Source organism: Paenibacillus radicibacter, assembly GCF_024721995.1.
Taxonomy (GTDB): domain Bacteria; phylum Bacillota; class Bacilli; order Paenibacillales; family NBRC-103111; genus Paenibacillus_AM; species Paenibacillus_AM radicibacter.
This window is the reverse complement of the sequence record NZ_JANQBC010000012.1, coordinates 115,343-173,013: the sequence shown is the minus strand read 5'-3', so window position 1 is coordinate 173,013 and position 57,671 is coordinate 115,343. Positions and strand designations below refer to the sequence as shown.

The following is a 57,671-nucleotide window of genomic DNA, read 5'->3' as shown; positions in this document are numbered from 1 at the left end:
TGCCGATGTCGGGACCGGGAGCGGCGCGATCCCGGTCACAATCGCGCGCCACTGCCCGGCGTGGCGCGTATACGCTAGCGATCTCTCGCCGCAGGCGCTCGAGATCGCTAGGAAGAACGCCGCACGTTGCGGCGTTCACGAGCAGATCACCTTCTTCGAGGGTGATCTGTTGCGCCCCTTCATCGAGGGGCGCATAGCGGTGGATGTGCTAGTCAGCAATCCACCGTACATCCCAGCGAGGGAGATTCCCTCGCTGCAGCCCGAGGTGCGGCTGTTCGAGCCGCACTTAGCACTTGTCGGCGGCGAAGATGGGCTTGAGCCCTACCGCCGCCTGTGTGAGCAGCTGCCCGAGCTGCCGAAGATGCCGACGCTTGTCGGCTTCGAGGTTGGCATGGGGCAGGCAGAGGACGTTGCCGCGCTGCTTCGCGCCTGCGGCAACTACGAGGTCCACTTCGTGAAGGACCTCGCGGGCATCGACCGCCATGTGATTGGCGTTCAAATCTAGGCATCGCCTTAACTCAAATATTCCTATACGCAATGAATAGAGTACGAATGTAGCATAGAATTAGTCGCACGTTGTGTACGACGAATAAGAGGAGATCGCACGCTTTAGTGTAATCTCCTCTTTCTGTTAGACTGGACGGGCGTGATGTGTAACTAAATTGATGTGTAACTAAAACCAAATACGCGGTCTAATCACTTGCAGAAAATCTATAAAAAAAGCTGCCGATATTTATCGGCAGCTACAAATCTCTATTTATTAAAATTAACCTTCTCGCTCTCCGCACCAAGCGTAATCGTTGTCTCACTCGGCTTCGTCTCGGCAATCAGCTTGCCATTACGGTAGGAATAACGTACGGATGCTTGCTTACGAATCGCTTCGTACTCGTTCTCTGCATGAAGCACGATGAAGTTCGCAGGCTTGCCTGCTTCAATGCCGTACTTGTCCTCGATCTGCAACGTTCTTGCGCTGTTCTTCGTAATGAGGTCAATGGAGTTTACGATCTCATCATAACCCATCAACTGCGAAGCGTGGATACCCATGTGCAACACTTGCAGCATATTTCCTGTACCTAGCGGATACCAAGGATCGAAGATGTCATCATGACCGAAGCAGACGTTGAGTCCTGCTTGCTGCAACTCCTTCACGCGTGTTAATCCTCTACGCTTCGGATATGTGTCGAAGCGACCTTGCAGGTGGATGTTTACGAGTGGATTGGATACGAAGTTGAGGTCAGCCATTTTTAATAGACGGAACAGCTTGTACGTGTATGCATCATTGTAAGATCCCATTGCTGTTGTGTGACTTGCTGTTGTGCGGGCACCAAGACCACGCTCATAAGCTTCCTTCGCTACAACTTCAAGGAATCGAGACTGTTCGTCATCAATTTCATCACAGTGGATATCGACGAGACGGTCATATTTTTCAGCAAGATCAAATGCAATTCGCATGGAGTCAACGCCATACTCACGTGTGAATTCAAAGTGCGGGATACCGCCGACGACATCAGCCCCCATCTTCACAGCTTCTTCTAATAGTTCCGTTCCGTTCGGGAAAGATAAGATGCCTTCTTGTGGGAATGCCACGAGTTGAAGGTCCACATGGGATGCCATCTCTTCCTTCACTTCTAGAAGAGCTTTAAGTGCGATTAGTTCAGGGTCTGTTACGTCAACATGGGTACGCACGTGCTGAATCCCTTGAGCGATCTGCCATTTCAGCGCCGTCTTCGCTCTTGTCTTCACATCGTCTGCAGTTAACGTTTGTTTGCGCTGGGACCAACGCTGAATACCCTCGAATAACGTACCGCTCTTATTCCACTCCGGCTCACCTGCTGTAAGTGTTGTATCCAAATGAATATGCGGCTCGATAAATGGTGGCAATACAAGCGCGCCCGCTGCATCGATAACCTCATGATTGTGAGTATCTACAGGGGATTGTGTTACTTTCTCAAACTTGCCATCTTGTACGATAATATTCCAAAGGCCTTGTTGTCCTCGAAGTGTTGCGTTTGTAATGATCATATTTGAAAACTCCCTTCTAGTTGTCCTAATGCTCGAACAGCTCCCTACTCAATCTCCATAATAAAGACTGAGCTGGAAGCCATACATGTACGCTACGTACCTATCATACTATAAAACCTATTCTTCACGCTTTGGCATGCATTTCATCACGATTACATAGATAACAGCTGTTCCGATTAAGCCGTTAATTGGAGGAATACCTGGCAACAAGTTCGCTAGGATAACACCACCAGCCCATGCAAGAAGGGCAACCCAGTTCACTTGCTTGAATTTCATATCTTCAAATTTCTTGTAGTTACCGCGGTTTAGGATAAAGTAATCAGCAAGCAAGATTGCACCAATGGATGGTAGTGCAGTACCTAGAACCGTTAGGAATCCAACAAAGTTGTTGTAAAGCCACATTGCAGCAACCGTACCTACCAATCCGTTGAAGATAACAATTTTGTTCTTAGAGAACTTCGTAATATTTGCAAATCCAAGACTGGATGCATAAAGTGCATTTTCATTTGTCGTCCAAATGTTTAATCCGAGTACAACAATCGCAGGTAGAATCAGACCTTGCAAGAACATCACATCGGAGATGTCCGCTTTTCCGTATACAATCGCACCGACTGCGCCGAATAAGAACATTAAAGAGTTACCTAAGAAGAAGGCGATGACTGTGGATGTAACCGCTGATTTTGTCGTTTTTGCAAAACGTGCAAAGTCAGGAGTTAGTGTACCACCGCTAATGAACGACCCGATACAAATCGTAAGTGCTGCTGAAATTCCGATTGCTTGTGCCGGCTCATAAGCCATCAATCCTTGAATACCGCCAGCCGTTCCTGTTGCTTCAATTACAGAGTAGCTCCCTAAGATTGCGATGGAAGGCACGGCAACAATGCCTAGAATGGCTAGTGCTTTAATACCGTAGATTGCAGTGATCGTCATCAGAACACCAGAGATTGCAATGAGTGCATATACGTTCATGCCTGTTACTTTCTGAACCGGTACTGCGAACATTGCTACCCCAACACCGAACCAACCAACTTGTGTCGTACCAAGCAATAAGGAAGATAGATAAGAACCTTTAATCCCGAATGCGTATTTAGTAAGCAAGTGCGTGGACAATCCCGTCTTCGCAGCGATATATGCAAGTGCGCCTGTATATACCCCAAGAATGAGGTTACCCGTTAATACGATCCAGATAAATTGACTGAAGGTTAATCCATTGCCGAGTGCCCCACCAGACCACATGCTTGCGGAGAAGAATGTAAAGCCGAGCATCACCGCAAGTATTTTCCAAAAACCATTTCGATGTGACTGTGGTACCGGTTGTAACGAGAACTCTAAATCTACTTTTTCCATAACATATAATCCCCCATCATGTTAGTGTATGCGTGATGTAACTGATACCATGAACTCGAGAATGATATGCCTATGGCATAACAAAAAGAGGCTTACCGCCGTTTCTGACAGTAAGCCTCCTGTTTATGACAAACGAAAGGGTCTATGCGCATGCAAACACACACACGTCACCCACGTGTCGTCATAAAATTCCGCTGTCCTTGCCAGCCTCACGGGACTGAATTAAAGGTACCAAGTTTTATAAACGATTTTATTATGCAAAATATAGATCAACCTGTCAATGGTAATTACCTGCCAACAATGCTTAATTACTTATTCGCCACGTACACCTTCAGCAGTTTGCCCTTGATCGTCGTGTTCTTCATTACTTGGAGCACATGCTGGCCTTTGCCGTTTAGAATATCCACATAGGTCACGTTATCTTGGATCGCAATGATCCCGATATCCTCCGCGGTTACGCCTTCAATGCGAGCGATTGTACCTACGAAGTCAACAGCTCTTAGCTTCTTTTTCTTACCTCCGTTGAAATAGAGTTTCACGATCTCTTTGTTCAACTGCTCACTCTTGTCTACTTTAAGGTCAGGTTTCTTATTCATTTTCCTTGCAAAATCGTCCTGACTACCTGCCACCTCATCATTTGTCGGTGGGGTTAGACTCGTAATCTCAAATCCAATATAATCTTGAATTTCACGTAGGTATCGACCATCATTCGGGGTGACAAATGAGATCGCTTTGCCGGTTTTACCAGCACGACCTGTTCTTCCTGTACGGTGAACGTAGCTTTCTTTGTCCATCGGAAGATCATAGTTAATCACATGCGTAATATTATCGATATCAATACCGCGTGCCGCCACATCTGTCGCAACAAGATAACGGAACAGCCCTTTGCGATAATCGTTCATCACAGCGAATCGTTCTTCTTGCTCCATGCCGCCATGGATCTTATCGCAAGGATAGTCCAGCTCCCGCAATTGATCGAACACCTGATTCACATGCTCTTGCGTACGGCAGAAAATAATACAGCTGTCCGGATTCTCGACAATCGTCACATTTTCGAGCAAAGCGAATTTGCCGGAATCTCTCACTTCATACAGCGCATGTTCGATTCGATCGGTCGTGATGCCCGTTGCTTGAATCTCCACCTGTTTCGGATGATCCATAAACTTGCGGGACAGCATCTCGACTTCTTCTGGTAAAGTTGCCGAGAATAACAGGGTTACGCGATCCATTGGCAATTCGTTAATGATGGATTTAACCTGCTCGATAAAGCCCATATTTAGCATTTCGTCGGCTTCATCAATAACCAAGTACTCCACACGCTCCAGCGGAATCGTACCTCTGCCTAGATGATCGAGTACACGTCCAGGCGTTCCGACAACAACGTGACATTTTTGCTTGAGTTCCATTGTTTGTCTGGCAAAAGAATCGCGGCCATAGATCGCCGCCGCCTTAATCCGCTTGAATCGGCCGATATTCGTCATGTCCTCTTTGACTTGAACAGCCAATTCCCTCGTCGGAGTGAGGATTAACGCCTGTGGTTTATTCTCGTCCCAATCGACTAATTCACAGATCGGAATACCGAATGCCGCCGTCTTACCGCTTCCCGTCTGTGATTTTACAACCAGATCATGTCGCGCAAGCACGACGGGAATCACTTCTCGTTGTACTTCCGTCGGCTGCGCATAGCCCAAGCTGTCCAATGCCCGTACGATTTCATCACTTAATTTATAATCTGTAAAATGCTGATCGCTCATGAAATAACCTCGTCTTTGTTTGTATGATTTGATATGTGGTTAGGTTGCCACCGTACAACTATCATATACGATTTCGTGATGTAACGGATACCATGGACGCGAGAATGATCGGACTATGGCATAACAAAAAGAGGCTGACCGTCATTTCTGACAATAAGCCTCACTCACAACCATCCCTTATCCTCGGCGAGCTTGATCGCTTCGATCCGGCTTTTGACTTCAAGCTTACCCATAATTTCAGAGAGGTAGTTGCGCACCGTGCCGTGAGAGAGGAATAAGCTAGCTGCAATTTCATTCGAAGTTTTGCCAGATGAAGCAAGCCTTAGGATTTCACATTCTCGTTCAGACAAAGGATTCTTCTCTTTAAATGCGCCGAATATTAATTCTGGTGCCATCTCGCGCTTACCTGCCATAACATTACGGATGGATTGTGCGAGATCGTCACTGGAGCCGTCTTTTAACAAATAACCATGCACTTCAGCTTTAACAGCTCTTTCAAAATATCCAGGACGTGCGAAAGTGGTAAGTATGATCACTTTGCAAGAGGACTTGGCCATCTGAAGTTGCTCAGCAATATCGAGCCCTGTCAGAAGCGGCATTTCAATATCCATTAAGCAGACATCAGGCTTAAGCTCGTGGATCAGCTTAAGTGCTTCCTCACCATTATCTGCTTGCCCGATGACTTCAATATCATCTTCTAAGTCAAGAAGTGAACCTAATGCACCCCGCAGCATACGCTGATCTTCCGCAAGAATGATTCGAATCATCCTAGACAACCCCTTCCAGTGGTTCTTTGATGACAACAGGGATAATAATAGACACCACTGTACCAGTGTGGCTAGCATTTGGAGCTAGTTGCAGCTCTCCTTCAATAAAGGCTAAGCGCTCCCGCATACCTGCCAGTCCATTACCCTCAAGCACTTGAGTTGAAATCCCCTTGCCGTTATCTTGTACCACTATGCCGATAGTTCCTTCGGTGTGGATTAATTTTATCGTACAGATGGTCGCCTCACTATGTTTGACTACATTCGTGATCAGTTCACGGAGGCACATACTCATAATATTTTGCGTCAATGCAGGGACGTCCCTCAGCTCAGTCTCGCCCTTTACGATCAGCTTAATTTGTGCGCTGCTTAGAATGGCTTCTGCATCGATCAGTTCTTCTGCGACGGTCGTCGCACGCATCTCCGACACAAGCTCTCTTACTTGCTTTAACGTGGAGCGGGAAGTACGTTCAATTTCAGCTGCTTCGTTCTGTGCACGCTTCGGGTCTTTGTCGATTAACTTCGTAACCAATTGACTTTTTAACGTAATCAGAGAGAGGGTGTGACCCAGTGTATCGTGTAAATCTCGGGCAATTCGCATCCGTTCATCCCGCTTAACGAGCTGCTTAATTTGCTCGTTGGCCTGATCTAACTTTCGCTCTAAATCTTGATATTTCATAGCAGATCGAATTCCAAACGGTGAGACAAGCATCACAATGAACATGGGTGCCATCATAAGGGAACCTTTATTGTTTATAAGATTCTGGAAATTAACTACGATCGGAGCTATACAGACGATTGCAAATGTGATCATTGCGATTCGAAAAGGTCGCGTATTCCGATATTGCCCCACAAAGTTAGCTGCAAAGAATCCCATAAGCACATAAGTTTCTGCATAAAAGACAGACAAGATGAAGACGATGAACATCTGCAAGCCTAACCAAATTGCATATTTCATTCTGTGGCCAATCGCATAATAGAGTTGACGATAAGAAACGATAAATACAAGGAGCATCGCATATCCAAGCACCATCTTAACCCCATGTTGTTCGGTCATACTAGTTAGAGGAAATGCTAGATATAGTAGAAAGACCAATGGGAATACACCGAATCGCTTTGGAAATAACTCAAACTTTCTCCTTGCTGCCATGTTATGCTACACCGCTTCCTGTTTTTTTCTAATATAGTTTGATAATAGCATAAACACGATCAGGTAGCCTGCTAGAATAAGAACACTGCTTAAAGTAGGCGCTTGTCCGCGAATGATATCCCATACGCCACTGCCGAAGTTATAGGAAGGAAGCCAGTGCCCGATCTGCTGCATGAGATTTGGGAGCACTTCCATCGGCATCCACATCCCGCCTGTAATCGCAAGAGCCATATAGATCATATTGCTTACGCCACTAGCTGTCTCCACTTTACGCATCATGCCAATTAATGTTCCAATTGCAAGGAATGGTGCAGATGCAAGTAGAATCCATAGTCCGCTAGTGATCCACTGTACAGCTGATAAAGAGACACCGTTGATGAGGTAACCCGCAATGAAAATCACAATAATGGATAGTAGGTGAACTAGCGTCTGGCTGATCATTTTTGCGAAAAAATAAATCGAGTTCGGCAGCGGTGTAATCCGGATAAAACGCGACCAACCAGTTAGCCTTTCTTGAACCATGCGAATACCAAGTGTCATGATCGATGAACCCATCACACTGAACGTAGCCATCGACATCAAGTAATGCGCCTGCCATAACTGCTTATCTGCCATACCTGAGTTTACAACCTTCGTAAAGATGTAATAGAACAAGATCGGCATAACTAGCGACCAGAATATATAGTATTTGTTGCGCAGCACGCGCAGAATTTCAGCTTTACACTGCATTAATAACATATTCATTTTACACAACCTCCTTATGATCAAGCGTTAATTGAGCAAAAGCATCTTCCAAGCTGCCTGACTGAATTTGAACCCCGGATACCTGCATGTTTTGTTTGTAAACCGCTGCAATAGTCGCATCCGTGTCCGTTGTCACGACATATGTACGCCCTTCCTGCACATAGACGTCCGAGACCCCCGGCAGCGCCAGTAATTGTTCATGGTTGTTGCTATCCTCGATATAGAAGGAAACAGTCTGTTTGGTTAGTTTTGCTTTAATTTCCTCGGGCTTGCCATCTGCTACAATGCTCCCGTGATGGAACAATATGACGCGATCCGCCACATCGTCAGCCTCCTGCAAATAATGAGTTGTAAAAATAATCGTCTTTCCCTTCGCCGTAAACTGCTGCACTTGATCCCAGAAAGCTCGGCGAGCACGAATATCTAGACCGACAGTCGGTTCATCGAAAAAGAGTAAGTCTGGATTACCCGCAAGTGCTAGTGCAAATCCGAGACTGCGTTTCTGACCGCCAGACAGCTTATTGGCATATCGGTTTAAATCTTCCTTGCGCAGCCCTGTCAGGCGAGTTAACTCCTCTACCGTCATCGGATTCGGGTAATAGCTGCGAACGAGATGAATGATCTCACGCACTGTTAAATTATCAACGACATCAATCTCCTGCAGCATAGCGCCTACCCGTTCACGCACCTGCTTCTCTTTCGGATCTTGACCGAATAGCTTCACAGAACCTGATGTTGAGTCAATAAGTCCGAGGAGCATCGACAGCGTTGTCGTCTTTCCAGCTCCATTCGGCCCTAGAATCGCTACAACTGTTCCTTTATTTATAGTGAACGATACTTGATCTACCGCATGCTTATTTCCATACACCTTCGTCACTTGCTGAACTTCCACGATTTTATTCATTTCCACCTGTTTATTCATCCCCTTGCACCTCCAACGTTTCTGTTCTCATTGTAGAACGTGGACAGGGTCATTATAAGTTAACAGTGTCATGACTTGCAGGTGACAAGTGTCATGTTTTGAAGTGCCAGATAGTAGGAGTGTCACTTGATAGATTCCAATTCAAATTTTTACTAGATTCATAGTTTAGCTATCGTCTATTTTGCCCATACTAGCAATCATAGGAACTTGAGAGGGGTAAGACGTGATGAAACATATTTATTTATCGGTTGAGCCATCAGCGCCAACGAAATCATCGAACCAATCCTTTACTTTTCGCACTTATATGATTCTCGCTTTTGCACTTATATTCATGATCGTCGTTTGGGAAAATAACAAAGGAAACACAGCCATTGCGGCTTCAACGATTCCACAGGAATCCATTCGCTTGCGTATTCTAGCAAATTCGGATGATCCGATGGATCAACTCGTTAAGCGCGATATTCGTGATAGCGTCATTGCACAGATCGGAGAGTGGGCAGGTGGTCCGCAGACATTAGAGCAAGCTCGCGAGACGATTAATTCTCATTTGACAGAAATAGAGGATTTGGTAGGAAAAGAACTGCAAAAACGCGGTTACAGCTATGGATATAAAGTGGAACTTGGACAAGTTCCTTTTCCAGCAAAAATGTACGGAGGTCAAGTATACCCAGCAGGAGATTACGAGGCACTTCGAATCTCGCTAGGTAAAGCGGAAGGTCAGAACTGGTGGTGTGTGTTGTTCCCACCGTTATGTTTTGTGGATGTAGTGTCAGGCGATGCGGTGGCAAGCACGAATGAGGGTAAAAGTGCGAAGGGTGTTCAGACGAAGAACATGAGCTCAGCTTCTGATTCCAAAGAGAAATCAATTAAAGCGGGTAAGGATGTAGACAAATCGGTAAAAACAGCTTCGCTTGCTTCCGATGTGAAAGAAAAAAATGATTCGTCTACAACCGACACAAGTAATGAAAAGTCAGGCGAGCGTCAATATCGGTTCTTCTTATGGGATTGGATTAGCAGCTGGTTTAGTTAAGGGATTAACCGGTGGTTAAGACGGATACCTAGGATATCCGGGATACCAAAAGTGACTTAAAGGTTACTTACAGTCACCTCAAGTTAGCTCAAGACACTTAAAGGTCACTTAAAGTCACTTCATAGTGACTCAGTCCACCCAAGTCGCTGAAGTCACTCGAATCACCCGAGTTATTCAAGGATTTCCACCCCCAACCAATCTACAATTTAGTTTGCAGGTTTCTCTAATTTCCAATTAAACATCGAATCGGATTCTCCGGTTCTACGCATACCGAGCTTCTCCAACACACGTATGGAGGGCTCGTTGTCTTTGAGCGTCAGGACTGATGCCATAACCAACTTCAATCGCACGTTTCTCATCAGGTTTCCCTTTGAAACCCGTATCCCCAATAACTTGTCCATCTTCGGTACGTATGATATACCATACACCCCACCCAAGTAGGGAAGGATCTGCTTGAAGTCCATCTAAATACATCTGAATGTGTTTAAGAAGCGGGTAGCCTTGCTTGGAATAGGTTTCGATTACATCGGTGGTAATCGCGATTAGTGTGAGTCTAGGTGTCGTAATTTGAACGGATGAATGCATTGTAATTGAGACTCCTTTGCGGTAGGATTGCGTGATGGCACCATTTTCGGTAAAATTTTGACACATCAGACGCACATTTTAAAGTGAAGATACACGTAGGTGATCTCTTCTAGTATAGCAACTAACGATTACTTGAAAAGCCGAATAATTCCCTAATCAGATAATTATGAAAACTTTTACCATAGACTTGAATTCAAGAAGCAAAGGATGAGGACGTTTTGACGAAACAATGGCATATCGCAAGGCACATAGATGAAGCTGCCTCACAAGAAGCATTAAGTGACGCAGCAGAGCTGCTTCGACAAGGACAAACCGTCGCTTTCCCAACCGAAACGGTGTACGGACTTGGGGCGGATGCCACGAATACCGATGCCGTTAAGCAGATTTTCATGGCCAAAGGACGACCTTCCGACAACCCGCTTATCGTGCATATTGCAGACCGTCAGGATTTGCCGAAGTGGACAAAACCTGTTGAAGGTCCCGTGGAACAATTAATGGAAGCGTTCTGGCCAGGGCCGCTGACGATCATTTTTCCCGTTCGCCAAGGAACCATCTCCCCGCTCGTCACAGCGGGGCTTTCCACTGTCGGGATTCGCATCCCCGACAATACCGTTGCCCGCGAGCTCATTCGCCTCTCGGGCAGACCCATTGCTGCCCCGAGCGCAAACTCCTCGGGTAAGCCAAGCCCAACACGTGCCGAGCACGTGTTAGCTGATCTCGACGGCCGCATTGGCGGCATCGTCGAGGCAGGGTCAGCCACCGTCGGACTCGAGTCGACGGTGGTAGAGTGGGCGCAGGATGCTTTGCACATCCTGCGTCCTGGCGGCGTGACCGCCGAGCAGCTGCGCGAAGCGCTGCCCGGCGTCACGGTCATCGCCCCGGCGGGGGGCGAGCCTTCCGGCGATGCAGCAGAGTCGATCGATATGTCACCGGGCATAGCCGCTGACACATCAAGCTCTGCTGCAATCGCGGGCGAGGCGCCTCGTGCGCCGGGCATGAAGTACGCCCACTACGCACCGCGTGGACGAATGATCTTAGTCGACGGCGCTGATCCGGACGCCGTCGCGAGTACGATCCGGCGCGAGCTGCGCGCCGCGAAATCCCGCGGTGAGCGCACAGGCGTGCTCACCCGCACCGAACGGTCGGCCCTCTACGAGGAGGCCGACGTCGTCGTTGCCTGCGGCACGCTCGCCGCGCCGCATACCATCGCGCAGGGGCTGTTCGCAGCCCTGCGGCAGTTCGACCAAGATGAAGCGACCTTCATCTTGGCAGAATCTTGCCCCGAGCATGGCATCGGGGCTGCGATCATGAACCGCCTGCGCAAAGCCGCAGGCGGCAACATCATTCACTCGGACGAAGGGCACTAACCCGTGTTCGCGCATTGAAACCTTACGCATGATTTGTCCACCTCCCGCATATGTTGGGAGAAGAAAAGGTGGACAGGGGGCGTAGGGATGTATAGTTTTGCATTGGGGCAGTTTATGACGATATTCATCATGTCAGTCGCCCTTGGGTTTGACGCTTTTTCGCTCGGCCTTGGAATGGGCATGAGAGGGGTACGACTGCTTCATATTGCATGGCTATCATTTGTCATTGGACTTTTTCATATATTGATGCCGTTAGTCGGTATTTTCATGGGGCATTATATGTCCTCGTTACTCGGACAAGTAGCTGTCTCCATCGGTGGAATTCTACTAGTCGTACTTGGTGGGCATATGCTCTATTCCTCACTTAGCAGTTCGAACAGCTCCGAGCCCATACGTCAGCCGCTAACGCTGTGGGGACTCGCCTTGTTCGCGTTAAGCGTGTCTGTGGATTCCTTCTCCGTTGGGGTGTCACTCGGAATGTTTGCCACGGATGTTCTTCTGACCGTATTGATGTTTGGAATTGTAGGGGGCATCATGTCGATCTTAGGATTGTTGCTTGGTAAACACGTATCTCGCATCTTCGGTGGTTATGGCGAAGCAGTGGGTGGTATTATCCTTCTTGCTTTCGGATTGAACTTTTTACTTTGATAAGTGCTGAGTTTAATAGTGGTCTTCTAGCCCATCTTTCATGCTTCATCAGCCTTATGATGAGGCATTTCTTATGAAATCAGGTATAATAGAAGTATAGAAACACAGAGAAGGGATGCGGTGAGAATGTTACGCATTTTATTTGTATGTACGGGCAACACATGTCGCTCACCGCTAGCAGAAGGGCTCATGCGTAAGCTGGCTGGGGACGCTGGAATGGCAGTGGAAGTGCGATCTGCTGGAGTTTATGCGTCGAATGGTTCCCCGATTTCCAATCATTCCGCTCACATTTTACGGGAAAAGGGTGCATCTGACGCGATTCGCTCAAGCTCGATTCATTCAGATAACGTTCAGTGGGCAGATCTCATTCTAACCATGACACAGAGTCATAAACAGGCACTCATTCAACATTTCCCAGACGTTGTGGGTAAAACGTTTACCTTCAAAGAATATACCAATGGGGACAGCGGTGCCTCTCTTATTCAGCAGGAGCGTGAAGAGCTCATTGCGGAGTTAAGCCTCAAACAAGCGCTTGGTCATGAGATTACGGAAGCAGAGAAAGAACGTTATTATGAGCTTGAGCGGCGTGTTCCGAACATTGATATTTCCGACCCATTCGGTGGCTCACTTGAACGTTATCGGATGACAGCTGCAGAGATTGAACAGGAAATTCACAAGCTCATTTCGTGTCTGCATCGGTCCTAATTAGGATTGAAAAATATAGGGGTCAAATCCCTTTACAGCCATCTAGCATTAAGCTACAATAAGAGCAATTATGAAGCCTCGATGTAACTGGCGACGAGTGGGTCTAACCACAGTGGAGCATCGAGGGATACGGCCGGTCGCCTGGGCAAAGAGTATTCGACGTGTGTATGCGCATGTCGTATGCTCTTTTTTTCATTTCGTATGAGGTTCCTGTCATCCACTATCATTGACCTCGCCTGACTGGAATGTCCTGCAAAATGGGGTATAATGAATGCATGTTTAAAGCTCCATCAGCTTAAGATTCGGGGCAAATCGAGGAGGCGTTACGAATGAAAATTGCAATTGGTGCAGATCACGCAGGATACCGCTTGAAAGATGTTATTATCCCATTACTAGAACAACTCGGACATGTTGTACAAGATTTCGGTGTGAACGGTCCAGACTCAGTGGATTATCCTGATTTTGCAGCTGCTGTATGCGAGAAAGTCGTGTCTGGTGAAGCAAATCGTGGCATTCTAATCTGTGGAACGGGCATCGGCATGTCGATCGCAGCTAACAAATTCCAAGGCATTCGCTGTGCATTGGTACAAGACTTGTTCTCTGCAAAAGCAACTCGTGAACATAATGACTCCAACGTATTAGCACTTGGAGAGCGTGTAGTCGGTCCTGGCGTTGCAGAAGAAATCGTGAAAGTATGGCTGGAGACGGAGTTCTCAGAAGGTCCACGTCACTGTGCACGCATTGGTAAACTAACAGCACTTGAAGCTCGTTTACAATCCTAATCGGTTGGTGAAAAATGAAGCAGTTGGTGTAAAGGAGGAAGTTCCTATGCCAAACGAAGTTGCAGCAATTGGTGAAGCTACCGAGCAGAACTTGCGCGAACTTGTTCAAGCAGGAAGCATGCAGGCAGGTCAGCTTGTTGTGATTGGCTGTTCGACCTCAGAAGTGCGCGGTGCACATATTGGTACATCTGGGACACTTGAAGTCGCACAAGAGTTGTACCAAGCGATTGAGCTTGTATGTCGTGAATTCGGCTTATTTCCCGCCTTTCAATGTTGTGAACATCTGAATCGGGCATTAGTCGTAAGCAGCAAGGTTGCAGAGCGTTACCAGCTGGTACCCGTAAGTGTTATTCCAATGCCACGAGCAGGAGGTTCCATGGCAGCTTATGCTTACCGCCACTTGCCAGATGCAGTCGTCGTCGAGCACATTCGCGCCCATGCCGGGATCGATATTGGCTCTACCCTAATCGGTATGCATCTAAGACCGGTTGCCGTCCCTGTTCGTCCTTCGAACAAATTGATCGGCAGCGCTTATTGCACCATGGCATTCTCACGTCCTAAACTAATCGGCGGCACTCGTGCCGTATACACCTTAGATGAACCTCAAGATCAATCAACAAGTAATAACGAACTGAACAACTGTTTATAAAAATATAACGTTCAAAAAGGCATACGAAGTAAAACAGAATCGTAAGAGTGTGTTCATGAAGTTAGCGAAAGAGGAAGAAGCAACTGTAGGAGCGTAAGCGTTCGCCTTTGAAATCGTGAAGATACCATTAAATCAATTCAAAATTCACGATTGAGACAGCGACCGGAAGTGCTTTTTCCTCTGTAGCGTCCAACTTAATGAACACACTCCTGTTTCCACAGTATTCCGTCCTTTTTGAACCTACCCCCGAGGAGGAATCATCCATGGAATTTTTAAAAAACCAAGACCCTAAAATCGTCGAAGCCATTAACCTTGAGCTCGGTCGTCAACGTGACAAAATCGAACTTATCGCATCCGAGAACTTCGTATCCCGCGCAGTTATGGAAGCAGCAGGTACAGTTCTTACTAATAAGTACGCAGAAGGCTACCCAGGTCGTCGTTACTATGGTGGTTGCGAGTACGTAGATATTGTCGAAGACATCGCACGTGATCGTGCAAAAGAATTGTTCGGTGCAGAACACGTGAACGTTCAGCCACACTCTGGCGCACAAGCGAACATGGCTGTTTACCTTGCAGCTCTTAAGCCTGGTGATACTGTACTAGGAATGAATCTTGCACATGGTGGTCACTTAACACATGGTAGCCCAGTGAACGCTTCTGGTATTCTATATAACTTCGTGGCGTATGGCGTACGTGAGACAGACTCCCAAATCGACTATGAAGATGTACGTAAGGCAGCATTCAAGCACAAGCCACGTATGATCGTAGCAGGTGCAAGTGCTTACCCGCGTATTATTGATTTTGAAAAGATGGCTGCAATCGCAAACGACGTTGGCGCATTGTTCATGGTAGACATGGCGCATATCGCAGGACTTGTAGCTGCAGGTTTGCATCCAAACCCAGTTCCGCATGCTCACTTCGTAACGACTACGACACACAAGACCCTTCGCGGACCTCGCGGTGGTATGATCTTGTGCCGTAAATCTTGGGCGCAAGCCATCGATAAAGCGGTATTCCCAGGTTCCCAAGGCGGACCACTTATGCACATTATTGCAGCGAAGGCTGTTGCATTAGGTGAGGCGCTCAAACCAGAATTCAAGACATATGCACAGAACGTTATCGATAACGCAGTAGTTCTAGCAGAGAGCTTAACAGCAGAAGGTATCAATCTTGTATCTGGTGGTACAGACAACCACTTGCTACTCATTGATCTTCAAAACTTGAACCTTACAGGTAAAGTAGCCGAGCACTTGCTAGATGAAGTAGGCGTAACTTGTAACAAGAACGCAATTCCATTTGACCCAACATCACCATTCGTAACAAGCGGCATCCGTATCGGTACGCCAGCGGTTACTTCCCGCGGTATGGATACAGAAGCAATGAAGACGATTGCGAAGATCATTGCCCTTACACTGAAAAATCCAGAAGACGCAGCCGTTCACGAACAGGTTCGTGGCATGGTTAAAGGGTTAACAGATCAGTACCCGATGTACGAAGGATTAACTTACTAATAGCGAAATGTTCAAGACTTCTTCTCCTTGTGAGAAGGGGTCTTTTTTTAAAAGTAAAATATTTGTTTGCTATTCATTAATTTGTGATGTATTTCACAGAGCGCGCCAGTAGGAAGTGATATGATTTACTTGTAAAGCAACTCGAGGTTACTATTTAGACTAACACCTAGAGAAGACGAACACTCTTTCGAATCATCCATGATCACAACCCCAAGAAAAGAAAGAGACGTAGTCTGTAACATCGAGAGCACGGACCGCATATGAGCGTATCAGCGCATTGCACCGACGACTTTTGCATCCAACAAGGAAGCTGATCTACCCTAATAACCATCACACGAACTTACCTCAAGAATATTAGGGCGCTCACGCTACCTCGGGTTGTTTTTACGGATTTTTCTTGAATAAGAGCTAGCAATCACACATACATGAAGCCCATCGACTTGAGCCGAGGGCTTTTTGATTATTTTTAGATCGGATTTATGACAAACGGTGAAGTACAAGACTTACCGTTTTTTCTGGTATCTCCCATCCCAGATTTGGGTAGGATAAGGGGGAAACCGTATGGTATAATAGAACGGATTTTCATTGGATATAGAATGATTTTTTAGGAGGATTATTTAAAAATGGGAAAAGTGTTTGTGTGTGATCACCCACTTATTCAGCATAAGCTGACGCTCATCCGCGATGAGCGAACGAATACGAAGGATTTCCGCGATCTTGTCGACGAGGTTGCAACTTTAATGGCATACGAGATTACACGCAACTTGCCATTATCACCAATTCAAGTAAAAACACCAGTAACCGAAGCGACTTGCTATACGATTTCAGGAAGAATGCTCGGTTTAATTCCGATTTTACGCGCTGGACTCGGGATGGTAGAAGGTGTTCTTAACCTCATTCCAGGGGCAAAAGTAGGTCATATTGGATTATATCGCGACCCAGAGACCCTTCAACCCGTAGAATACTATGTGAAACTTCCTACTGACGTTCAAGAACGTCAATTGATTGTGCTTGATCCAATGCTAGCTACAGGTGGTTCGGCGATTGCAGCGATTACGGCACTTAAGAATCGTAACTGCACGCAAATCAAGTTAATGTGTCTAATTGCAGCACCGGAAGGCGTTCGCGCTGTGCAAGAAGCACATCCAGATATCGACATCTACTTAGCAGCAGTTGACGAGCAACTCAATGATCATGGTTATATCGTACCGGGTCTTGGAGATGCTGGAGACCGATTATTCGGCACGAAGTAGGATTCACAAGGGCGTTAATAGGGAGATAGAGAAGGGGGCTTACGGCTTGAAACGTTTAAAAATCATTACGATTTTTGGTACGCGACCAGAAGCGATCAAAATGGCACCTTTAGTACTTGAATTGCAAAAACATGAAGACAAGATTGAATCGCTTGTCTGTGTAACTGCACAGCATCGTGAGATGCTGGATCAAGTGCTGGACATTTTCAAAATTACACCTGACTTTGACCTGAATGTAATGAAAGACCGTCAAACATTAAATGAACTGACGATCCGCGTCTTACAAGGTCTTGATCCTGTGTTTAGTGAAACGAAGCCCGATCTTATTCTTGTACATGGTGATACGTTAACAACGTTCCTAGCGAGTTACGCTGCATTCGTGCAGCAAATTTCAGTCGGACATGTTGAAGCGGGTTTACGTACATGGAATAAGATGTCCCCATTCCCTGAAGAGATGAACCGTCAGTTAACCGGTGTGTTAGCTGACCTTCATTTCGCTCCGACAGACTGGTCTGCAGAAAACCTGCGCAAAGAGAACAAGTCGGAGAGCACCATCTATATTACAGGTAATACCGTGACGGATGTATTCCAATACACGGTTAAAGAAGACTTTACACATCCTGTACTAGATTGGGCGAAGGGTAAGAAGTTGATCTTGATGACGGCACACCGCCGTGAATCGCAAGGTGAGCCGCACCGTCGTATTTTTGAAGCGGTGAAGCGCTTGGCTGATGAGTTCGAAGATATTGCAATTGTGTATCCGGTGCATTTAAGCCCGGCTGTTCGTGAACCTGCCCATGCAATGCTTGGAGGTCACCCACGTATTAAGCTCATTGAACCGCTTGATGTGATGGAGTTGCATAACTTCTATCCACATACTTATATGATCCTAACCGATTCTGGTGGTTTGCAAGAAGAAGCACCATCGTTCGGTGTTCCTGTACTTGTACTGCGTGACACGACAGAACGTCCAGAAGGAATTGCTGCTGGAACTTTGAAACTTGTAGGTTCTGATTCTGAATTAATTTACAAGGAAGCTTGTGAATTGCTAACGAATCCAGAAGCCTATGAGAAGATGAGCAAGTCCGCAAATCCTTATGGGGATGGACAAGCGAGTGAGCGGATTGTCCAGGGCATTTTGAATCATTTTGGATTGCAGTCTGAGGGGCCAACTCCTTTCCAGCCTGAATAATATGAACATATTATGACAAAGCTTGCGGACAAGTCCTCAAGAATGGAGTTGTAAAGTCCGAAAAAGGCTGATCTGATGCGGTTTTCGGGCATTTTTCTCAAAAAGTAAGCGATTCAAATTGCATTGACAATGCGAAGTAGCGTTAGATAAAATAAACGTGGGCGAATGTGATGTATGTCACACAATACTGTATTTAGGAGCGTGAATGAGATGAAACCACCTCATTCCGATAGCAACCCATGGAAAGCCGTTGGGATGGTCAGCGCACTGGGAATTGACTTGGTCGTTTGTATGGGTCTCGGCTACTATCTAGGTAAGCTGATGAGTGATGCAGCAGGCGGGCAGCCGCTCTGGATCGTACTTGGCGTCGTTCTAGGACTAATAGTCGGAATTGTGAGCATCATCGTCATACTTCGTAAGGTTACAGGAGGCTCTAATGGATGATTTCCACGCTCACCTTGGGCGCTTACAGCGTTACACGCTCTTTTTCTTGTCAGCATGTTGTTTGGGATGGGCGATGTTCGCTGATTATCGACCGTATGTAGCAGGAGTCATTCTGGGTACAGCCGTTTCATTGATTAGCGCAAGATACATGGCTTGGAAGATTGATCAGATGTCCTCCGTCATACTCGATGGAGTTAGGAAACGAATCAATCTTGGATTTATGACAAGGGCTGCCTTAGCACTTCTCGCAGTCATGGTTGCAATTAAATCACCTCATGTTGATATTGTGAGCACTATGGTTAGTTTAGTTTTCGTGCAATTCTTATCGCTTATATTGGGTTTTGTTCAGTCTAGGCGCAAGTGAAGTGATTTATAAACCTCCACGGAAAGGGGTGAAAACAACTAATGCATTTATCACCGATAATGAATATCAATGGATTTCACTTGGACATTTCCGTCATCTTACCTATGATTGTAACCATGCTTATTATTCTAATTATCGCAAGGATTGCAGTTCGTAATCTATCTGTTGATAAGCCAAGTAAGATGCAGAACTTCATGGAATGGGTTATTGAATTCGTTCAAGGAATTATTGGAAGTGCGATGGATATGAAGAAAGGGAAAGCCTTTATTTCACTGGGTGTAACCTTAATTATGTTCATCTTCGTAAGTAATATGCTAGGCTTACCGTTTACGGTTGTAACGGAGGCACATGGTCCTGTATCGCTGTTCGGATACGACATCGTTAGTGCCGACAAATATGCAGAATTGCATAATGCAGGTAAGCACGTTGCACTTTCATGGTGGAAATCACCAACTGCAGACGCATTCTTCTCAATGGGTCTTGCTTTGATGGTTATCGTCATGGTGCACTTCCTAGGTATTACGCGTAATACGAAAGCTTACGTGAAGCACTATTTCCAACCCTATTGGTTCTTCTTACCGATCAATATTATCGAGCAGTTCTCCAAGCTACTAACACTTGGTATGCGTCTATTCGGTAACATTTTTGCAGGGGAAGTACTTATCGCTACCATTATTATGGCAGGTTATGCTGGTATCGTACCGATGGTCGCATGGCAAGCCTTCAGTGTGTTCGTAGGCGCAATTCAAGCATTCGTATTCGTTATGTTGACGATGGTTTATATTGGCCAGATCTTAGAGTCACATGATGATCACGATGAAGCACATCAACATTAAGTAATGCAGCTTTTCCCGAATGTTACGGCGCTAGGGTCGAGTATAAAACAAATTAAATTTTATGTATTTTAAGGGAGGAAGTTATACGATGGATTTGAGTATGATCGCAGCAGCAGTAGCAATTGGTTTGTCCGCACTAGGAGCAGGTATTGGTAACGGTTTGATCGTGAGTAAGACAGTTGAGGGTATCTCCCGTCAACCAGAACTTAAAGGTTCTCTTCAAACAACAATGTTTATCGGTGTTGGTCTAGTAGAGGCGATTCCAATTATTTCTGTAGTATTCGCATTGCTATTCTATTTCGTAAAATAATACCAGAATGAAGGTTTGGCGGGGAAGGCCTAAGCCATCCGCGCCTTCATTTTGTGATTTTGGCTAGTAGATACCCCTCAGAAGGGAGTGACTCGAATGAGTTTTACATTGGAAAATTCAATCATTGCCATCGTGGCATTCGCAATATTATATTTCTTCCTGCACCGTTACGCACTCGGTCCACTTATGGGTGTGATGGAACAACGTCGTACGTTAGTTGCTGATCAACTAGCGAATGCTGACAAAAACCGTAAAGATGCAGAAGCTTTGATCAGCGATCAAAGACAAGCTCTTCAAGCGGCTAAGAAAGAAGCTTATGACATTATCGAGCAATCGAAATTGACAGCTTCTCGTCAAGCAGATGACATTATTGCGCAGGCAAAAGCGGAAACTGTTCGTCTTAAAGAAGAAGCAGTACGTGATATCGAACGTGAGAAAAGTAAGGCAATCGCTGCATTGCGCTCAGAAGTTGGTACAATGTCCGTGGCTATCGCTGCGAAAATCATTGAAAAGCAAGTGGACGCTGAAGCTCAGCAAACGCTTGTTAACCAGTACCTGAACGAGGTAGGGGGAGTTCAATGAGTGACATCGTGGTAGCTAAGCGTTACGCGCGCGCACTGTTTGAAGTCGCTAAAGACAAAGGCATTATTGCACAAGTTCAAGATGAGCTTGCAGCAGTTGTCGAGTCTTTTCAGCAAAACAAAGAATTTATGCAAATTTTATCGCAGCCAAACATCGATGTGACGAAGAAAACAGCGCTTCTAGCGACTGTATTCGAAGGGAAAGTATCCGATGTGTTACTTCACACGTTGCAGCTTTTGGTTACTAGAGGTAGAGAAGGAATTCTTAACTCTATGCTTGTAGACTATGTAAAAATCGCGAATGATGCGCTTGGACGTGCGGATGCAACTGTCTATACACCATTTGCAATTACAGCAGCGCAAGAGCAAGAAATTGCAGCTCAATTTAGCAAAATTACGGGTAAAACCGTTCATGTACAATCTGTAATTAAACCGGATCTTCTCGGTGGTATTCAGGTGCGAATCGGTGACCGTCTATATGATGGCAGCCTTTCCGGCAAGCTGGATCGATTACAGAAATCATTGAAGTCTCAAGCATTGTAGATAGGGGTGAGGTTCGTTGAGTATCAGACCTGATGAAATCAGCACGCTGATTAAACAGCAAATTGAAAACTACAAGTCTGACCTGCAAGTCGTAGACGTAGGTACCGTAATTCAAGTCGGTGACGGTATTGCTCGCGCACACGGTCTAGAGAACGTGATGTCTGGAGAGCTTCTTGAGTTCTCCAACGGCGTAGTAGGGATGGCGCTTAACTTAGAAGAAAACAACGTTGGTATCGTAATTATGGGACCTTACACGGATATCCGTGAAGGCGACCAAGTTAAACGTACTGGCAAGATCATGCAAGTTCCTGTAGGTGACGAGCTTCTTGGTCGTGTTGTGAATCCACTTGGTATGCCGCTTGATGGCAAAGGTCCAATTGAAACAACACAAACACGTCCAATCGAATCACCAGCACCAGGCGTAATGGATCGTAAATCCGTACATGAGCCGATGCAAACAGGTATTAAAGCGATTGACGCGATGGTACCAATCGGTCGTGGTCAACGTGAGCTTATCATTGGTGACCGCCAAACAGGTAAGACAGCAATCGCAATCGACACGATCATCAACCAAAAAGGTAACGGCGTAAAATGTATTTACGTTGCGATCGGTCAAAAGCAATCTACTGTAGTTAACGTTGTTGAAACATTGCGTCGTCACGGTGCACTTGATTACACAATTGTTGTTACAGCAAGTGCTTCCGAGCCAGCTCCACTATTGTTCATGGCTCCATACGCAGGTGTATCGATGGCTGAGTACTTCATGTACAAAGGCGAGCACGCTCTAATCATCTATGATGATTTGACGAAGCAAGCTTCTGCTTATCGTGAGCTTTCCTTGTTGCTTCGTCGCCCACCAGGTCGTGAAGCTTACCCAGGGGATGTCTTCTACTTGCACTCCCGTTTGCTAGAGCGTGCTGCGAAGTTGAATGATGATCTAGGTGGCGGTTCCATTACGGCGCTTCCATTTATCGAGACTCAAGCTTCCGACGTATCTGCTTACATTCCAACGAACGTAATCTCGATTACGGACGGACAAATCTTCTTAGAAACCGACCTCTTCAACTCCGGTCAGCGTCCAGCGGTTAACGTTGGTATCTCTGTATCGCGTGTAGGTGGTGCTGCTCAGATCAAAGCAATGAAGAAAGTTGCGGGTTCACTTCGTTTGGATCTTGCTAACTATCGTTCACTTGCGGCGTTTGCTCAGTTCGGTTCTGACCTTGATAAATCCACGCAAGCTCAATTGAACCGCGGTGTACGTATGCTTGAGATCTTGAAGCAAGGCGTTAACGAACCAGTTCCAGTTGAGAAGCAAGTCGTGAGCTTATATACCGTTGTTAAAGGTCACCTTGATGTTCTTCCAGTTCATGATATTCGTCGCTTTGAAGCTGATTTCTTATCCTTCGTGGAAAGCAATCACGCTGAAATCTTGACGTCCATTCGTGAAACGAAAGACATTACGGCTGAGACGGAAGAAGCATTGAAAGCTGTCATTGCTAACTTCTTAAAAACTTTTGCAACAACCTAGAACATAACGGGCTTGCTTTCTAGCAAGCCGAATTCTTATACAAAGTAAGTTTGCTTACGAAGTCAGTTTTCTCTTCGAGAAAACTTTGAGGTGGTGAAAAGATGGCTAAAGGAATGCGCGAGATTAAACGTCAAATCAAGAGTACCCAGAATACGAAACAGATCACGAAAGCGATGGAAATGGTTGCCGCATCCAAACTGAGAAAAGCGACGGAAAGCGCAGAAGCTGCACGTCCTTACGCAGAGAAGATGAAAGAGGTAGTTGCCAGCATTGCAGCAGGATCTGTTGGGATTAAGCACCCGATGTTAGTAAAACGCGAGATCAAGAAGACGGGTTATCTCGTTATGACTTCTGATCGTGGTCTAGCAGGTGGTTTCAATGCCAACATCCTTCGTATGGTGATGACAACAATTCGCACGAGACATCAATCCACGGATGAGTATGCAGTGTTCGTAATCGGTCGTAAAGGTCGCGACTTCTTCCGTAAGCGGGGAATCCCGGTTGTAGAAGAGGTTACTGGCTTACCAGACGTAGTAAGTTTCTCCGAAGTCAAGAAATTAGCTGCGAAAGCAGTTCAATATTTTGAGAACGGATCTTATGACGAACTGTACTTGGTTTATAACCAGTTCAACAACGCGATTTCACAGACACCGGTTGAGAAGCGTTTGCTTCCACTGGATGAAGTGAAACACGATGGACCAGTTACGGCTTACGAATATGAGCCATCCGCAGAAGGCGTTTTGGAAGTCTTGCTTCCAAAGTATGCTGAAACATTGATTTATAGCGCAGTATTGGAAAGTAAAGCAAGTGAGTTCGGCGCGAAGATGACTGCAATGGGCAGTGCGACGAAGAATGCGACAGGCATGATTTCCTCATTGACGCTTATTTATAACCGTGCACGTCAGGCAGCAATTACGCAAGAAATTTCGGAAATTGTTGCGGGTGCAAACGCATAGGACGAAGCTCGCAAACTTAGAATCCTTCAACGGAATCTAGCCTGCGATGCTCGTCACTTATTGAACGGGAAACCGTTGTATGTGACTAGGAGGGAAACAAATGAATAAAGGACGCATTGTTGCCATTATGGGTCCGGTTGTCGACATCGAGTTCGAACGTGGTCACCTTCCGGAAATTCTTAATGCGATCAAAATTGAACGTAAAGCACAAAGCGCGAACGAAGTAGACATCGACCTAACAGTTGAAGCTGCTTTGCAACAGGGCGATAACATCGTTCGTTGTATCGCGATGTCCACGACGGACGGACTTGTTCGTGGTATGGAAGCAATCGACACAGGCGTGCCAATCTCTGTACCAGTAGGTCCAGCAACACTTGGCCGTGTGTTTAACGTATTGGGTAACCCAATCGACGATCAAGAAATTGACCGTACATTAGTAAAACCAATTCACCGTCAAGCTCCTGTATTCGAAGAATTGTCCACAACTGCGGAAATTCTTGAAACAGGAATTAAAGTAATTGACCTTCTTGCTCCTTATGCTAAGGGTGGTAAGATCGGTTTGTTCGGTGGTGCGGGTGTAGGTAAAACCGTTACAATTCAAGAGCTTATCAACAACATCGCACAAGAGCACGGTGGTATCTCCGTATTCGCGGGCGTTGGTGAGAGAACTCGTGAAGGTAACGACTTGTACCATGAGATGAAAGATTCCGGCGTTATTAACAAGACAGCGATGGTGTTCGGTCAAATGAACGAGCCTCCAGGCGCACGTCTTCGTGTAGCATTGTCCGGTCTTACAATGGCTGAGTATTTCCGTGACGAAGAAAATAAAGACGTATTGCTCTTTATCGACAACATCTTCCGCTTTACTCAAGCAGGTTCTGAGGTATCCGCACTACTAGGCCGTATGCCTTCCGCAGTAGGTTACCAACCAACATTGGCTACAGAAATGGGTCAGTTGCAAGAGCGTATTACATCCACGAAAAAAGGTTCCGTAACTTCCATTCAAGCGATTTACGTTCCTGCGGATGACTATACGGATCCAGCTCCAGCTACAGCGTTTGCTCACTTGGATGCAACGACTAACCTAGAGCGTCGTATTTCCGAGATGGGTATCTTCCCAGCGGTAGATCCACTTGCTTCTTCTTCCCGTATCCTAACTCCTGAAGTTGTCGGCGAAGAGCACTATCAAGTAGCTCAAGGCGTGAAGCAAATTCTTCAACGTTACAAAGAGCTTCAAGATATTATCGCGATCTTGGGTATGGATGAGTTGTCCGATGAAGACAAGCTCGTTGTACAACGTGCTCGTAAGATTCAGAACTTCTTGTCTCAACCATTCCACGTTGCTGAACCGTTTACTGGTAAGAAAGGTAAATACGTTCCGATCAAGGAAACAGTTCGCAGCTTTAAAGAAGTACTTGAAGGTAAGCATGATGACTTGCCAGAGGGTGCATTCATGTACGTTGGTACAATTGAAGAAGCGATTGAAAGAGCGAAAAGCATGTAATTTCGTTTTTTAAAAATAAAGCCTGTAAGTTCACCCTTTCCTGCAGGTTTGCAAAAAGGGAAGCATAGGGGGAATAAACGTGAGTACATTCCTATTGGAAATTGTCACTCCGGAACGTAAAGTGTACGCGAAGGACGCTTCAATGATCGTAGTTAGAGGTGTAGAAGGAGAACTCGGTATTCTCCCGAACCACATTCCGCTCGTAACACCTTTACGTATTGCGCCTTTAGTGGTGAAACGCGCTGGCAGCAAAGATGAAATCATTGCTGTTAACGGTGGATTCATGGAAGTGCGTAAGGATAAAGTTGTTATTCTTGCAGAAAGTGCAGAACTGCCTGAAGATATCGATCCTGAGCGTGCGAAGGTCGCTAAAGAACGTGCAGAAAAACGTCTTGCTTCTAAACAGCATGATGTGAATATGCTGCGTGCTGAGCATTCTCTTAAGAGAGCACTCAATCGAATGCATGTATCCGAAAACAGAAAATAAGTGTTATCAAGAAAGAGTCCCAATGGGGCTCTTTCTTTGCGTTTATATGTATAAATTTGAACCAATTGTGTCCGTTTCGTAAAATATTTAGAAGCTTTCAAAAATTAAGTATTTTCATTAGACACTCAAAAAAGCCCTGTGATATAATTATAAAGGTGAATATTACCATTTCTAATGATTGTAATTAGCATCCTTGATAATGGAGGCGGTTCCAAACCATGTATTCAAACAATTATTTGATTGTCGCAATTTTCCTTTTACTAGGAGTTGGACTTGCGATTGTGGCGTTTTCGGTAGGTAAGCTGCTTAGACCCTATAAGCCAACTGAACCGAAATATACCACGTACGAAAGTGGTAACGAGCCAATTGGTGAAGGACAAATCCGCTTTAACATTCGTTATTATTTATTTGCGCTCATGTTTGTTATTTTTGACGTGGAAACGGTGTTCTTGTATCCATGGGCTGTTGCATATAATCACCTTGGATTATTTGCACTAGTTGAGATGTGCATCTTTATCGTTCTGCTCTTGGTCGGATTACTTTACGCTTGGAAGAAGAAGGTGCTGCAATGGAATTCAATTTAGAATCAATCTCTCCTGAAGAGAGACAAGAGTTGGAGCGCAATGTGTTCATGACAACGCTGGAACAAGTCAAAGCGTGGGCCCGCAGTAATTCCTTGTGGCCGCTGACGTTCGGACTTGCTTGCTGTGCGATTGAAATGATGGGCACAGGCGCTTCTCACTATGATTTGGACCGATTCGGGGTTATTTTTAGAACGTCGCCGCGCCAATCCGATGTCATGATCGTTGCCGGTACGGTAACGAAGAAGATGGCGCCGCTACTTCGCCGTCTGTATGATCAAATGCCGGAGCCGAAGTGGGTAATTGCGATGGGGTCATGTGCAACAGCTGGCGGGCCGTACGTGAAGTCATATGCCGTTGTGAAAGGTGTGGATCAAGTCGTGCCTGTTGATATTTATATCCCAGGATGTCCGCCGAATCCAGCTGCACTGATCTATGGTATTAACAAGCTGCAAGAGAAGATTCGCTATGAGGCGAAGACTGGGAAGCAGGTGACGAATCGATGAGCGATGAGCAAAAGCGAGACGAAGCCTTAACAACATCACAAGAAAATAGTGATTCGACAGGAAGCGACACAAACGTCGAAAACCCAATCGAGTCTAGTTCTGAATCTGAAGTTAGTAAGCGTTCTCATAACGGTGAAGAAGCACCATTAAACGAGGTTTCAACGACAGAAGGTGGACAGCCTGTTGCTGTTGAGGAACTAGTGGAAATTGTCTCACAAGAATCCTCTGAAGGAGCTGAGGATACTTCTGAAGCTTCACCTGCACAAGCGGTAAGTGAGGATGCTCCTGCAACGTCTGTTGCAGGAGAAGAACAAGAAGTAGTGTCAGTTGCTATTGGAGTACAGACAACGGCAGATGCACCTATGAAAGCGCCTGTAACGGCAGCTGAAGCAGTGGCGCAGATAGCCTCAGCGCCCGCGCCAGAGCCGGGCCCAGCCAAACCCGACGTCCCTGCGGGAGACGTCGAAGCGGCTGCCGCTAGAGCGGCAGCACGCGCCGCGCGCGATCAAGCTCGCGCGGCAAAGGCGGCGGACGCCGCAGCTGAAGCTGATGCGGCGCCCGCCGCTCCTTCCCCGAACCAGCCCGTGCTGGATCGGGTCGTCGCGATCATCCGCGATGCGATCAGCGCGGATGCAATCGTGGACGCGTCGCTCAATAAGACCGACGCCGATGCTCCTATGGTGGTCGTCCACAGCGACCACTGGCTGCGCACAGCTGAGCTGTTGCGCGACCATGAAGAGCTAGAGTTGAAGTACTTGCGCAACTTGTCAGGTGTTGATTATGGCACACACTTGGAAGTCGTGTACCACCTGATTTCACTGGAGAAGCGCATCGATTATACATTCAAAGTTAGAACGGATCGTGATAACCCGTCTATTCCTTCCGTTACTCCAATTTGGGAGACGGCGAACTGGAATGAGCGCGAGGCTTACGATCTGCTTGGTATTGATTTCCCGGGACACCCGGCACTTACGCGGATTATGCTATCCGACGATTGGATCGGTCATCCGCTGCGTAAAGATTATGAACAGTACGACCCGGAGGTGTAGCTCTTGTTACGGACAGAAGAATTGCTGCTGAACGTCGGGCCGCAGCACCCGAGTACGCATGGTGTGTTTCGTATTATCGTTAAACTCGATGGTGAGATCATTCAAGAAGCGATTCCGGTCATGGGTTACTTGCATCGTGGTACAGAGAAACTTGCGGAGAACTTGAACTACACGCAGATCATTCCGTACACCGATCGCATGGATTACGTATCGGCAATGACGAATAACTATGTGCTGGTTAATTCCGTTGAGAAACTAATGGGACTTACCGTTCCTGAGCGCGCGGAATACCTTCGTCTCATCGTGATGGAGCTGCAGCGTATTGCATCGCATCTTGTATGGTGGGGTACATATCTGCTGGATATTGGGGCGATTAGTCCATTCTTATACGCTTTCCGTGAACGTGAGATTATCATTGATCTATTCAATGAACTATGTGGTGCGCGTCTGACTTACAACTATATGCGTGTAGGCGGGGTGAAATGGGATGCACCAGATGGCTGGATTGAGAAAGTACGTGATTTCTTGCCACACATGACCTCCAAGATGGAGCAGTATGAGAAGCTGGTATCCGGCAACGAAATTTTCCTAGCGCGGATTAAAGGCGTAGGTAAATACGACGCAGAGACAGCGATCCAATACGGCTTAAGCGGTGCAAATTTACGCTGTACTGGGGTAAATTGGGATCTACGTAAAGATCAGCCTTATTCCATCTATGATCGCTTTGAATTCGATGTACCGGTTCGTACGGGCGGGGATTGCTATGACCGTTACTTGATCCGTATGGAAGAAATGCGTCAATCTATTCGCATCTTGGAGCAGGCTGTACAGCAATTCCCTACGACTGGTGAGGTCATGGGTAAAGTTCCTAAGATATTGAAACCATCTGGCGAGATCTATTCGGCAATTGAATCACCTCGTGGTGAGATTGGCTGCCATATCGTGGCTAATGGACGTCCTGAACCGTATCGGTTGAAATTTAGAAGACCGTCCTTCGTAAACCTGCAAATCTTACCGAAACTTCTCGTAGGAGAATCCATGACAAACCTTATTACGATCTTGGGCGGGGTTGATATTGTAGTCGGGGAGGTTGACGCGTAAATGTTAGAGTTAGTCTCTGAACAGTTAACGTGGGGTAATTTTGCAATTTTCGTTGCAGTTGGCATTGCACTGTTACTGATCGTTCTTGGATTCGTGACCTATGCCATTTACTTTGAGCGTAAAGTTATCGGGTACATGCAATTCCGTTACGGCCCAACACGCACGGGTCCATTCGGATTATTGCAATCTGTTGCAGATGTAATGAAGCTGCTCATTAAGGAAGATACGATTCCGCGTAAGGCGGAGCGTCAATTGTTTATTCTAGCGCCAATCATTACGTTCGTTCCTGCATTCTTAGTCATCGCAACCATTCCATTTACAGCAGACTTCTTACATGCTGACTTGAACGTTGGGGTGCTTTATATTATCGCATTATCCGGTATTTCGACGATGGGTATCATCTTGGGTGGTTGGGCTTCTAACAACAAGTATGCGCTACTAGGTGGTATGCGTTCTGCTGCGCAGATGATTTCCTACGAAATTCCGCTCGTCATGTCGATGATCGGTGTTGTCATGATGACAGGTTCCATGAACCTTCGTCTTATCGTGGAGGGGCAGCAAGGTTACTTCTGGCAGTGGAACTTCCTCCCGCAAATTATCGGGTTCTGCGTGTTTGTTGTAGCGATGATTTCGGAGCTGAACCGTACGCCATTTGACCTTCCTGAAGCAGAGTCAGAGCTTGTTGCAGGTTATCACGTCGAGTATAGTGGATTCCGTTTTGCATTCTATATGCTTGCGGAATACGTGTACGTATTCGTGTTCTCATCCTTACTCACGATCTTGTTCTTAGGCGGCTGGAATGCACCATTCCCTCAGGTTGATTTTATTCCGGGGATTATCTGGTTCATTATCAAGTTTTCGTTGGTTGTATTTTTCTGCTTCTGGCTGCGTGCGACTTTGCCGCGTGTGCGTATCGATCAATTGATGAGCCTCGGTTGGAAAGTTCTCTTGCCACTGGCACTACTTAATATTTTTGTTACGGCGGGATATATCAGTCTGAAATCCTGGATCATGGGAGGTTAACCGATGAAAGGGATCGTCAAAGGTCTAGGTGTAACGCTCAAAGCGTTTACAGAAAAGAAAGTGACATATGCATACCCGGATGTACCGCTGAATATGCCGGATCGCTTCCGTGGTATTCAGCATTTTGAACCGGATAAATGTATTGTGTGCAACATGTGTGCGAAGATTTGCCCAACTGACTGTATTACACTCACAGGTAAACCGAACCCTGACCCTGAGAAAAAAGGGAAAGTAATCGATACGTACGATATTAACTTTGAGCTTTGCATTCTGTGCGATTTGTGTACAGAAGTTTGTCCGACTGAGGCAATCGTCATGACGAATAACTTTGAATTGAGTACTTTCTCGCGTGATGATTTGTTCAAGGACAAAGAATGGCTAACTAATAACGATACACTTGTACGCAATGAAAATGTGCCATCAGCTCCGAAAGGGGGCGCCAAGAAAGATGTTTAGTGGACTTGGAGATTTCCTATCTAGTGGTCAAAATATTGCTTTCCTCGTGCTCGCGATGTTCACCATTGGCGGCGGACTTTACATGATCATGTTTACGAAAGTGATCCACATGTTGATCTCAGGAGCGGTAACGTTCCTTTCTTTAGCTGGGATTTACTTGGTATTGAACGCAGAATTTTTAGCGGTTGTTCAAATCTTAATCTATGCCAGTGCAATCTCGATCCTCATGATCTTCGGTATTATGATGACGAAGCATCGCAGTGAAGAAGAGAAAGATGCACGCAAGTGGCATATTGGATTTTCATTCATTGGTGCACTAGGACTGTTTGGAATCCTGTTCTATGCGATTCAGACAGCAACATTTCCAGAAGGTGCAGCATTTGATCCAGGTAAAGACAATACGCTTGAGATCGGTAAGCTGTTATTTGGGCCGTATGTCATTCCGTTTGAAATTATGTCTGTACTTCTCACAGTAGCCTTTATCGGTGCTGTCATTATCGCGAAAAGGGAGGAGGAGTAAGATGGGTGGAGTCATTGCTCCTTACTTAACACTGGCTGCGATATTATTTACGATCGGTTTATTTGGCGCTCTAACGAAGAAGAATGGGGTCATTGTGCTTCTCTCCATTGAACTTATGCTCAATGCAGTGAACCTCAATTTAGTCGCCTTCTCTAAGATGGGAGTTAAGCCATCGCTTACCGGACAAATATTTTCCTTGTTTAACATCACAATTGCTGCAGCCGAGGTAGCAGTGGGTATCGCGATATTGATCCTCCTCTACCGCAACAAGGGAACGTCTGACGTGACAGAAATCGATTCGATGAAACGATAAGGGAGAGGATGGTTCAAAGATGGCTTCAGTCTACTCGCAATACGCCTGGTTAATTCCGCTTTTTCCTCTGCTCGCGTTTCTTGTATTGATGGCTGTAGGGCGTCAATTGAAAGGACTCGGCAGTTATATTGGCATTATTGCCATGCTCGCTTCCTTTGTGCTTGCGATTCTTATTTTCGTAGAGCGAATCGATGGCAAAGTTGCTGATTATACATGGAGTGAGTGGCAGTGGCTGAGCATTGGTGATTTCAACATTCACATGGGCTTTGAGATTACGAATTTGAATGCACTGATGCTTGTGATCGTCACCTTCGTGGCACTGCTCGTTAACATTTACTCCAAGGGCTACATGAAAGGCGATGAACGGATCAGCGTTTTCTTCTCATACGTTGCGCTATTCACATTCTCCATGTTAGGTCTAGTCATTTCCGTTAACTTGCTTGAACTATATATTTTCTGGGAGCTAGTTGGGGTATGTTCGTTCCTACTTATCGGTTTCTGGTATCAGAAGCCTGAGGCGCGTGCTGCTGCGAAGAAAGCTTTTATTATTACTAGAATTGGTGACGTTGGCTTATTGATCGGGCTTCTCTTGCTGTTCTGGTATATGCCAGGTCATGCACTGGATTTCAGCTCCATTCATAATGCGTTCGCATCAGGCAATGGATCCATTCCAGCAGGTGTAACAACGGCAATTGCGATCATGATCTTCATCGGTGCAATTGGTAAGTCAGGTCAATTCCCATTACATACTTGGTTACCTGATGCGATGGAAGGCCCAACACCGATCTCCGCACTTATTCATGCTGCGACGATGGTTGCTGCTGGGGTATATTTGGTAGCTAGAACGTATGATATCTTCCTTGCTTCCCCTGATGCCTTGCTGGTTGTGGCTTATGTGGGCGGGTTCACAGCAATATTTGCCGCTACGATTGGGATTGCACAGAACGATATTAAGCGTGTACTTGCCTACTCGACGGTATCGCAGCTCGGTTACATGATGATGGGACTTGGTATTGGTGTTTCCTACGCTTCTGGTATGTTCCATCTCTTCACCCATGCATTCTTCAAAGCGCTGTTATTCCTTGCAGCAGGTAGCGTGATTCATGCTGTAAAGACGCAGGATATTCGTGAAATGGGCGGTTTATCCGGCAAAATGAAAATTACGACCATTACGTTTGCAATTGGAGCATTAGCGTTATCAGGTGTTCCTCCGTTCTCTGGTTTCTGGTCGAAGGATACGATTCTTAACGAAGCTTACCATAACAATCAATTGCTGTTCTGGATCGGAATAGTTGCCGCATTCTTCACAGCCCTTTACATGTCTCGCGTGTTCTTCCTCGTCTTTACAGGTAAGAAGCGCTCGAATTACGAACCACATGAATCACCAGCATCAATGACACTCCCGTTAATCGTACTTGCTGTATTAGCTGTTGTTGCAGGGTTTGTAATGACACCATTTAATCCATGGTTAGGTGGGTTCTTAACAGGAGAGCACCATGAAGAGGCTGTAAACTTAGTTGTCATTATATTATCTGTTGCGGTTGGGCTTCTTGGTATTGTTGTCGGCTATGTCTTGTATTACAAGCGTCCCGTTCAATTGCCGAATGCAGAGAAGAAACCATCTGCACTATACAACTTGCTACAACGCAAATATTATATCGATGAAATTTATGATTGGATCATTGTCACACCGCTTAAAGGCTTTGGCTGGCTGTTGCAATTATTCGATGAGTACGTAGTAGATGGTTTGGTACGTCTAACTACATCTTCTGTTGTCGGCTTAGGGCGCATTGGCTCTCGACTACAGAATGGCCAAGTTCAACGTTATGGTTTGGTATCGTTGATCGGGCTCATCATCTTGATGTTAGCTCTTGTGGCTAGGAGGTTCTTCCCATGGTGAATCACATTCTAACAATGGTGCTCTTATCTCCTCTCCTTGGGGTATTGATCTTATTATTCATGCCCAAAGACAAAGGAAACTGGCATAAGACGGTTGCAATCTCGACTTCTCTTCTTGCACTGGGGCTTGCAATATGGATGTACGTAGGTTTTCAGACGGGTGAAGATGGCATGCAGTTCAAGGAAACTTTCGATTGGATTAAGTTTCCGCTGAATCACGAAGGTTTGCCGCAAGTCACATCACTATTTTTCGAGATGAAATTCGCTCTTGCTGTTGATGGCATCTCAATGCCACTCGTATTCTTGACAGCACTTGTCTCTGTCATGGCAGCATTTGCTTCCGTTAATATCAAGAAACGCTGGAAAACGTTCTATATCTTGTTCTTACTTCTAGAAGCAGGTATGTTCGGTGTTTTCATGGCGCAGGACTTATTCTTATTCTTCTTATTCTTCGAGATGACGCTTGTTCCGGTATTTTTCTTGGTTGGCATTTGGGGATTTTTGGAAAAAGAAAAAGCGGCAAATCGCTTCCTCATTTACAATGGACTTGGTTCAGCAATTATGTTTATCGTGTTCTTAATTCTCGTTAGTACGGCTGGGTTCAGTGAGATCCGCACGGCGAATGAGTGGCACATTTTCTATAGTGGTGACATTCAGAATATGATGAATAACTTGCTTGTGAATACGCAGGCATATGTAAATGTACCTGAGATGACGGATTTCTACTTAAGTTCAGGCATGAAATGGACATTGTTCATTCTGCTCTTGATCGCCTTCGGTATTAAGCTGCCAATCTTCCCGTTCCATACGTGGATGCTCAAAGTACACACGGAAGCACCAACTTCAATCGTTATGATTCACTCGGGTATTTTGCTGAAGATGGGTGCATACGGCTTACTTCGCTTTGGCGTCATGTTCTTCCCTGAGCAGGCGTACAGCTGGGCATGGGTGCTCGCGCTCCTAGGTGTCATTAACATTCTATATGGTGCAATTCTTGCTTTTGTTCAAAATGAATTTAAGCTCGTGCTTGCCTACTCCTCGATTTCTCATATGGGAATCGTGCTGCTAGGTATCGCAGCATTTAATGAAATTGGTTTGCAAGGCGCAATGTTCCAATTGGTATCACATGGTCTTATTTCGGCCTTCTTGTTCCTCATTGTCGGTATGATTTATGAACGAACAGGGACGACAGAACTTAGCCGCCTTGGTGGGTTGGCCAAGTCGATGCCATTCATTAGCGGAATGTTGCTAGTTGGTGGTATGGCTTCACTCGGTTTACCGGGATTGTCAGGCTTTATTTCCGAGTTCCTTGCCTTCTTAGGATTATTTGAGACGCACAAGGTGTACACGATTCTCGGTATTATGGGTGTGATTCTCACAGCTGTATATATCTTGCGCGCTGTAATGGGCATTACATTCGGTAAGTTGCCAGAGCAGTATACGAATTTGCGTGACGCGAGATGGATTGAGGCACTACCTATGATCGTGCTTGTTGCTTTCATTCTTGTTATTGGGATCTATCCGAGTGTACTGAGTGACCCAATGAAACAGACGTTGAGTGGGTTTGATGCTTTCATGCAAGCCATCGCTCAGAAGATGGGGGGTTAAACCAGTGGAGCAGTTACGATTACATACATCGGATTTAATCCATCTCTGGCCAGAATTAACACTTGTTATCGCAGCAGTTGCACTATCTCTTCTTGATTTGGCACTGCCAGAACGAATGAACCGCACTTTTATCGGTTGGCTCACGCTTGCAAGTTTACTCGTCTCGGGTGTATTCGTTGCGATGCAACTTCACTTGGATGTGCCAGTAGAACTGCTTGCAGGATCTTATCGTGTTGATGATTTTGCAAATCTATTGAAACTGGTCTTCTTACTTGGGACATCATTTGTTGTACTCATGAGTGTAGGAACCATTAAGCAAGCGGGCATTGCACATGTCGGTGAATACTACTACTTCTTGCTTCCTGCTACACTGGGTGCAATGGTTATGGCGTCCTCCGCTGATATGATCACGCTGTATGTCGGTTTAGAATTGCTTAGTATCACATCTTACATTATGGTTGCCATGCGGAAGAAGAGCTCTAACTCGAATGAGGGTGCGTTCAAGTACTTGGTGATGGGCGGTATTTCCTCGGCAATGATTTTGTATGGGATGTCTTTCTTATATGGAATTTCAGGAGCGACCAACCTTGCAGCGGTCAAAGACGGTATTTATGCTAACTTCACATCTTTTGAAGCATTAATCTACGTCGCATTTTTCTTCTTAATTGCTGGATTAGGGTTTAAAATTGCAGCTGCACCGTTCCACAGCTGGGCACCTGATGTATACGAAGGTGCACCGACACCGATATCTGCATTCCTAGCAGTTGTATCCAAGGGTGCAGCATTCGCTATTCTGTTCCGTATAATCTATAACTTATTCATTCCACTGCCGCAAGATGGTCCTACAGGGGTGCTTGTATCTGACGTATTCTTGACACTCGGCGTTGTGGCAGCCATGGCGATGATCGTCGGTAACGTGATTGCACTTCGTCAGACCAATGCCAAGCGCTTGCTTGCGTATTCTGGAATTGCGAATGCGGGTTATCTTCTCGTTCCATTAGCTACCCAATTCTCAACTGCACATTACAGCAATTTTGCTGAGTTTACGTTTTATCTAATCGCCTATTTGTTCATGAACATCGGAGCATTTGCTGTCATTATATTAATTGAGAAGTCATCAGGCAGTGAAGAGATTCGTGGGTTTGCTGGATTGTATTACCGTGCACCTTTTACGGCAGTTGCGATGACCCTTCTGGTCTTATCACTTGCAGGTATACCGATTACAGGTGGATTTTTCGGTAAGCTATTTATCCTTCTAGGCACAATGGAAACCCATCATTATTGGTTAGGCGCTATTATGCTGATTACATCCGTGATTTCGTTCTACTACTACTTTGGCATTGTTCGTCAGATGTACATGCGTAGTGATTATGAATCCGCACCACTGCAAGTACCAGGTACAGTAGGCTTCACAGTCTGGTTGTGTGCGATTGTTACCGTATTGCTGGGAATATTCCCTCATGTATTGTTACAATATATTGACACTGTATTTACCATTACAAAAGATCTGCTATTTGTGTCATAAATTTGCTATAATGAAAGCCACTCCATTTATTTGGGGTGGCTTTTTCATATGTAGAGGTAATCAACGTGAAATAGGCTCCGAATCGGAGCTTTTCTTTTAGATATAGAATAAATAAGTTTTCAGCAGAGCTGAACGAATTGTATATCGCAAGAAAAGCTACCACTTACGCAGGGTCATGCATCGGGAAAGGGCTTCGAATAGAAGCTTTTCTTATTACATAGATTTATTTGGTTATTCAGGTAAATTCAGGTGAAGGGTAACGCAGAAATGACGAAAAAATGGAAATGTATATGGTTAGTTCTAGTGCTCGCTCTAAGTCAGATTGCTTTATCATATCCCTTACAAGCAGCACTAATAACGGCATCAGACCCATTACGAGGGAAACAAGCGTATTTGGATCGAATCGGTATTGAAGCAGCTTGGAGAGCTGCATCTTCGACGTCAAAGCCAATTGTTATTGCGGTTGTCGATACGGGCATTGACCTTACACATCCGGATTTAATGGCTAATTTAGTACCTGGTAAAAATTTGTTAAACCCTAAATTGCCACCCCAAGATGACTTCGGTCACGGGACGAATGTTGCAGGTGTGATTGGTGCCGTTGCCAATAATGACATCGGAATTGCAGGCATTGCAAGGAATGTGAAGTTAATGCCAATTAAAGCTGTTGCTAATGATGGGTTTGGTGATGAGAAGAAGTTAGGCGAAGGAATTAAGTATGCCGTCGATCACGGAGCAAAGATTGTTGTGTTATCGCTTGGCTTAAATAAGCAATCTGCCTACTTGGAGAATATAGTAAAGTATGCCGAAGAGCGCGATGTGCTGCTCGTTGCTGCAACAGGTAATGAAGGGGCTGCGATTCGCTACCCTGCCGCTTATGCATCTGTGCTTGCTGTCGGTGGAATTGATGTGAATAACGAGGTTGAACCACGCTCGAATTATGGATCGGAATTAGATGTAGTAGCGCCATGGAGCGTGTTCACAACAGCTCTTGAAGGTCGTTACGAGTACAAGGAAGGGACTTCGATGGCTGCGCCTCAGGTGGCGGGTGTGGCTGCACTTGTATGGAGCAAGTATCCACAGCTTAAAGCGAGTCAAGTGCGTAATATAATCGAACAAACGGCACAAGATGTTCACACACCTGGATGGGATGAGCATACGGGTTATGGGTTGTTACGTGCAGATCTTGCCCTTACTCGCCCCTATACAAGTGACGCTTTTGAACCGAATGACACCAAGGAAACTGCAAAGCCTCTATCGGTAAATAAGCGTATTCAAGCATCGTTCTCATCTGAGAAAGACGAAGATTGGTTTACAGTTGACAGTCCTTATGATGGTGTGATTACGTTTAAAGCGGACTGGTCAGATGATGCGCCAATCGAGCTGACGCATGAGGCAGTAGGTGGAAGTTCCAAAACTTATAAGCTAAAGGCGAAAGAGCCGGTGCGAATAGGTGTACGTCGTGGGCACAATGATTTCAAGTTGCAAATGCCAGCGAAGAAATCGAATGTTGAAGCTCCTTATACGCTAGAAACAAGCTTTGCAATTTATACGGACCCCTATGAAGATAATGATCAGCAGTATAAAGCGTACGTACTGCCAACACGAACAGGATCACTTTTTGGGACATTTGATCATATGAATGATCAAGATTGGTATAAGCTTGTTTTGACGGAATCAGGGACACTACGTATTAGTGTATCGGTCGATACAGCTAGGATGGACCCCGTATTGCTTATTCAGAAGAAGGGTGAGAAGTCGGTCGTAATCGATAAGAAAGGCGACGGTGTGATGGAAACCACTCAGTTTCTTCAAGTGACACCAGGGGAATACTATATTCGAGTGAGCAATATTAAAGACTATACGATGCCGATCCTGGGTCAGTACGAATTAACAGTGGAGTGGAATGAACAGCCGATTGATCCTTTTGAGCCGAATGACAAACCTTTTCAAGCAACAGGAGTAACGAGTGGAGCCTTGTACAGAGGTGTACTCGATCATGCGCAGGATGTAGATTGGTATCAATACAATGTGACAACCGAAGGACCGGTACAGTTTAATGTTCGAGACATTGCGCCGTCGGAGCATTTAGATGTTTCCTTGTATAATGGGTTGCTGCAAGAAATTGAAACGCTCTCCCCGAGTACGGGAACAGGTCAAGTGCAGACGATTCGAAGTTTAAAGCCGGGGACGTACTTTATACGGCTATCGACAAGCAAGTGGACGGAAAGACAGACCTATTGCTTAAGCGTATATGCTGCAGCTGGAAGCGCGAAAGTGAATAATTCGTTATTTTCTTGGAGACAGCATTATGGGACACGAACGATTCGCTTTGAACGAGATACTGCGATTGCAAGAGCAACTGAACAATTATCAGGAGTGACACATCCCTTATGACGAGCTTTAATAATGATCTTATTGATACTTTCGGATCTTACATGATTATCGTACAAATCCTGATTTATTTATCAGCGATTGGCTTAGCGTGGTGGGGATTGCAAGAAGTTCGATTCGATGTGTTTCTGCGTCGCCCGAAAAGCCCTGCCGCCAAAATGCTGCAAATCTTGCTCGCGATTACGATTGGTTCAAGTGTTGCAGGATTCTTCATGAGTTATTTAGGACTGTCCGTTAAATTAGGATTTTTTAGTTGAAATGTCGAATATTCCAACCTTTATTTGTAAATAATGGGGGGAGACACATTCGACTCTATACGTCAAAAATACGTGTATTTTCGACACTTTATGCGCTTTGCGGTTGATCATCAAAAAAGGTTTATGCTAAACTAACTACAAAAAATATGTTCGCGGAGGGACCAAGATGAGCAAAATTATCGTCCGCGGTGGTCGAAAAATAACAGGAAGCGTAAAGGTAAACGGTGCGAAGAATGCAGTTCTGCCTATTATTGCAGCCTCCTTGTTAGCTGCGGAGGGAGAAAGCGTCATTCAAGAGGCGCCCCCGCTTCATGATGTAATCACCATTATCCAAGTACTGGGTGACTTAGGGACTCAAACCCAATATTCCAATGATACCATTCGCGTTAATGCGTCACATATAGCCACTTGCGAAGCATCCTATGAGTTAATTCGTAAAATGAGGGCTTCTTTTCTTGTCATGGGACCACTTTTGGCCCGCCTGGGCAGAGCGAAAATTTCGCTTCCGGGTGGATGCGCAATCGGTACCCGTCCAATTGATCAGCATCTAAAAGGTTTTGAAGCTATGGGTGCAGAGATTGAATTGGGTCAAGGATATATCGAGGCAAGATCGAATGGACGTTTAAAAGGGGCTAAAATTTATCTCGACGTAGCAAGTGTAGGAGCGACGGAGAATATTATGATGGCGGCCACTTTAGCTGAGGGAACGACCATTATAGAGAATGCTGCGATGGAGCCTGAGATCGTAGATCTTGCTAACTATTTGAATGCGATGGGTGCGGTGGTACGCGGAGCAGGAACAGGTGTAATACGGATTGAAGGCGTGGAGCAACTGCGCGGTGTTGTGCATTCAGTCATTCCAGACCGGATTGAAGCAGGAACGTATATGATCGCGGCAGCCATTACAGGTGGAGATGTTTATGTCGAGGGAGCAATAGGCGACCATCTTCGTCCTGTCATTTCGAAATTACAAGAAGTTGGGGTTCAAGTGGAAGAAGATGAGAACGGTATTCGTGTACGTTCGGATGGTTCACTTCGTTCGGTTGACGTGAAGACTCTTCCTTATCCAGGGTTCCCGACTGATATGCAATCACAGATGATGGCATTGCTACTTGTATGCGATGGCACAGGTCTTGTTACAGAGACAGTGTTCGAGAATCGTTTCATGCATGTTGCTGAATTTAAGAAAATGAACGGTCAGATCAAGGTCGATGGCCGGACGGCTATCGTAAGCGGCGGATCTCGCCTAGTTGGTGCGAAGGTAAGTGCAACTGACTTACGTGCAGGTGCGGCGCTAATCTTAGCGGGTCTTGTAGCTGAAGGCGAGACAGAGATTACGGAGATCTATCACATTGATCGCGGTTATGTGAATATTACCGATCGCTTAAGCGAACTCGGTGCTGATATTTCGCGCGTGGAACCTGCAAGTGTGCAGCAGGAGCTGCAGCCAGAGGCTGTGCCAGCGCGCGTTAGTGAAGTGGGTGTGCTAGCTGCACAACCTACTTGGGCATAATCTCATGTGCGTAGTCTAACGCACACATTAGCCCTAACGTGCGTAGGTAAAGCCACACGCACGAGAACAAGCGGTGCACCAAACTTACACCGCTTATAACGGAAAGAGCGTCCTCTATGAATTAGAGGACGCTCTTTTTCCATCTACTGCTTCTATCGCAATTAGGGTTCTATTCTAGCATCTATGTTCATACGTATTACTAATCTTGTTTTTTATCGGAAGAGACGCAGATTAGATGAACTAGGATACGAAGGAGAGAACAGAGATGTCGAACACGAATACGAACGAACCAAGACAAGCCCCGCGCCGCCCTATCATTCATTTTCAAACGAAAGATCGTCCCTATCAAGCTCAGACCGTACTAGATCCACCTAATAAGCAATCCCCATTTCGCCGCAAATCTAGTTCCAATCGTTGGTTTAAGAATAAAGCTCAGCATCGCCTGAACAAAGGGCTGTGGACTTTGCTTATCTTAGTCGGCTTCTTTTTCATTATTATCGTAATTCCCGGCTTTCTTGCTCACCGTGAAGCGTCATCTCTGAGTTTGAGACAACTTACCACACAAAATCCACCTGCAGTAGACAATATGAATCCTTCACAAGGACAAGCCCAAGTCGCGAGTCCCAATCCAGCAACCGATCAAGTAAGTCCTGGTGCGTCCATTCCCGCAGCAGTTGAGGCTCAAAGTGTGATGATTCCCGTCTATCTAACCAAGCAAAAAGAGATCGAGACGATTCCGCTCGAAGACTATGTTCGTGGTGTTATCGCAGCCGAGATGCCGCTTGATTATGAATTAGAAGCTCTAAAAGCCCAAGCGCTAGCAGCGCGTACTTATATTGTGAGGCGCCTTACGGAGAAAGATTACTCGCAGGTTCCTGTTGCAGATGCGCTAGTCACAGATACGACGACGCACCAAGTCTATTACAATAAATCGCAATTGGAAGCACTCCAAGGTGATCGTGCTAACGCAGCAAGTAAAGCGCGTATGGATAAGCTGAATGAAGCCGTTCAAGCGACTAGGGGACAAATTCTCACGTATAGCGGTAAACCGATTAATGCGACGTTCTTCTCCACGAGCGGCGGTTACACTGAGAATTCGGAAGACGTATGGCCGTTTGCGACACCTTACCTGAAGAGTGTTAGTTCACCTTGGGATTCTACATCCCCTCGTTATAAAGAAACACTTACGATTCCGCTTAATGAGGTGGCTCGCAAGCTCGGTGTTAAATCCATCTCATCTATTGCTTCTAGTCGTAATGGTATACGTATACTAGAGAAAACGACCGGTCATCGGATCAAGACGATTTCAATAGGCGGCAAGATTTTTACAGGAGCAGAAGTACGAGAGAAGCTAGGCTTAAAGTCAGCGCAGTTCGATTGGCAGTTCAAAGACTCGTCCGTAATACTTACTACATATGGCTATGGGCATGGTGTTGGCATGAGTCAGTGGGGGGCTAATGAAATGGCAAAGCGCGGGCAATCGGCAGACGAGATCGTACACTACTACTATCAAGGGATTGCGATTTCGAAAGCTTCGAACATACTAAACTAACAGGCTTCTAATATTTTTTTATATAAAAATAGTAATTGCACGTATAAAACTTGTGCACCTGTCAACAATGGTTGATGAGGTGATAGCAAATGAGTGAAAAACAAAGTTTTGACAACAAATCAAATGCTCCAAAAACTACTGGAGCAGAGCAATCCGCAACAAAGAGATTCTTCGCAAAGAAATGGGTATTTCCAGTCATCTATGTGGCAGCAGCGGCAATTATCTTAACCTTAACAACATGGCTCTATCAAAGTGCTGCTACTAAGAACATTACGAACCCAACTGCTCAAACCGAGCAAACAAGTGTTGATGCAAATGGAGCAACAGTTCCAGTAGCAGGACCACAAGAGAACATGAAGTGGCCGGTGAAAGACAAGAATGAAATTGAAGTTGTTCTGAAGTTCTATGATCGCAATGCAACTGCTGAAGCAAAAGCACAATCCACAATTGAGTACAATGACACATTCGTACCGAATACAGGACTTGTGTTAGCACGCAAAGACAAAGTAACTTTCGATGTATTAGCTGCAAAAAGCGGTAAAGTATCGATGGTAGCAACTGATCCAGCAGTAGGTAACTTAGTTGAAATTACACATGCAGATGGCATGGTAACGGTATACCAAAGTTTGGCTGATGTGAAAGTTGCGAAGGGTCAAGATGTGAAGCAAGGCGATGTAATCGCGAAGGCTGGACGTAATGACATTGAGAAGGCACAAGATGTACACCTTCACTTTGAAGTTCGTCAACAAGCTTCCGGTACTGTGATGAATCCAGAGCCAATGTTCACACAATCCGAAGAGAAGAAATAAGCTAATTTGACTTACAAGATGGAGCGTATAGCCTGATGCTATGCGCTCTTTTTGCGTGCATAAAGATACAAGCATTCATGCGCTTCTGAAAATATTTGTACACAATTAGCTTGTCAGGCTTGGTCACAAAGAATATTAGCCCTTGCCCCTCATATAATGTACCAATCTAACTTGAGCAGGGAGGCGAGAGGCGTGCACGATTACATCAAAGAACGGACGATCAAAATTGGAACTTGTATCGTGGAAACAAAAAATACGGTTCGAACGATTGCGAAAGAATTTGGGGTATCCAAAAGTACGGTGCACAAGGATTTGACTGAACGACTTCCAGAAATTAATCCGGATCTAGCTAACCAAGTTAAACATATTCTGGAGTATCACAAATCCATTCGTCATTTAAGAGGAGGCGAAGCTACTAAAATTAAGTACCGTAAATCGACTCATCCCAAGCAATCGGAACCGTTAATTCCGGTCAAGTCCTAAGCAAATTAGAGGCGCCCTCCCCAATATGGTGAAAGTTGTCGATTCGTCAAGAAAAAAAAGAAGAAACTGTGTTTTTTTAATGAATTTAGTTTATAATTATTAGATATAATCGCAAATAGATGCCGATTCTTTTTTGGACGGACGGAAATTGTTAGGGAGGCTATGTTTAGATGTTTAGTAAAGATATAGGAATTGACTTGGGAACGGCCAACGTGCTGATTCATGTGAAAGGGCATGGCGTTGTTCTGGATGAACCTTCTGTGGTCGCGCTTGAAAGCGAATCTAAGAGGGTTCTTGCTGTTGGAGAAGAAGCTAGACGCATGGTTGGACGTACTCCGGGCAACATTATTGCGATCAGACCACTAAGAGATGGTGTTATCGCAGACTTTGATGTGACGGAAGCTATGCTAAAGTATTTTATCCAAAAAGTTGGCGGCAAGAACTGGTACTCATCTCCTCGTATTCTAATCTGTGCACCTACGAATATCACTTCTGTTGAACAAAAAGCAATTCGTGAAGCTGCTGAACACTGCGGGGCAAAGGAAGTCTTCATGGAAGAAGAGCCTAAAGCTGCAGCGATCGGAGCCGGCATGGACATTTACCAACCAAGCGGAAACATGGTTGTCGATATTGGTGGAGGTACGACAGATATCGCCGTTCTATCAATGGGTGATATTGTTACCTCCTCTTCGGTTAAAATTGCAGGTGATAAATTCGATTCTGCAATCTCTAAATACATCAAAAATAAATATAAGCTATTAATTGGCGAGCGAACTGCCGAAGATATTAAGGTGAACATAGGAACTGTTTACCTGAACGGTCAACGTGCAGAGATGGATATTCGCGGACGTGATATGGTATCCGGCTTGCCGCTTACGATTACGATTCATTCTGGTGAAATACAAGAAGCGCTTTGGGACTCCGTATCTTCAATTGTTACGGCGGCTAAGAGCGTACTTGAGCGTACACCGCCAGAGCTATCTGCCGATATTATCGATCGTGGCGTGATTCTAACAGGTGGCGGCGCGATGCTGCATGGTCTTGATCAATTGCTGGCTGATGAACTGAAAGTACCGGTATTGATCGCAGAAGATCCAATGCACTGCGTTGTTAAAGGAACAGGAATTATGCTCGATAATTTGGACAAGGTGTCGAAACGTAAGTTTATGTAAAGGCACTTTGCTCCTTGTCGCAGAGGAGGGCTTTGATGTTAAGGGGATTATATACCGCAGCCGGTGGCATGATTACGCAGCAGCGTACACATGATACGGTTACGAACAACATCGCGAACATAAACACACCTGGATTTAAACAAGGTTACTCGCTGGCGCGCTCTTTTCCACAAGCATTAGTTACGGCAATGGGGACAGACGAAGTGGCAGCAGGTAGACCCAATGGTCAATTAGGTAGACTGACAACAGGCGTCTTTGCAGAAGAGAACGTGTCGATCTATGGGCAAGGTGACTTGGAAGAGACGAACAATCCATATGACTTTGCGCTTCAGTCGAATATTCAAGTGCCGGGTATGCAATTTGATAGCACGGGTAAATCTGTGGACGAGAACGGAACGGTAACGTTCCAGCCGCATGCCTTCTTCACCATGCTGGATGCGAGTGGTCAGCGCCGTTATTCCTTGAATGGGAAATTCACGGTTAATGATGCTGGAGAATTGACGAATGCGAGCGGGAATCGCCTCGTTGATCAGACGGGTGCTCCGATTGTACTGCGAGATGCAGCTGGTGAACCTCTTCGTGATTTTAAAGTGACGGATAAAGGGATCTTCGTAGACCGAACGGGTGAGGCTCTACTTGATGCGAACGGCGATCCACTTCGACTGCTCATTACGAAAGCAGAGAATCCGAATCTATTGATGCGTGAAGGTAACGGGCTGTACGCGATTCGTCCTGAAGACGAAGGTACGCTTACACAAGTACTCGATACGGATGTATCGGAAGTGCGTCAAGGATATATTGAACGCTCGAATGTCGATCCAACGCAGGCGATGGTCGATATGATGACTGCACAGCGCGCGTATGAAGCGAATCAGAAAGTAATTCAATTCTATGATCGCAGCTTGGAAAAAGCCGTGAACGAAATCGGACGGATTTAACAGGAGGAACGGTTATGAATCATTCAATGATTAATTCGTCCGTTTCGCTGCATGGTTTGCAGCAAAAATTGGACATCCTTGCTGGCAATATCGCCAATGTGAATACAACAGGCTATAAGAAGACGCAAGCGTCTTTTGAAGATGTACTTACACGTGTGAAGTCACAGCCAGAAGATTTTCGTCTGCCTGGCCGGATGACTCCACTTGGACTTAACCAAGGCTATGGAGCACGTCTTGTGAACATGTCGAAAGATATGTCGCAAGGTTCGATTCAGCCGACCGATAATCCGCTTGATTTTGCAGTAGAAGGTAATGGCATGTTCGAGATTGGAGTTCCTTCTGTGGATGCGGATGGCAATCCGATTGTGAAGCCCGCATGGACGAAGAACGGATCCTTTACCATTACGCTGAATCAAGATCGTGAGGAAGTACTGACAACCAAAGAAGGCTATGCGATCTACAATACGGATGATGAACAGATCATTATCCCGACGAACCACCGTGTTCAAGTAGATAGCAGTGGTCGAATCTATGCGTATGATAAAGCCAATGAAGGCGCAGGTCCGATTGATTTGGGACAAATGCGCATTGTACGTGTCGTTCGTCCGCAGCTTATGCGTGAACTTGCTGATAATTTATATGAATTACCGGCAGGCGTGAACCGTGACCAAGTCGTAAGCAACGTGGCTGATGAAGATCCTCTAAATGGTGAACCAATTCGTGTGATGCAAGGCTTCTTAGAACATTCCAATGTGAAATTAACAGATGAGATGTCGGAACTGATTATGGTTCAACGCGCATTCCAACTGAATTCACGGGCGATTTCCTCTTCCGACACGATGATGGGACTCGCAAATAATCTCCGTGGTTAAAGGGATGGAATCAATGGTGAATGAACGTCCAAATCCAGCAGCAGATCGGATGAAGAAACCGAAGAAATCGAAGAAGAAATGGCAGAAGGTCACGCTGACCATTTTGAAATATATTCGTGTGCCTGTACTGTTTCTTGCGATGGCTGTAGTTGGTCTTTGGATCGGTTACGTGAAGCTGGGTAAACAGTCAATGGGCGATATGCTGCACTGGAGTACATGGAAGCATATATTCGATCTTATTTTTGCTAATTAAATCATATAAAAGCCTATGGCATTTCAATCTGGAAGCTCCCGCAAGGGAGTTTTATTTTTGTGTAAGGAAATGTATAATGAATGAAACTAGTAACATGGTAAGGGAGAGGTCTGTTTGAATGTACCGAATTTGCTTACGATAAGCAGGTTTGTCCTCATTCCCGTTTTCCTGTTCTGTTTCTTTCTGGACTATTTGAAGACTTCCTTTGTTATACTCGCAATTGCCGGACTGACAGATGTGGCAGACGGTTATTATGCAAGGACACATAAGCAAGTAACGCCGATGGGCACAATGCTCGATCCTTTAGCTGACAAAATGATGATGCTTGCAGTCGTTGTCTCTTTGTTATTATCAGGAATGATGCCTTGGCAGGCTGCACTTGCTATGTTCATTCGTGATGCGGGGATGATCTTGGGGTCCGCTTATTTCTATGTGAAAGGGAAGAAGACCGTCCCTGCCAATGCATTTGGCAAATGGACGACTGTCCTATATTATTTAGGCATCTTCTTTATCTTTTTTGAGTTTTCGTTTGCGATAACGTACTTGTGGTGTGTGATCGTGTTTTCATTTGTGACTTCGTTCATCTATATTGGACAGTTTGCCAGATTGAATCGAAGTCGTACATAAGTGATATGGAGGGAAAATAAACTATGCTGGACATTAATCAAATTCAAGAGATCATACCTCACCGTCCGCCGTTTCTACTCGTGGATCGTATTCTAGAGGTAGAAGACGGTAAGAGTGCGGTAGGAATTAAGAACGTGACGATGAATGAGCCTTTTTTCACAGGTCACTTCCCAGGTTATCCAGTTATGCCGGGTGTGTTAATCGTTGAGGCGCTGGCGCAAGTTGGTGCTGTTGCGATTTTGAAAATGGAAGCGAATAAGGGTAAGCTTGCCTTCTTCGCAGGTATCGATAATTTCCGTTTCCGTGGGCAAGTTGTACCGGGAGATACACTTACACTATCGATGGAAATTACACGCCTGAAGGGTACAGTGGGTAAAGGTAATGCTGTTGCTAAAGTAGGCGATAAAGTGGTGGCAGAAGGCGAATTGATGTTTGCGCTGTCTAACGCTTAAGCGATATAACAGGTAATCAAATTATCATTGAATGATCCAAAATAACGTACAGGCTTATTAACGCTTGCATGGGGAAAAGGGGAAATATTCATGACAATATTGACGCGTGTACAAACGGAATATGAACGCTGGATCAGTGATTCACTTGTAGATGAAGCAACCAAGGAAGAGCTGCACGGGATTGAGGAAGAGCCCAAAGAAATCGAAGATCGTTTCTATAAAGATTTAGAATTTGGTACAGGTGGTCTTCGTGGTGTAATGGGAGCGGGAACGAATCGACTGAACAGTTATACGATTGGTCGTGCGACGCAAGGTCTCGCTCAGTACATACTAGGTCTTGGTGTGAGTGGTCAACCATCGGTTGCGATTGCTTATGATTCTCGTCATCGCTCGGATGAATTTGCACTTGAAGCAGCACTTGTTCTAGCGGGTAATGGGATCAAGGCTTATGTATTCGAAGAGCTTCGTCCAACACCTGAGCTGTCATTTGCTGTGCGTGAGCTGGGTGCAACTGCTGGGATTGTTATTACAGCAAGCCATAATCCACCTGAGTACAATGGGTACAAGGTGTATGGGGCAGATGGCGGTCAGTTAACGACGGATGGTGCTGGAGAAGTGACGAGACAAATTCAAGGCATCACTTCATTTGGTGAAGTCCGCAAAGTAACGCGCGAAGAGGCGCTAGCAAGTGGGCTGCTGGAGTGGATTGGTGAAGCAATTGATCAGCGTTATGTGGAAGTTGTTACGGCTGTAAGCCAGCGTCCAGATGTTGTCAAAGCGATGAGTAGTGATTTCCGTATTGTCTTTACCCCCCTGCATGGAGCGGGCAATAAGCCTGTTCGTGAAGTGCTAGCTAGTGCAGGTTTTGAGCAGGTACGTGTTGTCGCTGCACAAGAGCAGCCTGACCCTGAGTTCTCTACTGTTAAATCTCCAAATCCAGAAGAGCGCGAAGCGTTCACGCTTGGCCTTGAAGATGCACGTGCTTGGGACGCAGATATCATTGTAGGTACCGATCCAGATGCAGACCGCATGGGTGCGATTGTGAAGGACGCCTCTGGGGAGTATGTTGCGCTGAGCGGTAACCAATCTGGTGCATTAATCGTGAACTACTTACTCAGTTCGATGCAAGAGCGCGGTGAATTGCCAAGTAACGGTGTGCTCATCAAGACGATCGTAACCAGTGAGATGGGAGCGGCAATTGCAGCTTCATATGGCGTTGAGACGCTGAACACACTCACCGGATTTAAATATATTGGCGAGTGGATGACGAAGTTCGCTGCTAGCGGAGAGAAGCAATTCTTGTTCGGTTACGAGGAAAGCTATGGTTACTTAGCTGGAACGTATGCACGTGATAAGGATGCGATTGTTGCTGCTATGCTGATTTGTGAAGCAGGCGCGTATTACAAGAGCAAGGGCAAGACACTTATTGATGCTCTGCATGAATTGTACGCATCACACGGCTATTTTATGGAAAAACTGGTATCGAGAACGATGAAGGGCAAAGACGGCTTAGAGCGCATTCGTGCTGTAATGGACTTATGGCGCGCGAATCCACCGCAAGTGATTAGCGGATTGTCTGTTCAGGAGTTTGAGGACTACACACAGGGACTTCATGGATTGCCGCGTGAGAATGTGATCAAGTGTAAGCTTGAGGGCGGCTCCTGGTTCTGCTTGCGCCCTTCGGGTACAGAGCCGAAGATGAAGTTTTATTTTGCCGTAAAAGGCACTTCGCAAGAAGATGCGACTGAGCAGTTAACGATTATATCGGATGCTGTAATGAAGCAAATCGATGCGGAGCTCTTGGCTTAACAGCTGGAGGCAAGCCTGATGATGAGAGAACCTCTCCTGATGCGCATGCGTTTTGGGGAGGTTTTTGTGTGAATAGAAGTGGATTACTATTACATGTGAGAGATACTGAGGGTACTTCAAGTATCCTATCCGTACTTACTTAGAGTACTAACAGTATCGAAGGGAGTTTAGGAAAGTATGTTTAAGACGTATCGTGCTTGGAATGACAAAGTGCGTAAGCTACTTATTGTTCTTGTCGTACTCGGGCTAGTTGCATCAGTTCCGCTTGTACTGGAGAGAGAGAATACGGAGACATCAGCAAACAACGTTGAATTCGTATTCGATTATCGTGATTTACTGGATATTGCGGATATGCAATCCAATCCACTTGGTTTTGTGGACGAGCATTTAGAGAAGATGAAGACGGCAGGCATCCTGTCCATGTCTGTCTATGAAGGTACATTGCAAGAGATGAAACAGCAGCGTCGCCTTGAGGTGTTCTCCTCTCGTGAGGCGATGTCGTTAACACAACAATTGCTGCCTCCTGGTGAGAACAATACGTATGTGCTGTTCTCAAACCAAGACGCACAGAACACGCTGCAGCCGATTATTGAAAAAGGATTTGCAGATTTCGGCGTAGCAACAAAGCCTTGGACGTTCAAAGATCGCAAGGGTCTCATTATCGAGATGGCATCTGATGATGCATTAATGCGTCCGATGGACCCAGATCCAATGACAATGAAAATGCTCAAAGATAAAGGCTTCCATATCGTTGTGCGCATGTCCAACAAGCGTCCATTCGAGCCGAAGCAAATGAATAAATTGATCGCAAGCTTTAAAGAGTACGGCGTAACTCGTATTATTCCAGATTCCGATGCGGTTCCTGGTTTTACCGATAAACCGAATGATTTACTTGATATGGCAAGCATTTTGCGTGATCACAATATCGGATTAGCTGGTATTGAGATGTTGAAGGCACCGCAAAAAGGCTTCAATAAGCTTGCAAGCAAGATCGAGTATGACGTGGTGAGACTACACTCCTTTACAGAGAAAGATACTGAGAAGTTTATGGAGCCTGTCGATCGTGAAGAGATCCATCAACGTGTCCTAGATGCGGCAGATCGCTTCGTTCTTGCTGTGAAAGATCGTAACATTCGTATGGTATTCTTGAATGCTAAGATTTCGAAGAGCTTAGATAAGAAGAAAGTCGATCATCCACTTGATTCTCTATATGAAGCGATAAATGGAGAAGGCGGTGCAATTCCGCGTATCGAAAAAGCAGGATTTAAAGATGCGCCAGCTGTTGCATTCACCGTTGATCATGGTTCTTTCATTACGACTTGGCAGAAAGTTGCACCATACTTCCTATTGCTTGGCGGTGTAGCGCTGATTGCGTTAACTCTATCGTATTTCGTACCGAGTCTAACACTGCTCATGTTCGTAATCGGTTTACTTGGAGCAGGTGGGCTTCGCATATTGTCTGAAAGCTTGTACTCACAAGGCTTCGCGCTTGGCGTATCCATCTGTGCGGCTACATTATCTGTCATCTTGGCGATTCGTACGGTGAACAATGGCGGTGCGAAGTGGGCACGCGGCAATCGTGTACTATTCACAACATGGATGCTTGTGCGTACGTCACTCATTTCATTGATTGGTGCATTCTATCTGATTGCCCTACTCAACCAAGTGAAGTACTTCCTTGTGCTGGAACAGTTCCGCGGCGTATCCATGCTGCATCTAGTTCCAATTGCGCTAGCAGGTATTTATGTTCTCTTGTTTAATGAAAAAATGACAAGTGCACAGCGCATGCAGCGCATTCGTGAGATTCTGAAGTCCAAGATCAGCGTGCTAGCGATTGTCCTTGTAGGGATTGCGCTTGCAGCAGTGTACTACTACTTGTCCCGTACAGGTAACGCAGGTACGACTTCATCCTTGGAGCGCACATTCCGTGCATTCTTGGAAAATACGCTTGGCGTTCGTCCGCGTACGAAAGAGTTCTTAATTGCGCATCCATTGTTTATACTAGGTGGTTACCTAGCGTTAAAATACAAACATGCGATTTACTTACTTGCGGTAGGTGTTGTCGGTCAACTATCGATTATCGATACGTTCGCTCACTTGCATACCCCGCTTGAAATTTCAGGCATTCGAATTGTGTATGGTCTAATGTTCGGCTTCTTGATTGGCCTCGTGCTGATTGTCGTCTGGGAAATCGCTTTGAGGAGTTGGAGAAAATGGGGAGCCCCATTATTAGAAAAATAGTTATATCCGGTTATTACGGATTTGATAATAGCGGCGATGAAGCCGTATTGCAGTCGATTTTATTCGCACTCGAAGAGCAAGGTAAATTAGAGGGCGTGAAGATCGTACCTGTCGTGCTATCGGCTAATCCCGAGCGTACGAGCAGTATGTACGGTGTTGAAGCCGTGCATCGGATGAAGATCGGCGCTGTACTTGGCGCGCTGCGCGGCAGCGACGGGTTAATTTCCGGCGGCGGTTCGCTCCTTCAAGATGCAACAAGCTCGCGTACGATCCCTTACTACGTCGCGATTATCAAGCTTGCTCAGTTGTTGCGCAAGCCAACCTTCATCTATTCGCAGGGCGTGGGTCCCGTGCAGAAGCAAGGCTTCTTCCCGTGGATTCGCTCTGCGATCGGGGGCAGCGCGTACATCTCGGTACGCGATGAGGAATCCGCCCAGCTGCTCGGCCGCATGGGCGTAGGACTTGATCGGATCGACGTTGTCCCCGATCCGGTGATGGGCCTCCCGCTGCGCGCGGGAGGCGAGGCTGACGGCGGTGCTTCGCACACCGCCGCAGCAAGTGCAGGTGCCGCGGCTTCGCCGGGCGCCAGCGCTATGCGCGCTGACGCAGATGCGCGCGGCACCCACAGCAGCGGCGATGAGCGCGCTGCTGCAGAGCAGGATGACCCGGCTTCGCCGCTGGTCATCGGGGTGTCGGTCCGCTATTGGAACGCGGACCGCAGTGAACTCGCAGCGATCGCAGATGCGCTGCGTGGGGTGCTGACGGCAAGAACCGATGTGCACATTCGGCTCTTGCCGTTCCACCTGCCGACGGACGAAGAAGCGTCGGAATACGTGCTCGCGCAGATGGGCATCCGCCCGGACGGCACCGCTGTTGATCCAAAACTCACTGGCTCATTCACGTTATCTACTTCTTCAGTGGAAGGTGCAGATAACTCTACGCCAGCTGTCGATGCAACAGCGTTTGCTTCACGCGTGTCGATCGTACGCGGCGTTACGCACCCGCAAGATATGCTTGCGGAAGTGGCTGCTTGCGACCTTGTGATCGGCATGCGCTTGCACGCGCTAATCTACGCGGCAAGCCAGTTCGTACCGATGGTTGGTATTTCATACGATCCGAAAATTGATCAATTCCTAGGTAGACTCGGCATGGAATCCGCAGCTTCTACGAGCAATATAAACGGTAGAGTGCTTGCGGCACATACGCTTGATCTGCTTGCTAATCGCGATGCGTGGTGTGAACAAACAACGCCAGCCATTACGGTGCTTAAAGAACAAGCTCAGCGCCCAGCGCAACAAATTTCAACATTCCTCCGTCAAAAAGGATGAGATAGATAAATGACACAACACAATGAATCTCAATCAAGTATACAAACTCAAGCAATCGCTAAAGTGCCGGTCGTCTCCCTCTATGGCGTACCTGTTTCTCGAATGGATATGAAAGAGACAGTCGCATATTTAACGAGCGTGATCGAAGCGCATACACCGCATCAAGTGATTACAGCTAATCCCATCATGCTGATGGAGGCGCTGAACAATCCGACTTACCACAACATGATGAGCAAAGCTGACCTCGTCGTTCCCGATGGAGCAGGCGTAGTATGGGCAGCGAATCATGTAGGGCAACCCGTGAAAGAGCGGGTAGCAGGGTTTGATCTGGTGCAGGAGTTAATGCGTACAGGCGAAGCGAAGCGCTGGAAAGTGTATTTAGTTGGTGCCTCCACAGAAGTCATTGAAGCAGCAGCAGCAAGGCTGAAGCGCGATTTTCCAGCTATTGATATGGTTGGAGTGCGCAATGGTTACTTCGGCAGCGAAGAAGATGCTGAGGTGATTGCCGAAATTCGCGCCCATAATCCTGACATCCTGCTTGTCGGTCGTTCGGCTGCAACTCAAGAGCCTTGGATTGCTCAGCATAAAGAAGCATTAGGTGTACCTGTCATTATGGGGGTCGGCGGCTCGTTCGACGTTCTCTCTGGTAAACTTAAGCGTGCACCGAAGTTCTTTCAAAAGTTGCGCATGGAATGGTTCTACCGCTTGCTTCAAGAGCCTTGGCGTTACAAAAGGATGCTTCTACTTCCGAAATTTGCTCTTAAAGTCATGAAAGATCGAGATAAAGTGCTGAAATAGAAGCGATTTGTCACAATAATCGGTCTTGATGTAATCTTTTGTGAAAAATGAGGGTGGATTTTTCATAGTGGATAGGAGTATAATGTGGTCGCATGACTAGTGATTGAGATTAGAGGGGCAGTGAGGGAATTAACATGTATGGGTTATATTTAATAGGGTTTGTCGTGGCGTGCGCGATTGCGCTGCTGTTGACACCGCTTGTGAAGCGGTTTGCCTTCCGCGTTGGAGCTGTAGATGCGCCTAACGAACGTAAGGTGCATTCAAGAATAATGCCTAGACTTGGGGGACTTGCGATCTTCCTAGCGTTTGTCGGAGCCTATTTTGTCATCTCACCTGTGCTCGATTCCTATAACCCGGAAGCAGGGCTAGCGCTACTATTAGGTGGCGGCGTTGTCGTACTTACAGGCGCACTCGATGACCGTTTTCAAATATCGCCTCGTTACAAATTGTTAGGTCAACTAATTGCAGCCATTATTGTCGTTTCATTCGGACTTGTTATCGATCTTAGCTCTTTGCCATTTATCGGAGAATACATTGGACATAGTGATTGGATCTCTATCCCTGTCACCATTCTTTGGATCATTGGAGTTTCCAATGCCATTAACTTAATAGACGGACTTGATGGTTTATCCGCAGGGGTATCGGGTATCGCAACAACAACGATCCTCGTGCTTGCCATCATTATTCCAAGTTCCACAGGTGTTACCGTAGCGCTTCTCAGCGTGATTTTACTAGGTGCGATCGTAGGATTCTTGTTCTACAACATTCACCCTGCTAAGATTTTTATGGGCGACTCCGGTTCCTTATTCTTAGGATTCGCACTTGCTACGCTATCCATCTTAGGATTTAAGCAAGCAACCGTCGTATCCTTGATCATTCCAATCTTGATTCTTGGCGTACCGCTATCGGATACAGCATTCGCAATCTTGCGTCGTATTGTGAACAAGACACCGATCTCAGCGCCAGATAAGAGCCATCTGCACCATTGCTTCTTGCAGCTTGGATTCTCTCATCGCGCAACCGTGTGGATCATCTATGGGATCTCTTGCGTATTCGCACTAAGTGCCATCGTATGTTCCATCTTGCTCGCACAATCGACACAATGGGGTACAGCAGTTATCATTGCATTACTACTTGCTGTTATCGTCCTAGGCGCAGAAGCAATCGGCCTCATCTCCAAGAGCCGCAAGCCCGTGCTTAACCTATTGCAACGTCTATTCTCGAAGCAAGTATCCAAGCCAGATCAGATTACGAAATCGAACTAATCGTTTCTTATTAAAATAAAGCGAAACTCACTTCCAAGCGGAAGTGAGTTTTTTTGTTACAAAGAATTGAAAGTTATTCATTTTCCAGTTGATTGTACCGATAAAAGAATAAACTATACGCCTCAGGCGACTACTCATGCAAGGAGGAACAAATTTTGAAACATTCTATGAAGAAGATTATGAATGTCATGCTGGCAGCGGTTCTTATATTTACATTATTACCGCCATTATCTGCGTACGCTGCGCAGACGATTGTGCTGAAGAATGTGTACACAGGGACAAGAACAGAAACAGTGGACGGATTGATCAAGCAGCATCCACAAGATTTGAATCAAGTGACACGTACTAGTAGTTCTACGTTTTCCTTGATTGCGGATATTGATGGAATATCGGCATCTCAAGCAAAAGGTATTTATTATGAAGTAACCGATTATACACGAGGTATTACGAGTGTTGAGAAAGCACCGAATATTGTTTTTAATCCGAGGAATACCCAAGTCACCATTACGAACCTTAGATTGGTAGAAGGCTTGAACAAAGTGGTGCTCAAAGTTGGTGAAGGTAATGTCATTACTTCTGCTCCAGGTTGGATTCACTACAGCCCGAACACAGGAATGTCCAACTTTAAGATTGCAAGTGAACCATTCGTAGAAGGTAAGATATTCCCAGTTAACCGTGAAGGATTATTCCAGAATCCCCCAATTACTGATCTTTCATTGGATGTAACTGCTGTCAATGCAAACGATGTAACAGCCTATGTGAATGGCAGTGGTAATGGGATCGTTGGAAACCAGAATAAGATTACAAATGTATTCCATTTCTTAATTACGGACAAGACAAAGTCAAGTAATGGATGTGATTCATCAGCAAGAAGCCTCTGCTTAACGCCAGGCGATAACCGGATTGATTTTATTGCGTCTAACAATTCAATTAAAGCTTATGAGACAAAGAAAGTCATTTATGATAATGGAAAGCCATTCGCTTTCAGTGTTCAGATTGCAGATCAAGCAACTGGTGCATATCGTGATATTGTTGATGATGTGAGTGCAACAATTAAAGATCAATTGGTTAAATCAAAGTTGAAGGTAGATATTGATCGTGCATCTGGTGCGCTTCGCTATGATACAGTGGATGTACAGATTAATGGAACGTCGGTCGGTACAGTAGCGCTGAATCTTGCTAATGCTCAGACTGTAGTTCCGGATAACTATGCAGTATTTGATTATCCTGCCAAAGCTATTCAATTAGATGGGACTAAACAAACGCAGAAGCTATCCTTTATTTTTAAAGTAAGTACGGATGGATCAATTCCTGCAGTTGAATCTAGCTATACATTCCAATATGCAGATAAGAATACGCCAAATATTGATCGTGCGATGATTTATGTGGGCAAGGGTAAAGATGACTCTGATACGTTGCTTCAAATGTCTGAGGACACGTTGAATGAGATTGTGGAGTTACCAACTGAATTGAGATTCTATGCTAATTCAGCAACCACTTCAGTGACTGTAGACTTTAATGGGAAACCTTCCGAAACAATTTCTGCATCTACTCCGGTAACTGATCCAGTTACAGGGACAGTTTATAATGTGTTCAAGTATACTATTGATAATGTATCTGAAAGTGTAAAGTCATTGAAGGTAACGCCAAAGGGCTCTTCTAATGGGTTTGTGAAGGAGTACAAACTTAATTTAAGTGTCTCCCCATACCTAGTAATGAACCAAATTACAAGCCCAGGTAATACGGGGTATCGGATTTCAAGTGTTCAAGATTTAGTCGTACCTGGAGTAACAGGTCCAGCGCTATCTGGTAAAGTAGCGAATTTTGATCCTACAATTGCAGGTAGTAGAGTTGAAATATTCATTAATGGAAAAGGCTACAAGCTGGATACGAATAGTGATTATGTAGATATTAGCGGAAAGAAAAACAATATCCAGTTGTTATTAAGTAAAGTTGCAGCTGCAAATAGCCTTAATACGGGTAGTGCAGGTGATCCAACTAAGCTCTTCCAACAAGGCATGAATGAAGTGAAGTTTGATATTTATGTTAATGATAAGAAAGTACGTACTGCTTCATACAATATCATCCTAATTTCAACTAGTGCCCCTGAAATTATTTCGTTTACACCAGAACCAATAGCTTGGTTTAATGCAGGTAAACGCGCCGATTCTTATTTTACTAGTGAGGATAAGGCAGAGATGAAGGCGAAGTTCTCGGTGAGTGACCCTGCGAACTATACGGTTTCGTTAACAATTAACACTAGGGATCGAGATAATAAACCAATAACGCATAGACATACTTTAAAAGTTGATAACGGAGTGCCGTCAGATAGCTTTAGTAATAATGTAC

57 protein-coding genes and 1 riboswitch (2 of these 58 running past the window's edge) are annotated in these 57,671 nt (G+C 45.7%); of the genes, 49 read left to right on the top strand and 8 right to left on the bottom strand.

Annotated elements, in window-relative coordinates; genetic code table 11:
* Nucleotides 1–505 carry the 3' portion of a peptide chain release factor N(5)-glutamine methyltransferase gene (gene prmC / locus NV379_RS20900; RefSeq protein ID WP_258209290.1) on the top strand. 392 nt of this gene lie to the left of the window's left edge, so the window shows 505 of its 897 coding nt (coding positions 393–897); its start codon lies off the left edge, out of view; it ends in the stop codon at nt 503–505.
* A 248-nt stretch (nt 506–753) separates the two neighbouring features.
* Here prmC and NV379_RS20895 read toward each other — a convergent pair whose 3' ends face one another.
* The 7 genes from NV379_RS20895 to NV379_RS20865 all read right to left on the bottom strand — a co-directional run bounded on the left by NV379_RS20895 (nt 754) and on the right by NV379_RS20865 (nt 8,703).
* Nucleotides 754–2,022, bottom strand: a complete 1,269-nt coding sequence (locus NV379_RS20895) for a cytosine deaminase (RefSeq protein WP_258209289.1) — start codon at nt 2,020–2,022, stop codon at nt 754–756.
* Nucleotides 2,023–2,139: 117 nt separating this feature from the next.
* On the bottom strand, nt 2,140–3,369 hold the full coding sequence (codB, locus tag NV379_RS20890) for a cytosine permease (protein WP_258209288.1): 1,230 nt from the start codon (nt 3,367–3,369) through the stop codon (nt 2,140–2,142).
* Nucleotides 3,370–3,677: 308 nt separating this feature from the next.
* The gene (locus NV379_RS20885) at nt 3,678–5,123 is read right to left on the bottom strand and encodes a DEAD/DEAH box helicase (RefSeq protein ID WP_258209287.1); all 1,446 of its coding nucleotides are present in this window, start codon (nt 5,121–5,123) and stop codon (nt 3,678–3,680) included.
* Nucleotides 5,124–5,287: 164 nt separating this feature from the next.
* Nucleotides 5,288–5,890 carry a response regulator transcription factor gene (locus NV379_RS20880; RefSeq protein WP_258209286.1) on the bottom strand — a complete coding sequence of 201 codons (603 nt, stop codon included), beginning with the start codon at nt 5,888–5,890 and terminating at the stop codon, nt 5,288–5,290.
* A gap of 1 nt (nt 5,891) precedes the next feature.
* Complete coding sequence (locus NV379_RS20875; RefSeq protein ID WP_258209285.1) at nt 5,892–7,037, bottom strand: sensor histidine kinase; 1,146 nt, start codon at nt 7,035–7,037, stop codon at nt 5,892–5,894.
* Nucleotides 7,038–7,043: 6 nt separating this feature from the next.
* The gene (locus NV379_RS20870) at nt 7,044–7,781 is read right to left on the bottom strand and encodes an ABC transporter permease (RefSeq protein WP_258209284.1); all 738 of its coding nucleotides are present in this window, start codon (nt 7,779–7,781) and stop codon (nt 7,044–7,046) included.
* Between the two features lies 1 nt (nt 7,782).
* A complete protein-coding gene (locus NV379_RS20865; RefSeq protein ID WP_258209283.1) occupies nt 7,783–8,703 on the bottom strand; it encodes an ABC transporter ATP-binding protein in 921 nt (306 codons plus the stop codon).
* A gap of 226 nt (nt 8,704–8,929) precedes the next feature.
* On the opposite strand from NV379_RS20865, the gene spoIIR reads away from it, so the two are divergent.
* Nucleotides 8,930–9,733 carry a stage II sporulation protein R gene (spoIIR, locus tag NV379_RS20860; RefSeq protein ID WP_258209282.1) on the top strand — a complete coding sequence of 268 codons (804 nt, stop codon included), beginning with the start codon at nt 8,930–8,932 and terminating at the stop codon, nt 9,731–9,733.
* A gap of 261 nt (nt 9,734–9,994) precedes the next feature.
* Here spoIIR and NV379_RS20855 read toward each other — a convergent pair whose 3' ends face one another.
* A complete protein-coding gene (locus NV379_RS20855; protein ID WP_258209281.1) occupies nt 9,995–10,318 on the bottom strand; it encodes a GNAT family N-acetyltransferase in 324 nt (107 codons plus the stop codon).
* Between the two features lie 218 nt (nt 10,319–10,536).
* Here NV379_RS20855 and NV379_RS20850 point away from each other — a divergent pair, with 218 nt between their 5' ends.
* The 47 genes from NV379_RS20850 to NV379_RS20620 form a co-directional block, all read left to right on the top strand.
* On the top strand, nt 10,537–11,685 hold the full coding sequence (locus NV379_RS20850) for an L-threonylcarbamoyladenylate synthase (protein WP_258209280.1): 1,149 nt from the start codon (nt 10,537–10,539) through the stop codon (nt 11,683–11,685).
* An 87-nt stretch (nt 11,686–11,772) separates the two neighbouring features.
* On the top strand, nt 11,773–12,333 hold the full coding sequence (locus tag NV379_RS20845; RefSeq protein WP_258209279.1) for a manganese efflux pump MntP: 561 nt from the start codon (nt 11,773–11,775) through the stop codon (nt 12,331–12,333).
* 126 nt (nt 12,334–12,459) lie between these two features.
* Nucleotides 12,460–13,038, top strand: a complete 579-nt coding sequence (locus tag NV379_RS20840; protein WP_258209278.1) for a low molecular weight protein arginine phosphatase — start codon at nt 12,460–12,462, stop codon at nt 13,036–13,038.
* Between the two features lie 73 nt (nt 13,039–13,111).
* Nucleotides 13,112–13,192: riboswitch (ZMP/ZTP riboswitch) on the top strand.
* Between the two features lie 175 nt (nt 13,193–13,367).
* Complete coding sequence (rpiB, locus tag NV379_RS20835; RefSeq protein WP_258209277.1) at nt 13,368–13,820, top strand: ribose 5-phosphate isomerase B; 453 nt, start codon at nt 13,368–13,370, stop codon at nt 13,818–13,820.
* A 46-nt stretch (nt 13,821–13,866) separates the two neighbouring features.
* Entirely contained in the window at nt 13,867–14,469 is a 603-nt protein-coding gene (locus NV379_RS20830; protein ID WP_258209276.1) for a TIGR01440 family protein, read from the top strand.
* Nucleotides 14,470–14,732: 263 nt separating this feature from the next.
* Nucleotides 14,733–15,980 carry a serine hydroxymethyltransferase gene (gene glyA / locus NV379_RS20825; protein ID WP_258209275.1) on the top strand — a complete coding sequence of 416 codons (1,248 nt, stop codon included), beginning with the start codon at nt 14,733–14,735 and terminating at the stop codon, nt 15,978–15,980.
* Nucleotides 15,981–16,603: 623 nt separating this feature from the next.
* Nucleotides 16,604–17,233: a uracil phosphoribosyltransferase gene (gene upp, locus NV379_RS20820; RefSeq protein WP_258209274.1), complete on the top strand. Its 630-nt coding sequence runs from the start codon at nt 16,604–16,606 to the stop codon at nt 17,231–17,233.
* A 46-nt stretch (nt 17,234–17,279) separates the two neighbouring features.
* Nucleotides 17,280–18,425 (top strand): non-hydrolyzing UDP-N-acetylglucosamine 2-epimerase, encoded by a 1,146-nt coding sequence (gene wecB / locus NV379_RS20815; protein WP_258209273.1) that lies wholly within the window; start codon nt 17,280–17,282, stop codon nt 18,423–18,425.
* Between the two features lie 210 nt (nt 18,426–18,635).
* Complete coding sequence (locus NV379_RS20810; RefSeq protein WP_258209272.1) at nt 18,636–18,869, top strand: AtpZ/AtpI family protein; 234 nt, start codon at nt 18,636–18,638, stop codon at nt 18,867–18,869.
* Entirely contained in the window at nt 18,862–19,233 is a 372-nt protein-coding gene (locus tag NV379_RS20805) for an ATP synthase subunit I (protein WP_258209271.1), read from the top strand. The genes NV379_RS20810 and NV379_RS20805 overlap by 8 nt, the downstream gene beginning before the upstream one ends.
* A 41-nt stretch (nt 19,234–19,274) precedes the next feature.
* Nucleotides 19,275–20,069, top strand: coding sequence for a F0F1 ATP synthase subunit A (atpB, locus tag NV379_RS20800; protein ID WP_258209270.1), 795 nt, complete (start codon nt 19,275–19,277; stop codon nt 20,067–20,069).
* Between the two features lie 88 nt (nt 20,070–20,157).
* Complete coding sequence (gene atpE / locus NV379_RS20795) at nt 20,158–20,379, top strand: F0F1 ATP synthase subunit C (protein WP_258209269.1); 222 nt, start codon at nt 20,158–20,160, stop codon at nt 20,377–20,379.
* A 96-nt stretch (nt 20,380–20,475) separates the two neighbouring features.
* On the top strand, nt 20,476–20,961 hold the full coding sequence (atpF, locus tag NV379_RS20790) for a F0F1 ATP synthase subunit B (protein WP_258209268.1): 486 nt from the start codon (nt 20,476–20,478) through the stop codon (nt 20,959–20,961).
* A complete protein-coding gene (locus tag NV379_RS20785; protein ID WP_258209267.1) occupies nt 20,958–21,503 on the top strand; it encodes a F0F1 ATP synthase subunit delta in 546 nt (181 codons plus the stop codon). The genes atpF and NV379_RS20785 overlap by 4 nt, the downstream gene beginning before the upstream one ends.
* Before the next feature lie 16 nt (nt 21,504–21,519).
* Nucleotides 21,520–23,031 (top strand): F0F1 ATP synthase subunit alpha, encoded by a 1,512-nt coding sequence (atpA, locus tag NV379_RS20780; RefSeq protein WP_258209266.1) that lies wholly within the window; start codon nt 21,520–21,522, stop codon nt 23,029–23,031.
* Between the two features lie 101 nt (nt 23,032–23,132).
* Nucleotides 23,133–23,987 carry an ATP synthase F1 subunit gamma gene (atpG, locus tag NV379_RS20775; RefSeq protein ID WP_258209265.1) on the top strand — a complete coding sequence of 285 codons (855 nt, stop codon included), beginning with the start codon at nt 23,133–23,135 and terminating at the stop codon, nt 23,985–23,987.
* Nucleotides 23,988–24,087: 100 nt separating this feature from the next.
* On the top strand, nt 24,088–25,491 hold the full coding sequence (gene atpD / locus NV379_RS20770) for a F0F1 ATP synthase subunit beta (protein WP_258209264.1): 1,404 nt from the start codon (nt 24,088–24,090) through the stop codon (nt 25,489–25,491).
* 79 nt (nt 25,492–25,570) lie between these two features.
* Nucleotides 25,571–25,978: a F0F1 ATP synthase subunit epsilon gene (locus tag NV379_RS20765; protein WP_258209263.1), complete on the top strand. Its 408-nt coding sequence runs from the start codon at nt 25,571–25,573 to the stop codon at nt 25,976–25,978.
* A gap of 218 nt (nt 25,979–26,196) precedes the next feature.
* Nucleotides 26,197–26,562 carry an NADH-quinone oxidoreductase subunit A gene (locus NV379_RS20760; protein ID WP_258209262.1) on the top strand — a complete coding sequence of 122 codons (366 nt, stop codon included), beginning with the start codon at nt 26,197–26,199 and terminating at the stop codon, nt 26,560–26,562.
* Nucleotides 26,547–27,065 carry a NuoB/complex I 20 kDa subunit family protein gene (locus NV379_RS20755; RefSeq protein ID WP_258209261.1) on the top strand — a complete coding sequence of 173 codons (519 nt, stop codon included), beginning with the start codon at nt 26,547–26,549 and terminating at the stop codon, nt 27,063–27,065. Before NV379_RS20760 ends, NV379_RS20755 begins: the two co-directional genes overlap by 16 nt.
* Nucleotides 27,062–28,114: an NADH-quinone oxidoreductase subunit C gene (locus tag NV379_RS26115; protein ID WP_308860316.1), complete on the top strand. Its 1,053-nt coding sequence runs from the start codon at nt 27,062–27,064 to the stop codon at nt 28,112–28,114. Before NV379_RS20755 ends, NV379_RS26115 begins: the two co-directional genes overlap by 4 nt.
* 3 nt (nt 28,115–28,117) lie before the next feature.
* Nucleotides 28,118–29,215 (top strand): NADH-quinone oxidoreductase subunit D, encoded by a 1,098-nt coding sequence (locus NV379_RS20745; RefSeq protein WP_258209260.1) that lies wholly within the window; start codon nt 28,118–28,120, stop codon nt 29,213–29,215.
* A complete protein-coding gene (gene nuoH / locus NV379_RS20740) occupies nt 29,216–30,238 on the top strand; it encodes an NADH-quinone oxidoreductase subunit NuoH (protein WP_258209259.1) in 1,023 nt (340 codons plus the stop codon). It begins immediately after the preceding gene.
* 3 nt (nt 30,239–30,241) lie between these two features.
* Nucleotides 30,242–30,694 carry an NADH-quinone oxidoreductase subunit NuoI gene (nuoI, locus tag NV379_RS20735; RefSeq protein WP_258209258.1) on the top strand — a complete coding sequence of 151 codons (453 nt, stop codon included), beginning with the start codon at nt 30,242–30,244 and terminating at the stop codon, nt 30,692–30,694.
* Nucleotides 30,687–31,214: an NADH-quinone oxidoreductase subunit J gene (locus NV379_RS20730; protein ID WP_258209257.1), complete on the top strand. Its 528-nt coding sequence runs from the start codon at nt 30,687–30,689 to the stop codon at nt 31,212–31,214. Before nuoI ends, NV379_RS20730 begins: the two co-directional genes overlap by 8 nt.
* Nucleotide 31,215: 1 nt before the next feature.
* Nucleotides 31,216–31,527: an NADH-quinone oxidoreductase subunit NuoK gene (gene nuoK, locus NV379_RS20725; protein ID WP_258209256.1), complete on the top strand. Its 312-nt coding sequence runs from the start codon at nt 31,216–31,218 to the stop codon at nt 31,525–31,527.
* Between the two features lie 19 nt (nt 31,528–31,546).
* Nucleotides 31,547–33,427, top strand: coding sequence for an NADH-quinone oxidoreductase subunit L (gene nuoL, locus NV379_RS20720; RefSeq protein WP_258209255.1), 1,881 nt, complete (start codon nt 31,547–31,549; stop codon nt 33,425–33,427).
* A complete protein-coding gene (locus tag NV379_RS20715; protein ID WP_258209254.1) occupies nt 33,421–35,034 on the top strand; it encodes a complex I subunit 4 family protein in 1,614 nt (537 codons plus the stop codon). Before nuoL ends, NV379_RS20715 begins: the two co-directional genes overlap by 7 nt.
* Entirely contained in the window at nt 34,994–36,559 is a 1,566-nt protein-coding gene (locus NV379_RS20710; protein ID WP_258209330.1) for an NADH-quinone oxidoreductase subunit N, read from the top strand. The genes NV379_RS20715 and NV379_RS20710 overlap by 41 nt, the downstream gene beginning before the upstream one ends.
* A 267-nt stretch (nt 36,560–36,826) precedes the next feature.
* Complete coding sequence (locus NV379_RS20705; RefSeq protein ID WP_258209253.1) at nt 36,827–38,956, top strand: S8 family peptidase; 2,130 nt, start codon at nt 36,827–36,829, stop codon at nt 38,954–38,956.
* The gene (locus NV379_RS20700) at nt 38,953–39,210 is read left to right on the top strand and encodes a DUF1146 domain-containing protein (protein WP_258209252.1); all 258 of its coding nucleotides are present in this window, start codon (nt 38,953–38,955) and stop codon (nt 39,208–39,210) included. Before NV379_RS20705 ends, NV379_RS20700 begins: the two co-directional genes overlap by 4 nt.
* Before the next feature lie 166 nt (nt 39,211–39,376).
* Nucleotides 39,377–40,723: a UDP-N-acetylglucosamine 1-carboxyvinyltransferase gene (gene murA, locus NV379_RS20695; protein ID WP_258209251.1), complete on the top strand. Its 1,347-nt coding sequence runs from the start codon at nt 39,377–39,379 to the stop codon at nt 40,721–40,723.
* 265 nt (nt 40,724–40,988) lie between these two features.
* The gene (spoIID, locus tag NV379_RS20690) at nt 40,989–42,275 is read left to right on the top strand and encodes a stage II sporulation protein D (protein WP_258209250.1); all 1,287 of its coding nucleotides are present in this window, start codon (nt 40,989–40,991) and stop codon (nt 42,273–42,275) included.
* Nucleotides 42,276–42,364: 89 nt separating this feature from the next.
* Nucleotides 42,365–43,084, top strand: a complete 720-nt coding sequence (locus tag NV379_RS20685; RefSeq protein ID WP_258209249.1) for a M23 family metallopeptidase — start codon at nt 42,365–42,367, stop codon at nt 43,082–43,084.
* Between the two features lie 192 nt (nt 43,085–43,276).
* A complete protein-coding gene (spoIIID, locus tag NV379_RS20680; RefSeq protein ID WP_258209248.1) occupies nt 43,277–43,567 on the top strand; it encodes a sporulation transcriptional regulator SpoIIID in 291 nt (96 codons plus the stop codon).
* A 170-nt stretch (nt 43,568–43,737) separates the two neighbouring features.
* Nucleotides 43,738–44,739 carry a rod shape-determining protein gene (locus NV379_RS20675; protein ID WP_258209247.1) on the top strand — a complete coding sequence of 334 codons (1,002 nt, stop codon included), beginning with the start codon at nt 43,738–43,740 and terminating at the stop codon, nt 44,737–44,739.
* A 35-nt stretch (nt 44,740–44,774) separates the two neighbouring features.
* Complete coding sequence (locus tag NV379_RS20670) at nt 44,775–45,677, top strand: flagellar hook-basal body protein (RefSeq protein ID WP_258209246.1); 903 nt, start codon at nt 44,775–44,777, stop codon at nt 45,675–45,677.
* A 14-nt stretch (nt 45,678–45,691) separates the two neighbouring features.
* Entirely contained in the window at nt 45,692–46,549 is an 858-nt protein-coding gene (locus NV379_RS20665; protein WP_258209245.1) for a flagellar hook-basal body protein, read from the top strand.
* Nucleotides 46,550–46,565: 16 nt separating this feature from the next.
* A complete protein-coding gene (locus NV379_RS20660) occupies nt 46,566–46,802 on the top strand; it encodes a DNA-directed RNA polymerase subunit beta (protein WP_258209244.1) in 237 nt (78 codons plus the stop codon).
* A gap of 114 nt (nt 46,803–46,916) precedes the next feature.
* A complete protein-coding gene (locus NV379_RS20655; RefSeq protein WP_258209243.1) occupies nt 46,917–47,429 on the top strand; it encodes a CDP-alcohol phosphatidyltransferase family protein in 513 nt (170 codons plus the stop codon).
* A 23-nt stretch (nt 47,430–47,452) separates the two neighbouring features.
* The gene (gene fabZ, locus NV379_RS20650; protein ID WP_258209242.1) at nt 47,453–47,881 is read left to right on the top strand and encodes a 3-hydroxyacyl-ACP dehydratase FabZ; all 429 of its coding nucleotides are present in this window, start codon (nt 47,453–47,455) and stop codon (nt 47,879–47,881) included.
* 90 nt (nt 47,882–47,971) lie between these two features.
* Entirely contained in the window at nt 47,972–49,690 is a 1,719-nt protein-coding gene (locus NV379_RS20645; protein ID WP_258209241.1) for a phospho-sugar mutase, read from the top strand.
* A 177-nt stretch (nt 49,691–49,867) separates the two neighbouring features.
* Nucleotides 49,868–51,931 (top strand): DUF5693 family protein, encoded by a 2,064-nt coding sequence (locus NV379_RS20640; protein WP_258209240.1) that lies wholly within the window; start codon nt 49,868–49,870, stop codon nt 51,929–51,931.
* Entirely contained in the window at nt 51,904–53,259 is a 1,356-nt protein-coding gene (locus NV379_RS20635; RefSeq protein ID WP_258209239.1) for a polysaccharide pyruvyl transferase family protein, read from the top strand. The genes NV379_RS20640 and NV379_RS20635 overlap by 28 nt, the downstream gene beginning before the upstream one ends.
* A gap of 9 nt (nt 53,260–53,268) precedes the next feature.
* A complete protein-coding gene (locus NV379_RS20630; RefSeq protein WP_258209238.1) occupies nt 53,269–54,057 on the top strand; it encodes a WecB/TagA/CpsF family glycosyltransferase in 789 nt (262 codons plus the stop codon).
* A gap of 134 nt (nt 54,058–54,191) precedes the next feature.
* The gene (locus NV379_RS20625) at nt 54,192–55,322 is read left to right on the top strand and encodes a glycosyltransferase family 4 protein (protein ID WP_258209237.1); all 1,131 of its coding nucleotides are present in this window, start codon (nt 54,192–54,194) and stop codon (nt 55,320–55,322) included.
* Between the two features lie 155 nt (nt 55,323–55,477).
* Nucleotides 55,478–57,671, top strand: partial view of an S-layer homology domain-containing protein gene (locus tag NV379_RS20620; RefSeq protein WP_258209236.1) — the 5' portion only. 1,703 nt of this gene lie beyond the right edge of the window; 2,194 of the gene's 3,897 nt are visible here — the first part of the coding sequence; it begins with the start codon at nt 55,478–55,480; its stop codon lies off the right edge, out of view.

Excerpts from the sequence above, each read along its gene's own strand:
- NV379_RS20895 (WP_258209289.1), bottom strand. The coding sequence starts at position 2,022 with ATGATCATTACAAACGCAACACTTCGAGGACAACAAGGCCTTTGGAAT.
- codB (WP_258209288.1), bottom strand. The coding sequence starts at position 3,369 with ATGGAAAAAGTAGATTTAGAGTTCTCGTTACAACCGGTACCACAGTCA.
- NV379_RS20885 (WP_258209287.1), bottom strand. The coding sequence starts at position 5,123 with ATGAGCGATCAGCATTTTACAGATTATAAATTAAGTGATGAAATCGTA.
- NV379_RS20880 (WP_258209286.1), bottom strand. The coding sequence starts at position 5,890 with ATGATTCGAATCATTCTTGCGGAAGATCAGCGTATGCTGCGGGGTGCA.
- NV379_RS20875 (WP_258209285.1), bottom strand. The coding sequence starts at position 7,037 with ATGGCAGCAAGGAGAAAGTTTGAGTTATTTCCAAAGCGATTCGGTGTA.
- NV379_RS20870 (WP_258209284.1), bottom strand. The coding sequence starts at position 7,781 with ATGAATATGTTATTAATGCAGTGTAAAGCTGAAATTCTGCGCGTGCTG.
- NV379_RS20865 (WP_258209283.1), bottom strand. The coding sequence starts at position 8,703 with ATGAATAAACAGGTGGAAATGAATAAAATCGTGGAAGTTCAGCAAGTG.
- spoIIR (WP_258209282.1), top strand. The coding sequence starts at position 8,930 with ATGAAACATATTTATTTATCGGTTGAGCCATCAGCGCCAACGAAATCA.
- NV379_RS20855 (WP_258209281.1), bottom strand. The coding sequence starts at position 10,318 with ATGCATTCATCCGTTCAAATTACGACACCTAGACTCACACTAATCGCG.
- NV379_RS20845 (WP_258209279.1), top strand. The coding sequence starts at position 11,773 with ATGTATAGTTTTGCATTGGGGCAGTTTATGACGATATTCATCATGTCA.
- NV379_RS20840 (WP_258209278.1), top strand. The coding sequence starts at position 12,460 with ATGTTACGCATTTTATTTGTATGTACGGGCAACACATGTCGCTCACCG.
- rpiB (WP_258209277.1), top strand. The coding sequence starts at position 13,368 with ATGAAAATTGCAATTGGTGCAGATCACGCAGGATACCGCTTGAAAGAT.
- NV379_RS20830 (WP_258209276.1), top strand. The coding sequence starts at position 13,867 with ATGCCAAACGAAGTTGCAGCAATTGGTGAAGCTACCGAGCAGAACTTG.
- glyA (WP_258209275.1), top strand. The coding sequence starts at position 14,733 with ATGGAATTTTTAAAAAACCAAGACCCTAAAATCGTCGAAGCCATTAAC.
- upp (WP_258209274.1), top strand. The coding sequence starts at position 16,604 with ATGGGAAAAGTGTTTGTGTGTGATCACCCACTTATTCAGCATAAGCTG.
- NV379_RS20810 (WP_258209272.1), top strand. The coding sequence starts at position 18,636 with ATGAAACCACCTCATTCCGATAGCAACCCATGGAAAGCCGTTGGGATG.
- NV379_RS20805 (WP_258209271.1), top strand. The coding sequence starts at position 18,862 with ATGGATGATTTCCACGCTCACCTTGGGCGCTTACAGCGTTACACGCTC.
- atpB (WP_258209270.1), top strand. The coding sequence starts at position 19,275 with ATGCATTTATCACCGATAATGAATATCAATGGATTTCACTTGGACATT.
- atpE (WP_258209269.1), top strand. The coding sequence starts at position 20,158 with ATGGATTTGAGTATGATCGCAGCAGCAGTAGCAATTGGTTTGTCCGCA.
- atpF (WP_258209268.1), top strand. The coding sequence starts at position 20,476 with ATGAGTTTTACATTGGAAAATTCAATCATTGCCATCGTGGCATTCGCA.
- NV379_RS20785 (WP_258209267.1), top strand. The coding sequence starts at position 20,958 with ATGAGTGACATCGTGGTAGCTAAGCGTTACGCGCGCGCACTGTTTGAA.
- atpG (WP_258209265.1), top strand. The coding sequence starts at position 23,133 with ATGGCTAAAGGAATGCGCGAGATTAAACGTCAAATCAAGAGTACCCAG.
- atpD (WP_258209264.1), top strand. The coding sequence starts at position 24,088 with ATGAATAAAGGACGCATTGTTGCCATTATGGGTCCGGTTGTCGACATC.
- NV379_RS20760 (WP_258209262.1), top strand. The coding sequence starts at position 26,197 with ATGTATTCAAACAATTATTTGATTGTCGCAATTTTCCTTTTACTAGGA.
- NV379_RS20755 (WP_258209261.1), top strand. The coding sequence starts at position 26,547 with ATGGAATTCAATTTAGAATCAATCTCTCCTGAAGAGAGACAAGAGTTG.
- NV379_RS26115 (WP_308860316.1), top strand. The coding sequence starts at position 27,062 with ATGAGCGATGAGCAAAAGCGAGACGAAGCCTTAACAACATCACAAGAA.
- nuoH (WP_258209259.1), top strand. The coding sequence starts at position 29,216 with ATGTTAGAGTTAGTCTCTGAACAGTTAACGTGGGGTAATTTTGCAATT.
- nuoI (WP_258209258.1), top strand. The coding sequence starts at position 30,242 with ATGAAAGGGATCGTCAAAGGTCTAGGTGTAACGCTCAAAGCGTTTACA.
- NV379_RS20730 (WP_258209257.1), top strand. The coding sequence starts at position 30,687 with ATGTTTAGTGGACTTGGAGATTTCCTATCTAGTGGTCAAAATATTGCT.
- nuoK (WP_258209256.1), top strand. The coding sequence starts at position 31,216 with ATGGGTGGAGTCATTGCTCCTTACTTAACACTGGCTGCGATATTATTT.
- nuoL (WP_258209255.1), top strand. The coding sequence starts at position 31,547 with ATGGCTTCAGTCTACTCGCAATACGCCTGGTTAATTCCGCTTTTTCCT.
- NV379_RS20715 (WP_258209254.1), top strand. The coding sequence starts at position 33,421 with ATGGTGAATCACATTCTAACAATGGTGCTCTTATCTCCTCTCCTTGGG.
- NV379_RS20710 (WP_258209330.1), top strand. The coding sequence starts at position 34,994 with ATGCTTTCATGCAAGCCATCGCTCAGAAGATGGGGGGTTAAACCAGTG.
- NV379_RS20705 (WP_258209253.1), top strand. The coding sequence starts at position 36,827 with ATGACGAAAAAATGGAAATGTATATGGTTAGTTCTAGTGCTCGCTCTA.
- NV379_RS20700 (WP_258209252.1), top strand. The coding sequence starts at position 38,953 with ATGACGAGCTTTAATAATGATCTTATTGATACTTTCGGATCTTACATG.
- murA (WP_258209251.1), top strand. The coding sequence starts at position 39,377 with ATGAGCAAAATTATCGTCCGCGGTGGTCGAAAAATAACAGGAAGCGTA.
- spoIID (WP_258209250.1), top strand. The coding sequence starts at position 40,989 with ATGTCGAACACGAATACGAACGAACCAAGACAAGCCCCGCGCCGCCCT.
- NV379_RS20685 (WP_258209249.1), top strand. The coding sequence starts at position 42,365 with ATGAGTGAAAAACAAAGTTTTGACAACAAATCAAATGCTCCAAAAACT.
- NV379_RS20675 (WP_258209247.1), top strand. The coding sequence starts at position 43,738 with ATGTTTAGTAAAGATATAGGAATTGACTTGGGAACGGCCAACGTGCTG.
- NV379_RS20670 (WP_258209246.1), top strand. The coding sequence starts at position 44,775 with ATGTTAAGGGGATTATATACCGCAGCCGGTGGCATGATTACGCAGCAG.
- NV379_RS20665 (WP_258209245.1), top strand. The coding sequence starts at position 45,692 with ATGAATCATTCAATGATTAATTCGTCCGTTTCGCTGCATGGTTTGCAG.
- fabZ (WP_258209242.1), top strand. The coding sequence starts at position 47,453 with ATGCTGGACATTAATCAAATTCAAGAGATCATACCTCACCGTCCGCCG.
- NV379_RS20645 (WP_258209241.1), top strand. The coding sequence starts at position 47,972 with ATGACAATATTGACGCGTGTACAAACGGAATATGAACGCTGGATCAGT.
- NV379_RS20640 (WP_258209240.1), top strand. The coding sequence starts at position 49,868 with ATGTTTAAGACGTATCGTGCTTGGAATGACAAAGTGCGTAAGCTACTT.
- NV379_RS20635 (WP_258209239.1), top strand. The coding sequence starts at position 51,904 with ATGGGGAGCCCCATTATTAGAAAAATAGTTATATCCGGTTATTACGGA.
- NV379_RS20630 (WP_258209238.1), top strand. The coding sequence starts at position 53,269 with ATGACACAACACAATGAATCTCAATCAAGTATACAAACTCAAGCAATC.
- NV379_RS20625 (WP_258209237.1), top strand. The coding sequence starts at position 54,192 with ATGTATGGGTTATATTTAATAGGGTTTGTCGTGGCGTGCGCGATTGCG.